This is a genomic window from Nonomuraea sp. NPDC051298 (genome assembly GCF_055586305.1).
Genome location: NZ_JBVJIM010000012.1, coordinates 1 through 54,110 on the forward strand (window position 1 = coordinate 1; position 54,110 = coordinate 54,110).

Below are 54,110 nucleotides of genomic sequence, written 5' to 3' on the forward strand. Positions count from 1 at the left end.
GCGCGACTGCTCGTCCTGGAGGGCACCGGCCACGAGATCTTCCCCCGCCCCACGTGGGACGTGGTGGTCCCGGCGATCCTGGCCCACACGGGGCCCCGCGCCGCCTCAAGTTCCATGTGACGAGGTCGTGGAGGCATACTTCCGCTGGACGCGGCCGCACGGCGGCGAGCGCTCGCGTGGGCGACAGAGGCGTTTGCCGACGTCGCGGAATAACCCGGGCAGCGTAAGGGGAGCCTGTCATCGAAGTCCCCGGTGAGTGCCCTTCTCGGAACTCCCTGACGAAAAGATCGCCGATCGCCAGGTTGCGCCCGTGGGCTGGAACTCAGAGGTAGCGGCAGTCAAGACCGACAAGCTGTTCAGGGCGGTGCCGGACGTCTTCCTGGCGACGGAGACCACGATGGGGTTCGAAGACGCGACCTCCGTCTCGCGTTTTCCCAACCTGTGCGTGGCGCAGGTCGGCGACTGGGTCGCGGTCATCGACTCCGGCCACAGGCTGTCCGCGAGCACCGACTACCTGGAAGAGAGGTCGGCCAGGACCGAGTTGCATCTCGTACGGATCGACGATCAGGCCATCGCCCTGCACTACGCGAACGGTCAACCCGTGACGGAGGAGCGGAACCCTGATGGCAAGGACGGCGAGACGTGGGCGATGGACGTTCTGTTCGACAGGACCGGCATCAGCTTCGGTGACCTGTGGGACGTGAAGTTCACGCTCTTCGAGGTCTGACCATCCGCTTGATGGCCGGCCCGCGGCGGTGTGCACGCTCCTTGTCATCGCATCTCGGGCCTCTCGCCCTGGACCAGTACTCCAGTGACGCGTCGCGACCTTGAGGCGTTGGGGCCACATGGTGACGGCCACCGCGTGATCGTTTGGAGTTTGTGAGGACAGCCAAAGATCGTGCGGTGGCGGCGGGCCACTGCGTAGACCCTGACGGCTGGATGGTCATCTTCAACGAGCTGATGGCCCGGATCGCCGGCCGGTTCGGCCGCGCAGAACCGGCCGCACCGCGACCGCGTACGTGCGCGGGCTGCTGGCCGAATCGACCGCAAGAACTGCTGGAACCTGGCCGAACACGCCGGGCGGCACGGCCCGCAGTCTCTGCGGCGGCTGCTGCGCACCGCCCGCTGGAACGCCGACGCGGTCCGCGATGACGTCCGGGATTTCGTCGTCGACCGGCTCGGCCCGGTGGCGTGCTGATCGCGGACGAGACCGGCTTCGCCACCAAGCCCGCCCTGGCCACCGCGCATGGTGCTGGCCGCCCTCGACGCAGGCGTGCCCGCCCACTGGATGACCGGCGATGAGGTCTACGGCCAAGACCCGCCTGCGCGCCGATCTGGAGGAGCGCCGGATGGGGTACGTGCTGGCGATCGCGGGCAACCGGCGGGTCGACCTGCAGGGCGTCCAGATGAGCGCGGCCGAGGTCGCAGCAAGGGTGGCCGATCGGCACTGGCACCGCTACCGTGCCGGGCAGGGCGCCAAGGCGGGCCGAGAAGGCCGTCGATGACGTCAGCTTCACCGTCCTGCCCGGCCGGGTGACCGGCCTCCTCGGCCCGAGCGGGGCGGGCAGGTCCGCCGATCTACGTCTTCGTCGCCGTGGCCGCTGACGGCTCACCTCCTGCTCAGCCTGGCCGCGTGGCCGCGTACGGGTCCGCGATCATCTCGAGGTCCGCTGTCGCGCCGATCGCGGTGCTGTTCGTCACTCCCGTTCTCATCTCGCCGGCACTCCAGGACGCCCTGCCCGCCATGGTGAAGTGCCCTCCCGCATGAAGCGGCGCTCGCCCTTCTCGACCTGTCATCCGCGCCGTCCGCGGCGCGCCCGTCGCCGAAACAGTTGACGGGACGGCTATGGGTTCGCTAGGGACGGCTGCCGGGCTCAGGGGTTAGCAGTGCTCCAAATCTTCGCTTTTCTGTCGTTATTGGGATCAATTCATGACTTGGGGCTAATTAAGGGCCTCTGAGGTTTTGCGAAAGCTACTTGACTACGGAAGCCGGTCACCGTAAAGATCAATCCGACTTTTCCGTCGACAGTGCAGGAGTATGCGTATGTCCTCGTTCTCACATGCCGGTCGCATCGGCGTCGGCGCCGTTCTCGCCTTCGCCCTCATCGGCTTACCGGGCGGGCCCGCGTTCGCCGACCCCGGCTCGTCCAGCGTCACCTTGGCCGCTCACGAGCAGCCCAAGCCGACTCGCCCCACGCTGGCAGCCATCAAACAGCAGGCCGCGCAGAGCGGAGTCTCCCTGGAGCAGGCCGTCAAGGACTACATCGGCACCACCGCCGCCACCCAGGTCGTCGCGGCCTCCGCCCAGCCCGACGGTCCCGTGGACACCCCCGACGTCATGGTGGACGACCTGCACGCCGCCGAGATCGAGGACCTCGCGCGGATCGCCGCCGCCGAGGGAATCGGGCTGGCCGAAGCGATCGACTCGACCGCCTGGCAGGGGCAGTTCGAGAAGGTCGCCGCGGAACTCGAAGCCGGCTTCCCCGCCGAATTCGCCGGAGCGGTCAAGAACGACGACAGCGCGTGGTTCGGCTTCAAGGCAGACGTCCCGGCCAAGGCGGTCGAACTCGCCAGAACCCTTCCCGTGCGCGTCGATCTGGTCGGCGACCGTGGCTTCTCCGAGCAGGAGTTGTCTGCCGCCGGCGCGACCACCCACGCGACCGTACTGGCGAACCCCGCCGTGGCGGACGCCACCACCTCCTACGACGTGCGCACCGGAACCGTCGTCGTGGAAGCGCAGCCGAGCGCGCCCGTCACCGCCCAGGACCTGCTGCCCCAGCAGGCGCTGGCGGCTGGGATCCAGGTCGAGGTCACCATGGTGGACAAGGCGTCGCAGCCGGAGGACAAGTACATCCGGGGCGGCGGCACGCTCGGTACCTGCACCTCGGGCTTCAACCTGAAGTACATCACGAGCAGCACCAAGCGTCACGGGACCGCCGGCCACTGCGGGCGGAGCGCCATCAGTCGCACCTACTCCAACCACAGCACCCACGGAGGATCCACCAGCGTGAGCCGCGTCTGGTGGCATGTCGGCGCTTGGGGCGACCTCGCCTACTACGGTGTCGGCTCCAAGACCCCGACCCGCACGTTCTATTACGACTGGAACAAGACCAGGTACGCCGACGCCCGTTCGGGCATGCCCTCCGTGGGCACGCGCATCTGCCACTTCGGCAAGACCACCGGCGCGAGCTGTGGCAAGGTCTCCCGCCGCGACGTCTCCAGCGGCACCAAGAGGCACATGGTGGTCATGGACAAGAACATCAGCGAGGGAGGCGACTCCGGCGGACCGTGGTATTACGGCGGGACCGCGTACGGCATCCACTTCGGCAAGATCGGCGGGAAGTCGGCGTTCACGCCCGCCTACCTGTACCAGAACCGAGGCTACGACGTCTGGCAGCGCTGACCGCCACGGCGTGAACCGCTCGGCGGCTCGACGCGTGGTTGTAGACGAAGCTGACAACGCGCAAGGAGAAGCCAGCATGAACCATGCCATTGTCGCGCTGGCCGCGACGCTGCTGATGGCCGCCACCGCCTGCGCCGGCGGTGGCGGCACGGGGGCGACCGCGTCCGGCGAGACCACGCCCCGCCCCGACGGGTTCGCCGTCTCGGGCGATGACCCCTCGATCGTCGTCCACTCCCTCACCGAGGGCGCCGACATGATGGTCGGCGGCACCCTGAGGTACCAGGCGAAGGGCCGATGCCTGACCGTCTCCTCCACCTGGGACGGGCAGGAGGCACTCTTCACGCCGATCTGGCCGGCCGGCACCCGCCCCGTCAACGACGGCGAGCGGCGAGGCGTGGACATCCCCGGCTTCGGCCGGGTCATGGACGGCGACACGATCAACGCCGGAGGCAACCTGTGGCCGGCGGAGGATGACCAGCTGGGCGACGTGAGTCCCTGCCCACCCAGTGACAAGGTCATGGTGTTCAACGCCGGCTCGTTCCGCCGCTGACGGTGACGGGAGCGGTGAGCGTCTTCCTGCAGGGTCTGACCCGCCTCCGAGCGGCCTCAGGTCCTTGCCCGGGATCTGCGGCCCTGCCAGGAGACGCTCACGCACGCGCCGTACGCGGGTGCTGTGAATCCACTGGTCGCAGCCCGTGAGCCGGTCGGCCACCCGGTCGACGTGATCGCACGACGTCCCGGCCCTCCGCGAGGTCGGGGAAGAGCGTCGGGTGCGGGCCGAAACCCGTGACCCGTCCGCCGCCGTACGGGACGGCGCTACTTGAAGGCCGCCACGTTGCGGAGCGCCCATTCGGCGAAGGGGCGGGGTGAGCGGCCGAGGATCCGCTCGACGTCGGGGCTGACCTGCTGTTCCGCGGCCTTCGGGGTGCCCAGGATGCCGAGGGTGGACTCCACGACCGGCTCCGGCATGAACCGCAGCATCTCAGCTCGAGCCTCCGCGCGGCTCTGCTCGACGAACCGGACCGGCTCCCCCAGCGCCTCACCGATCAGCGCCGTCTGCCGGCGAGGGGAGATCGGCGCCGGTCCGGTCAGCACGTACGCCTTGCCGACGTGACCGGCGCCCAGCAACACCCCCGCCGCGACCTCGGCGATGTCGGCCGGATCGACGGTGGGCAGTGCGACGTCGCCGAACGGCGCGGCGACCGTCCGCCGGGTGCGGATCGTTTCCGACCACTGCAACGTGTTGGAGTGGAACCCTCCTGGCCGCAGCAGGGTCCAGTCGAGGTCCGACCGCGTCAGCGGGTCCTCCAGCGTCGAGGGATGGCTCCCCGTGGCCACGCCCTGGGAGGACAGCAGGACGATCCGGCGAACTCCCGCCGCCTTCGCCACCTCAAGGACGCCACCGATGTCGCCACCGGCCGTCACGAAGTCGCCCGAGGTCAGCAGGAACAGCGCCGCGGCGCCGTCGAGCGCGGGCGTGAGGCTCTCAGGACGAGCCAGGTCGGCCCGGTGATGGCGTACTCCGGCCGGTGCCTGCCGCGGTGAGATGTTCCGCGACACGGCGGTCACCTGCGCACCGGCCTCGGCCAGCGCGCGCACGAGTGGCTGTCCGACGTTTCCGGTGGCTCCCGTCACCACGATCATGTTCACTCCCAGTCAGTCGATGTCCGTGGACTCGCTCGAAGGAAGCTACTAGGGCGGTGATAGTAGATACCTAGAGGAAAGTAATGAGATGAAGGGCCTGTTGTGACCAACGACACACTTCCGACGGCTCCCGCCCCGGAGCAGGCGTGCCCGATCGCCCCGGTGGTCGACATCGTGTTCAGCCGCTGGACCACTCCCATCCTGTGGGCGCTCCACCAGTACGGGCGGCACCGCTTCGTGGAGTTGGAGCGCCGCATCACCACCATCACGCCCAAGGTGCTGACCGAACGACTGCGGCAACTGGAACGCGACGGCCTCGTCGTGCGCACCTACCACCCCGAGGTCCCGCCGCGGGTGGAGTACGAGATCAGCGACCTGGGGCGCAGCCTCGCACCGCTGTTCGCGGCGCTCTCCGACTGGTCGGTCAACCTGGGTGAGGTCGAACGGGCCCGGCTGGAATACGACGGCAGGGAGGACGCCAGGCAACCGGCTCGCGGCCGTCGAAGATGAGCCGTCGAAGATGAGCCGTCGAAGATGAGCCGTCAAAAGTGCGCCCCCGAAGGGAGCCCTCCGCAGTGTGCCCTCCGAAGTGCGCGCTTCGCAGTGATGTGCGCAGGCTCTGACAGGGGCGGGCGGGTCAGGCCGAGGGGTGGGCGGACGGCGGCGAGAGGGGGAGGGGCCCGGCGTCGATGACGGCGTCGAGCAGGTCGCGCGAGGCCAGCAGTTCCTCGATGGCGCGGGCGATGCGTTCACGCTGGTGCCGCAGGTCGTCGACGATCTCCGGGCAGAGGGGCACCAGGTCCCCTGCCCTGACACGTACGCAGGGCAGCACCTGGGCGATGGTCTCGGTGTTGAGCCCGGCGGCCAGCAGGCGTCGGATGCGCTGGACGGTGTCGATGTCCGAATCCTGGTAGTAGCGGTAGCCACTGGCCGCCCGCTCCGGCCACAGCAGGCCCTGCTGCTCGTAGTAGCGCAGCAACCGCTCGTGCACCCCGGTACGACGTGACAACTCCCCGATCCGCACGACGTCCCTCCCTTGACTCTGACATGGATGTCAGAGCTTAACGTCCCCCGCATGAAAGGACCATTCGCGGTACTCGCCGCACTGTGCATGAGCATCTTCGTGGTCGGCACCGCCGAGTACCTGGCCGCCGGGCTGCTCCCCCAGATCGGCTCCGACCTGGGGGTCTCGGTCGCCGCCGCCGGGCAGGTGGTGACCGCCTACGCGCTCGGCTCGGTGATCGCCGGGCCGCTGGTGGCGATCGCCACCGTACGACTGCCACGCAAGGGGCTCATGCTCGCCCTGATGGCGCTCTTCGCGGCGGGCAGCATGGTGAGCGCGCTGGCGCCGAACTTCCCGATGCTGCTGGCCGGACGGGTCATCTCGTCGATCGGGCATGCCACGTTCTTCGCGCTGGCGCTGATCGTGGCCACCGGCGTGGCCCGTCCTGGGCGGGCCGGCTCGGCGATCGCCGCCGTGGCCTCCGGGCTGACCGTGGCAGGTCTGCTCGGCGTGCCGCTCGGTTCGGCGCTCGGCCAGGGGGTGGACTGGCGGTTCCCCTTCGCCGCGCTGGCCGTGCTGTCGCTGGCGTGCCTGGCGCTGCTGGCGTTCGTGCTGCCGCGGGTCGCGCCGCGGCCTGCGAGCGCCGCGGCGGAGCTTTCCGTGCTGGCCGGGCGGCCGGTGCTGGTGTGCGTCGCCACCACGGCCGTCGGGTTCGCCGGGGTCGGGGTGGTGTTCACGTACGTGGCGCCGATGCTGATCCAGGTGAGCGGGTTCACCCCGTCCATGGTCTCGTGGCTGCTGCTGGCGTACGGGGCGGGCAGCCTGCTGGGCAACCTCGTCGCCGGGCGGCTCGCCGATCGGTCGGCCGGCGCGACGCTGCGGGGTGTCTTCGCGGGCCTTACGGCGCTGCTCGCCGTGCTGCCACTGGCCGTCGTGCACAAGCCGACGGCGGCGGCAGCGGTGCTGGCGCTCGGGCTGCTGGCCACCGCGACCGTCGCTCCGTTGCAGTCCCTGATCCTGACCCGCGCGGGCGCCGCCCCGACCCTGGCGGTCACGGCCAACGTCGCCGCGTTCATGCTGGCGCACGCGATGGGCTCGGTGATCGGCGCGGGTGTCGTCACCGCCGCGGGACTGCGCTGGACGGGCCTGGCCGGGGCCGTGCTCAGCGCCGCCGGGCTGCTGCTGTCGTACCTGGCCGTGCCCCGGCGCCCCGCCGCCGCGCCACCGGTGGAACGTCCGGCCGCGTCGGTGTCCGGCCCTGGCGGCTGATCTCGCGGGGCCTGGCGCGGGCCACCTGATCCGGGGACGCGGGTGACCGTGTGGGAGGATCGCGGCGATGGGTCCGTTCTCAGTGGTGCGGTGGGTGCGCGCGGCCAGTTTCGCCGCCACGTGCGCGGCCCTGGCCACGCTCGGGCACCTGGCCGGTGGAGGGTCCTTCGACCCGGACGCGGCGCTGGGCGGCTTCCTGCTCCTCCTGCTCCCTGCGCTGGCTCTCACCGGACGCGAACGTACCCTCGCCTCCATCGTCCCCGCGACGGCCGCGTCGCAGGTGATCCTGCACACCCTCCTCACGCTGAGCACCGAGCGGCAGGCGAAGGCGGTGGTAACGGTGGCGGCGCATCATGCGGAAACGGCCGCGATGGCAGGGACGGGCGGCACAGGAGGCATGAGCGGCATGGACGGCATGGTCCATGTGCATGCCGCCGCGTTCCCCGGCTTCGGGATGTTGCTGGTGCACGCGGCGAGCGTGCTGCTCACCTCCGTGTGGCTGCGCTGGCTGGAGGCGGCCCTGTGCGCACTGGTGCGGCAACTGGCGGGATGGGTGCTGCGCCCGCTGCTGGTGCTGTGCTTCCTCGCGACCGGACCGGTCCCCGCCCGGCCGCGGCCGATCACGCGTGCCCGCCGGGACGAGGGTGGGCGCGTCCGACTGTTCCTCAGGTACGTCCTCGTGCTCCGCGGGCCGCCTGTGGCCCGGCCCGCGGTGGCCGCGTGATCCGGTGAATCCGAGCCTGCTCGGCGGGCTCGGCCGTACGTCCGCGCCGATGCCCTGACAAACAACGCTGACAGACGACGCTGATCGTCAGCGCCGCATCGCTGCCCCGGCGTCGTTTCGCCGTGATCATTTTCGCCCTGCGGGTCCTCGCCGCCGCCGCACCGGTCGTCCGGACCGCTCTGCCGGCGTGCGCACGTTCGATCGGATTCGACCCACAGAGAGCGCACACGCATGAACCCTTCCCGTCTCACCGCCGCCATGACCGCCCTCGTGGCCCTGACCGCCGCCGGATGCGGCGCCGGTGTCGGTGCCGGTACCGGCTCCGGCGGCGCCGCTGGCGCGGCCACCGGCCTCGCCACCTCGCCCCCCGCCCGGACCGTCTACCCCCTGACGTTCGACAACTGCGGCCTGCGGGTCACCTTCGCCAGGCCGCCCCAGCGCGTGCTGATCCTCAACGGCACCAGCGTCGGCGAGGTGGAGAGCTTCATCCTGCTGGGCCTGGAGAAGACCGTCCTGGCCAACGTCCAGAGCTACGGCGTCTCCGACGACCCCACCATGATCGGCAGGATCAAGGCGCTGCCGACCGGCGGGCTGACCATGAACAAGAACTTCGACGTCCCCGCCGAGCAGGTGCTCAAGCTCAAGCCCGACCTGGTGGTGTCGACCTGGTCCGGCGGGTTCGACGCCAAGCAGGGCTTCGCCACCCGCGAGCAGCTCGCCGCGGCCGGCATCACCTCGCTGGTCAACCCGGTCAACTGCGCGCTGGGCAAGCCCGAGGCGACGGAGCAGGAGCAGCGCGCCTACCGCAACCAGTCGATCAACAGCTCCCTGGAGTTCCTCGGCCTCCTCGGACGGGTCTTCGACGTGCAGCAGCGCGCGTCCGACCTGATCGGCGAGCTGCGGACCCGGGTCGAGACCGTACGCCGCCGCTCGGCGGACCTGCCCGCCAGGAAGGTCCTCATCGCCTATCCCGGCATGGCCATGATGAACGCCAACGGCCTGCCCGCCGTGATGACCGGCGGCATCTACGACGACGTCATCAAGGCCGCCGGCGGGGTCAACGCCTTCGCCGGCCGGACCTCCGACGCCACCCGCACCCTCAACCGGGAACAGCTCGCCACCGCCCAGGTGGACGTCCTGGTGGTGGGGCTGTTCACGCCGCAGGAGAAGGGCGCGGAGGAGGCGGCCGAGCTGTTCGCCGCCTACCCGCAGTGGGCCGCGTCGAAGTCCAGGACCTACACGGTGGTCTCCGACGGCGTCTACCTGGGCCCGCTCAACGCCCTGGCCGTGGAGAAGCTCTCCAAGGTGATCCACCCCGATGGCTGACACCCTGACATCCGGGACGGCGCGAGACAGGCGCGCGCCGTCCCGCCGCCCGCATCCCGTCTCCGGCCCCGCGACCGGGCTGCTGCTGGCCGCCCTGATCGCCGCACTGATCGCGGCGCTGGTCGTCGCCGTCTCCGTCGGCTCGGTCAACCTCCCTCCGGGCCAGGTCTGGGGCGTGGTCCTGGCGCACGTCACCGGACGCGGCGCGCGTACCGACCCGCTGCTCAGCCAGGTCGTCTGGGAGATCCGCACCCCGCGGGCGCTGCTGGCCGCGCTCGCGGGCGCGGGGCTGTCGGTGGCCGGGGTGGCGTTGCAGGCCCTGGTACGCAATCCGCTCGCCGACCCGTACGTCCTGGGCGTGTCCTCGGCCGCCTCGCTCGGAGCCGTCCTCGTCCCGGCCCTCGGCGGCACCGTGCTGGCGGGGGCGTTCGGCGTGACCGGCGCCGCCTTCGCCGCCGCCCTGCTCTCGGCGCTGCTGGTCTACCTGCTGTCGCAGCGCTCGGGGCGGCTGCTGGACTCCTGGCTGGTGCTGACCGGAGTCGCCGTCGGCTACCTGTGCGCGGCGGCCACCACCTTCGTCCAGCTTCAGCTCAACCCCACCGAGTTGCAGGGCATCATGTTCTGGCTGATGGGCAGCGTGGCCGGGGCGTCCTGGCCCGACCTGGGCGTTCCCGCGCTGCTCATCGTCTTCTGCGTGGCCTGGCTGGCGCTGCGGGCCCGTGCGCTCAACGCGCTGGCGGCGGGCGAGGAGGCGGCCATCGCCATCGGGGTGCCGGTGGCCGTCCTGCGGATCGAGCTGCTGGTCGCCGGGTCGCTGCTGACGGCCACCGTGGTCGGCGTCGTCGGCGGCATCGGGTTCATCGGGCTGATGGTCCCGCACATGGCGCGGTTCGTCGTCGGCGCCGAGCACCGCCGCGTGCTGCCCGTCTCGCTGCTGGCCGGGGCGCTGTTCCTGGTGCTGGTGGATCTGGCGGCCCGCGTCGCCGACCGGCCGAACGAGCTGCCGGTCGGGATCTTCACCACCGGGCTGGGCGTGCCGTTCTTCCTGTGGCTGCTGCGCCGCCGCGCGAGGGGAGGCGGCGATGCGTCTTGACCTCGCGGGTGTCAGCGCCCGCATCGACGAACGTCCCATCGTGGACGACGTCACCCTGACCGCGGGCCCGGGTGAGTTCGTCGCGCTGGTGGGCCCCAACGGCAGCGGCAAGTCCACGCTGCTGCGTACCGTCTACCGGTCGCTGCGGCCGTCGGCGGGCGTCGTCCGGCTCGACGGACAGGACCTGTGGCGGATGCGGCCCCGCCAGGCCGCCCGCCACCGCGCGATCCTTCCCCAGCACGGTCAGGCGCCCGAGGGGTTCTCCGCGGCCGAGATCGTCGCCACTGGCCGCCACAGCCGCAAACGCCCGCTCGACCGCGACACCGCCGCCGACCGGGCGGCGGTCGTCACCGCTCTCCAGCGGGTCGGCATGGAGTGGGCCGCCGACCGGCTGATGACCACCCTGTCCGGCGGCGAACGGCAGCGCGTGCTGCTCGCCCGCGCGCTCGCGCAGGAGGCCCCGCTGCTCATCCTCGACGAGCCCACCAACCATCTGGACGTCGGCTCCCAGCTCCTGCTCCTGGACCTGATCCGCTCGCTCGGGCTCACGCTGCTGGCCGCCCTGCACGACCTCGACCAGGCCGCCGCCTACGCCGACCAGGTCGTCGTGCTCCGCGAGGGCCGTGTCGCCGGGCACGGCCCGCCCCTGGAGGTGCTGACCCCGGCCTTCATCGAGGAGGTCTTCGGCGTACGCGCCCATGTCGGCCCGCACCCCATCACCGGACGCCCGCACATCGCCGTGGCGTCGGCGGCGGCCCGGCCACCGGGCGTGCACCCGGCCGGTACGGCACCCGGGTATCCCCGGTGATCGTGGACGGTTCCTGCCTGATTCCGCCGTCGTTCACCGTTCCGCCCGATCGTGATCTTACGATCCTGTCTGTCAGACGTGGTGGGAACGTTCACCGCAGGAAGAGCCCTGCGAGCGTTCTGTCCGCGTCCGATCGCGTTCGTCATCAGCTTCGACCTGGTTCACGCGGGCCCGCCGTCCGGGCCCGCGTGTCATCGCGGACTCCGCTCCCACGGAGTCCCCTCATACCTCTCGCGTCAGGAGATTTGCCATGCCCGGACTGCGCAGCCTCGTCGTTAAGGCGGCCACGGTCGCCGTCGCCGCCGCGGCCACCATGTCGGCCCTCACCGCGCCCTCGTCCGCCGTCGACTTCGGGACCCACGGCTACCAGCTCAAGAACCAGCAGACCGGCAAGTGCCTGCGGCCGCTGAACAGCAGCACCGGCTACGCCTCGATCGTGCAGGCGACGTGCACCAAGCTCATGACCGACCAGCAGTGGGTGTTCGAGGAGATCCAGCCGGAGTCCGAGCCGAGCAGGTACCGCCTCAAGAACCGCTGGAGCGGCCTGTGCATGGCCGTCGTCGAGGCCAGCGGCGCGGCCGGCGCGCGCATCGTCCAGTCGACGTGCAGCACCTCGTTCAATGCCAACCAGACGTGGACGATCGAGTCGTACCACTTCATCAACCAGAACAGCAGGCTGTGCATCCAGGTGTCGGCGGGCGGGGAGGAGAACAGCGTCGCCGTGCAGCAGCCCGTTAGCTGGGACCAGAGACTGCAGAAGCTCAGCTTCCTCGACGTCGGCTACTGACGGCCGCCACCCAGTAGCCGGACCTCCGCACCCGCGTCCGGCTCCTGGGGAGGCCGGTCGGGCCAGGCTTGCGCCATAGTCAGATAGTCGGTATATATCGACGATATGAATAACAGGTCGATGCAGGAACCGACGTTCCTGATCCTGACGGCCCTGGCGGCCGGGCCGCAGCACGGCTACGGCATCATCACCGACGTCCTGGAGATCTCCGGCGAGCGGGTGCGGCTGCGCGCCGGCACCCTGTACGCCGCGCTCGACCGGCTCCAGGGCGAGCGCCTGATCGAGACCGACCGCGAGGAGGTCGTGGACGGCCGGGCCCGCCGCTACTACCGGCTCACCACCGAGGGCGCGGCCCGGCTGTCCGCCGAGGCCGACCGGCTGCGCAGGAACGCCGACACCGCCGCCGCCCGGCTGCGCCTCGACCCCGCCAGGCGCCTCTCCCTCGGCGGCGCCTCGTGACCGCGCTCGAACGGCGCTACCGCCGGCTGCTGACCTGGTACCCGAAGGACCATCGGGCGCTGCACGAGGAGGAGATGCTGGCCGTGCTGCTGGCGGCCGTGCCTCCCGGCCGGAGCCGCCCGGCCGTGCGGGACGCGTTCGACCTGGTACGCGGCGGCCTGGCGATCCGGCTGCGCCGCATCCCGCCACCCGGCTCGCGGCAGCGCTGGTCGGCCGCCATCGGCCTGGCAGCCCTTCTCGCCCCTCTCACGTTGTTCGGTGCCGGCCTGCTCCGCTCCGCCGGGTACGCCGGCCGGTTCGCCTTCGACCTGGCCCTCCCACAGCTCATCTACGCCCTGCCATACGGGCTGGTCGTGCTGCTGGCGTGGCTGGGGCGACGATGGGCGGCGATCGCCTGCGCGTGGGCCGTGGCGGCGCTGCACGCGGCGGTCGCCGTGACGCGGCTGGCGTCCCTGCCCGCCGGGACCATCGTGGTGGGCGATGTGCTGCTCGTCTCCGGGAAGCCGTGGATCCCCGGATCCATGCTGCTGTCCGCCTTTCCCGAGTTCGTCTGCGCGGCACTGCTGACCCTCGCGCCGTCGTACCGTCCCGGCCCCGCGAGGTCGCGGCGGATCCTGGCCGGGGCGGCCGGGTTGGTGGTCGCGGGCGTCGGGGTTCACCTGCTGCCCGGGGTGGCCGGGCCCGTCCTGATGGCGGCCGCCCTGGGCACGGTGGCGGTGCCGGCCCTGCGTTCCCCTGTGGGCCGCAGGACGGCCGCCCTCCTGGCGCCGTCCATCGCCGTCGCCGTCACTCCGTTCTGGTTCACCGAGGTGGTCAGCCTGACGGCCGTCACCGTGGCGACGGCGGCGCTGCTCGGCGGCGCGGCCTGGCTGGCCCGCACCGCTGAGCCCGCCTGACGCGAGGACGGTTACTCGGGCCAGTCCGAGTTCTTGATCACCTCGACGAAGTCGCCCCGCTGGAAGCCCGGGACGTAGTGGGCCAGCACATCGGCCTTGACGTTGCCGAACGTCGTCTCCGGACGCTCCTTGATGCCCTCGGTGAACGCGGCGAGGATCCGGTTCTTGAAGTCGAACCGCGGGTGGGCCGCGACCACGGCCGCCCGCTGTTCGTCGGAGACCGCGTGATAACCGATGCCCAGGACGTCCAGCTCCACGCCACGGGTGACCAGGGCCACCTCGGGCGCCATGTGCAGCGGGATCTCCGGGGTGGTGTGCAGGGCGATCCCCGCCCAGACCCGGTCGGCGGGCTCGCCGGTGATGCCGTGGGCGTTCAGCAGGCGGCGGGCCTCGTCGGCGCCGTCGATCTCGAAACGCTGGTCGGTACGGCGGAAGCGCTCGATCAGCCCCAGGTCGTGGAACATCGCCCCCACGTACAGCAGTTCGGGGTCGAAGGTCAGCCCCAGCTCCCTGCCGCGCAGCGACCCGAACAGGAACACCCGCCGGGAATGGTCGAACAGCAGCGGCGGAGCGGCCTCGCGGACCAACTCGGTCGCCTCTCGCGCCAGGGCGCTGCCCGGGATCCGCACGCCCGCGATCGTTTCACTCATCATGTCTGCCTCCAGGCTCGCGATCGGTTGACTTCTCCAGGTTCGCCCTGTGTCGTATGCTGGCACCATGTCCATTCCGACACGTAGACCACACATTCGGACATGACGCATCGGGTCGCCTTCCTGGTGTTCGACGGCGTGACCCTGCTCGACGTCAGCGGGCCTCTGGAGGTGCTGCACCAGGCGGGCCGGTTCGGCCACCCCTACGCGCCGGTCCTGGTCTCCCCCCGCGGCGGCGACGTCCCGGCGGCCTCCGGTGCGACGCTGGCCGCGACGACCGCGGCGGCCGACGCCGGGCCCGTCGACACGGTCGTGGTCGCCGGGGCCGACCACCTCGCCGTGCGCGGCCCCGACGACGAACTGCTGACGGCCGCCCGCACCCTCGCCGACCAGGCGGCACGGGTCGCCTCCGTCTGCAGCGGCGCCTTCGTCCTCGCCGCGCTCGGCCTGCTCGACGGCCGCCGGGCGACCACCCATTGGCGGCACGCGCAGACCCTCGCCCGCCGCCACCCCCGCGTACGCGTCGAGCCGGACGCCCTCCACGTCCGGGACGGCCGCTACCTGACCTCGGCCGGGATCAGCGCGGGCATCGATCTGGCACTCGCGCTGGTGGAGCACGACCACGGAGCGGACGTGGCCCGCGACATCGCCCGCGAGCTGGTCGTGTTCATGCAGCGCCCGGGGGGCCAGTCACAGTTCTCGACGGCGCTGGCGACCCCGCCGGCGCGCGGCGACCTGCTCCGTTCGCTGACCGCGTCCGTGCTCGCCGACCCGGCCGCCGACCACAGCCTGCCCGCCATGGCCGCGTACGCCGCCGTCAGCACCCGGCACCTCACCCGGCTGTTCCAGACAGAGCTGAACACCACCCCGGCCCGCTGGGTCGAGCGCGTCCGCCTCGACCACGCCCAGCAGCTCCTCCTCAGCGGGCACAGCATCACCTCCGCGGCGCACCACAGCGGCCTCGGCAGCGACGAAACCCTGCGCCGCGCCTTCGCCCGCCACCTCGGCACCACCCCCACCGAATACCGCAGACGCTTCGCCACCACCCACCGGCAGAGCCCGTCACCGCCTCGCGATCCCGCCGAGCAACGTCAGCACCGATGACGCCGGCCCCGGCTCTGTCGACCAGGCGGGGCTCCCCTCTCCCCGACGCGGCACCCGCATCCGCCGAACCTTTCCGTCATCCGCCGCATCCAATCCGGCATGACCAAGATTCAGAAGCTCGCCGCCCTGTCCGCACTGCCCGTGGCCGCGGCCCTCGTTGCGTTCCCCGCCCAGGCGGCGGAGCGCCCAAGCTGCCCCGTCCCCACCAAGGCGGAGGCGAAGCGGTCGGCCGACTCCAAGATCGACAAGCCCGCGAGGGGCGCCGCCGCCATCGAGGGCGTCCGCGTCAACCACCTCCCGAAGGGCTTCACGTACGGACAGGTCGTCGTCACCAAGCACGACGGCATCACCGAGTACGGCTACCAGTGGTCGGACGACCGCGACGGCACGGACCGCCGGCACCGGTCGCTGTGGGTGCGGGTGGTGTGCTGGCCGAAGGCGAGCACGCTGGCGCAGCTCAAGAACGCGCCGTTCGAGGTCGGCACGTTCTCCGGCGACACGAAGACCGCGAAGATCGGCGGCCGTCAGGTGCTCACCCAGGAGGGCGACGGCGCGCTCGGCCACGGCCGCTACGCGGGCTGGGTCGAGCGCAAGGGTGTCGTCGTCACCGTGATGGCCGCCCAGCCGCTCGTGCCGGAGCTGGCGAAGATCATCAAGGGCATCCGGCTGAGCTGACACTCACCGATCGCGCTCTCTCCCTTGGCCCGGCCGGCGCTCAGCACCAGCCGGGTCAGCGGACCGACCGGGCGCGCGGACCCGTTCGAGAACGTTTCGCCGGAAGAGCCAGCACAAGCACCGCGGCCAGCGACAGAGCGACCGCCTGGATGACGAGCTGGATCCCGTAGTTCACCGCCTGCACGGGGACGGCGGCGCTCACGTAGACGGACGCGTGCACGCCCACCGCCATCCACAGCCTGCCGGTCCACTCGCGGGCCGCTCCGCACAGAAAGGCGAGCGCGGTGGCCTGCACGGCGAACAGCACCTTCTCCACGGCTCCCGACGCCGGGCTGCTCGAGAGAAGGTGCAGGGCGCCGAAGGACACGGAGGTGACGGCCAGGGTCGCGCGCGGGCCGAGCCGGGTCGAGAGAGCGTCCCAGAGGTGGCCGCGGAACATCAGCTCCTCGGGGAACGCGGCCCGCAGCACGATCAAGAGAGTGGCCAGGGGCAGCATGGCGAGTGACGGAGCGTCGTTCTGCGGTGCGGGCGGCCAGGTGGCCGCGCCCAGCCACACCGACACGACGTTCGCGCCGAGCAGGGGAATGAGTCCCGTCACCAGGCCGAGCAGCACCTGTGGCGCCGCCCACCAGGTCCAGCCCACCCCGAGGCCGGACCACCAGGGGCGGGCACGGCTGACGAAGCGGCGGTAGAGGAAGAGCAGCGCCAGGGCCAGCACCGATGGCAGAACCGTAGCCGACAGGCCCTGCGCCGCGCTGGACGGGGGGAAGACGCCGGAGATCGCATTGCCGCCCACCATCATCGCGAAGAACATGGCGATGGTGACGAGAATCGTGCCGAGAATTCGCATGGCGGCACGCTAGGCGTGGCGTGATCATGAACACATCGCGCCCGGGACAGAGACGAGCATGACCGAAGTCATGGTGACCGTGGAGGGAGGTCCTGAAGGCCGGAGCCGCGTAGGGTCCGGAGGGTGAAATTTCGTGATCCGGAGCGATTGGGGCTGCTCACCGTCGCCTTCTGGGTCGTGTACGCGGCGATGCTGGCCGGCGGGGTCGTCTCGGCGGCCGAACGTGGCTGGAGCGGGCTGGGGCCGTTCCTCGGCCTGATGGCGCTGGTGGGCGCTCTGCGGCTGGTCCTGCCCTGGAGCCAGGACGCGAGCGCGCCGCGCAAGCTGGCCGCTCCCGCACTGCTGGTGGTCCTGCCACTGGCCGGCCAGTTCGTGGACGGGCTGCACACGGCCAACGTCCTCGTCGCGATGGTGCACCTGGCCCTGCTGTACGGCATGCGCGTCGCCGTCGCCGCCGTGTCCGCCTACGTCACGGGAATGGGCGCGCTGACAGCGCTGCCGGCCGGTGCGGAGTGGATGGAGGCGCTCGGCCAGGTCGTGCTGCTGGCGTTGTTCGGCATCTTCGCGCTGATCATGGCCGCGGCCCTGCTCGAGGCCCGGCGGCAGCGCGCCGAGGCGCAGCGGCTGATCGGGCGGATCAGGGAGCTGGCCGTCGCGGAGGAACGCGCCCGGATGGCCAGGGACATGCACGACTCGATCGGCCACCAGCTCACCCTGATCAAGATGAACCTGGAGAACGCGGAGAGGTTCCGGCAACGCCGACCGGCGGCGGTCTGGCAGGAGGTGCGGCAGGCCAAGGAGATGACCGTGCGGGCACTGGCCGACGCGCGCCGATGGGTACGCGCCCTGCGACCGCTCGCGCTGGACGGGCGCATGGGCAGTCAGGCGCTGGCCGAGCTGGCCGGCTCGTTCGAGGGCACCGGTGTGGAGGTGCGCTTCGAGGTGGCCGGCGACGAACGCCGCATCGACCCGGATGCCGAGCTGGTGCTCTATCGCGTCCTGCAGGAGAGCCTGACGAACGCCCTGCGGCACGCCGAGGCCAGGCGGATTCTGGCCCGGCTGGACTTCGGCGACCAGCGCGTGTCGCTGGCGGTCGGTGACGACGGCAAGGGCGCAGGAGACGGGACGGACGAGGCGGCGGCGTCCCCGGCCGGGTTCGGGCTCACGTCCCTGGCCGCGCGGGTCCACGGAATCGGCGGGACCTTTCTGGCGGGCAACGCGCCCGGCGGCGGGTTCGAGGTGCGGGCCGAGGTGCCGCTGGCCCGTACCGGTCTGGGGAGCAGGTCGTGATCCGGGTGCTGATCGTCGACGACCAGGCGCTGATGCGGCAAGGGCTGCGGAAGCTGCTGGAGGTCGAGGACGGGATCGAGGTGGTGGGGGAAGCCGGGGACGGGGAGCAGGCACTGGCGGCCCTGCCGCGCTGCGCCCCTGACGTGGTGCTGGTCGATGCGAGAATGCCGCGCATGGACGGGGTCGAGCTGGTCGCCCGGCTGAGCGCCGCGCACCCGGGGGTCGCCGCGCTGGTGCTCAGCACGTTCGAGGAGGACGCGTACGTCTTCGGCACCCTGCGGGCGGGAGCCCGTGGCTACCTGCTCAAGGACTGCTCGCCCGAGGAACTGGTCGCCGGCATCAGGAAGGCGTACGAAGGGGAGACCGTGCTGGACGGGCCCGTGGCGACCCGGCTGGTGACGGAGTTGCGCCGCCGGCCCGAGCCCTTCGGCGAACGGCTTCGCGGGCACGAGCCCCTGTCGCGCAGGGAGCTGGAGGTCGCCAGGCTGATCGCGGTGGGGGCGACGAACCGGGAGATCGCCGCCCGGCTGTTCATCACCGAGGGCACGGTGAAGAATCACGTGTCGAGCATGCTCCGCAAGCTGGGACTGCGTGACCGTACCCGGCTCGCGCTTCATCTACGGGAGCCGACCGGCGGATGACCGGTCGTCGCGTGGGCCGGGGACGCCCGCCGCGTCGAGGAGGCGGGCGCCGAGGGCGCGGACGTGTTCGACGAGTTCGGGCGGCTCGTGCACCTCGAACGGGGCGCCGAGTTGCGCGACCCACGCGGCCAGCACATCGAGGGAGTCGGCGCCGGCGTTGACCACGCACGTGTCGTCCGTGGCCGGTTCGACCGCCGCGACGGTGGGCGGCATCCGGGCGGCGACGACGTCGGCGGGCGCGCGCACGGTGAACCGGCCGCGATAGCGGTACGGATAGGTGGAGATCCGCTCCGACACGTAGCGGGTGAGGTCGCCGCCGGGCGGCTCGCGGGGCGCGAAGCGCGGCCCGTTCGGCGTACGCAGCCGCATCCGGTCGACGCGGAACATCCGCCAGTCGCTCCGGCCGGTGTCCCACGCCACCAGGTACCAGCGGCGTCCCGAGCTGACCAGCCGGTGCGGCTCGGCGGTGCGGCGGCCCTCGGCGCCGTCGCGGGCGCGGTAGTCGAACCGCAGGCTCTCCCGGTCGCGCACGGCCGTGGCGATCGCGGTGAGCACGGCCGGGTCCACCGCGCCGGACGGGGACCGCAGCGGCACCGTGGCCGAGCGCAGGGCGCCGACGCGCTGCCGGAGCCGGGGCGGGAGCACCTGCTCGAGTTTGACCAGCGCGCGGACCGAGGTCTCCTCGATCCCGGCCACGCCGGAGGCCACGGCGGTGCCGAGCCCGACGGCGACCGCGACGGCCTCGTCGTCGTCGAGCAGCAGCGGCGGGACCCCGGTGCCGGCGCCGAGGCGGTATCCGGGCGTCCCGGCGGTGGCGTGCACGGGGTATCCCAGCTCGCGCAGCCGGTCCACGTCACGGCGGATGGTCCTGGCCGAGACGCCCAGCCGCTCGGCCAGCTCGGCCCCCGGCCAGTCCCTGGGCGCCTGCAGCAGTGACAGCAGCCGCAGCAGCCGCGCCGAGGTCTCCAACATGATGGCCCTCCTAGGACCGAACCTGTCCTAACCAACGTCTACGTTAGCCGACATGAACGAGAACCCGCAGATCAACCCGTTCCATATCGACGTCCCGCAGGCGCAGCTCGACGACCTGCGCGACCGGCTCGCCGCCACCCGCTGGCCGGACGAACTGCCCGGGGTCGGCTGGTCCTACGGCGTCCCCGCCGACTACGCGCGCCGGCTGGCCGACTACTGGCGCACCCAATACGACTGGCGCGCCGCCGAAGCCCAGTTGAACGCGTTCCCGCAGTTCACGACGGAAATCGACCGGCAGAACGTGCACTTCCTGCACGTACGCTCGCCCGAGCAGGACGCGCTCCCGCTGATCATCACGCACGGCTGGCCAGGCTCGGTCGCCGAGTTCACGAAGATCATCGGGCCGCTCACCGACCCCGCCGCGCACGGCGGCGACCCGTCCGACGCGTTCCACGTCGTCGCCCCGTCGATCCCCGGATTCGGCTTCTCCGGGCCGACCACCGAGCCCGGCTGGGACATGGGCCGCGTCACCGGGGCGTGGGCCGAGCTGATGCGCCGCCTGGGCTACCAGCGCTACGGCGCGCAGGGCGGCGACACCGGCGCGGTCATCTCACCGATGCTCGGCCGCGCCGACGCCGCGCACGTCGTGGGCGTGCACGTCAACGGCGGGCTCGGCTTCCCGACGGGCGACCCGTCCGAGTTCGAGGGGCTCACCGAGGCCGAGCTGGCCCGGCTCGGCCAGTACCAGGACCAGGACGGCTCGGGCTACGCGATAATCCAGGCGACCCGGCCGCAGACGCTGGCGTTCGGCCTGCACGACTCTCCCGCCGGGCAGATGGCGTGGATCGCCGAGAAGTTCAAGGAGTGGACCGACCCGGCGCGCGAGCTTCCCGAGGACGCAGTCGACATCGACCAGTTGCTCACCGACATCAGCATCTACTGGTTCACCGGGACCGCCGGGTCCTCGGCCCGCCTCTACAAGGAGTCGCAGGCGTCGTGGGGCACCGCCACCGCGTACTCGCCGGTGCCGCACGGTGTCGCCGTCTTCGCCAATGACCCGGGCGTCCGCCGGATCGCCGAACGCGACCACAAGGTCGTGCACTGGTCGGAGTTCGACCGGGGCGGCCACTTCGCCGCCATGGAGGCGCCCGACCTGCTCGTCGAGGACATCAGGGCCTTCTTCCGCACGGTGCGGTGACGCCTCGGGGCGGCGGCCCGCATGCGAGGAGTCACGGCGCCGCGTCGCCCTGGTCCGCCCCGTCGAGCACTTCCCGCGCGGTCCGGGCGAATGCTTCGAGACGAATGTCCGTTTTACGAGTAAGCCAGGCCAACGCCGTCCGCGACGACGGAATTCCCGTGATCGGGACGTAAGTCACCCCCGGGTAACGGTAATGCCGGGCGAATGAGGTGACGGTCAGATGCACCAGTTCCCCGAGAGCGACGAGCGGAAGCAGTTCGCCCATGGAATGCACGGTCAGCCGGGGGATGAGCCGGCCGCTGGGCGTCCGGGGAGGAATGAAGGCGTCCATCAGCTCCCGGGGAATTTTCGGCATGTGCGTCACCTTGACCCCGGCCAGATCTTCCACCGTCACGTCGTCGCGGCCGGCGAACGGGTGATCGACGGCCACGGCCAGCATCCGGGCCTCGTCGCTGATCATCGGCCCGATCGTCAGGTCGGGCGCGGAGTTCGGCAGCCGCACCACGAGAACGTCTCCCCGCCCTGACCGCAGCCACTCCAACTGGTTCTCCATGGAGACGTCCCGCGCCATCACGCGGCAGGCGGGATGGCGACGCTCGAAGGTGCGGATGACGGAGGTCAGGTGAGAGCCGGCGTAGGTCGGCGGGTCGAACAGGCCCAGGTGGACCGTCCCCGCCACGCCGCAGGTCGTGTCACGTGCCGTGCGGAGAGCCGCGACGAGCGACTCGTGCGCGGCTCGCACTGAGCGCGTTCGTCATGGGCACGGCCGAGTTCGTGCTCACCGGGCTGCTGCCCGACGTGGCGTCCGACCTCAAGGTGTCGCTGCCCGCGGCGGGCCTGCTGATCTCCGCCTACGCGCTGACGATCGTCGTCGGCGGCCCGGTCTTCGTGGCGGCCGGCACCCGGCTCCCGCGGCGTTCCCTGCTCCTGGCCGCCGCGGCCGTGTTCGTCGTCGGCAACCTGGTGGGGGCGTTCGCGCCGAACTATCCGGTGCTGATGGCGAGCCGGGTGCTCAGCGCTCTCGGGCAGGGGGCGTTCCTGCCGATCGCGGCGGTGCTCGCCGCCGAACTGGTCGCCCCTCGGCAGCGATCCCGGGCGATCGCCGTCGTGTTCGCCGGCGGGACCATCGCCAACGTGGTGGGCACCCCGCTGGGCACGATCCTGGGCCAGCAGCTCGGCTGGCGGGCGACGTTCTGGGCCATCGCCGCTCTCGCCGCGGGGGCCCTCGTCCTGAGCCGGATCACCCTGCCCGGCACGCCGCCGCCGGACGTCCCGCCCACCCTGCGGCGTGAGCTGCTCACCTTCGGCCGCGCGCAGGTATGGTTCACGCTGGCGATCGGCATGGCGGCCTTCGGCGGCCTGTTCGCCATGCTGACCTACGTCACGCCCCTGCTCACCTCGGTCGGCGGGTTCCCGGGGACCGCGGTCGCGTGGCTGCTGGCGCTGTTCGGGCTCGGGCTCCTGGCCGGGAACACCCTCGGCGGCTGGGCGGGCGGACGCGACCAGGTTCGCGCGCTCGGGGTGGCGCTCGCGGTGATCGTCGCCGGCCTCGCGGTCCTCGCCGTCGGCGCGGCCGAACCCCTGCTGGCGGCCTCGGCACTCACCGTGGTCGGCGCCGCGGCCTTCGCGGTCGTCGCGCCGTTCCTGACCAGGCTCGTCGAGCAGGCCGTCGAGGCGCCGCTGCTGGCCACCGCGGCGGGCGGCTCCGCGCTCAACCTCGGCGCGGCGGTCGGCGCGTACCTGGGCGGCGTGTCGCTGTCCTGGCTGGGCTACGCCGGGCCGCCCGCGACCGGCGCCGTCGTCGCGTCGGCCGGGCTGATCGTCGTGGCCGTCGCCGCGTGGCACGCCCGCCGCGCCCCGGACCGCCCTCCGGCTCCGGTACCGGCCGCCGTCGTGCCCGCGCGCGACTGACCTCGGCCCACACCTGGCTGTTTCCCATCCCGACACGTTTGGAGAAAGGACTGCGCATGGCAATCGAGTTCAACCACACGGTGGTCTCGGCGCGGGACAAGGATCGATCGGCCGCCTTCCTCGCCGAGGTGCTCGGCCTGCCGGAGCCTTCGGCGTTCGGCCCCTTCGCGGTGGTCGAGACGTCCAACGGCGTCAGCCTGGACTTCATCGCCGCGGACGGGCCGGTGGTCTCGCAGCACTACGCGTTCCTGATCTCGGAGGACGAGTTCGACGCCGTCTGGGACCGGCTGCGCGCCCGCGGCATCACGTACTTCGCCGATCCGGGTCACCAGAAGGCGGACACGATCAACACGAACGACGGCGGGCGCGGAATGTACTTCGCCGACCCCGACGGGCACAACCTGGAAGTGATCACTCGCCCCTACGGCAGCGGCCCGGCGTGACCGGCTCACCACGCGCCAGTCGCGCTGGCGGCCCGTGAGGTCCTTGCCGTGAAACCCCGCACGATCAGCCACACTGCCAGGACCAGGCTTTGCAGGGCCGACGGCACGTTCATGGCCAGGTAGAGCGGCGTGACGACCTCCGTCAGCCCGACCAGCACCAGGAGGCTCGCCACCGCGGCCGCCCCGGCCCCGAGCAGCCCCCACGCGGACAACCACCGAGGGACGAGCCCCGACCGATAGAGGACACCGAACAGCAGCAGATCCCCGAGGCTCAGCGAGACGATCAACGCGACATGATTCACCAGGTCGCGCGCCGTCCTCAGCAACTCGCCCAGCGCCTCGACGTGGGACGCGCCCGAGGCGCCGACGCGGGCGAACTCCTGTCCCAGCACCAGAAACAAAGGCAGCAAAATGACGCCGACGAAGTGGAACGCCACCGCGATCAGCCTGAATCCCACGAACCCCAGGCCGAGCGTTTCGTTCTCCCTCCTCAACACCGGATAAAGGCACAGCGCGAACCCCGCGTAGGCGGGGATCATGAGGAACTGAAAAATCGCACCGCCAACCACCTGGCTCTCATTCGCGGAAACGAGAGCCAGGTAGTTCGGCTCTTCGAGCACGGGGACAACACTCAACACCCCGGCGACCATCCCCACGATGATCAGCACCCCGGCAATCGCGGCTGCTCGCCTGTCCACGGCCATGACACCTCTCCCCGCACAGGCCGACGCGAGCCGACCACAACCCCCCCTTACGGTCGTAAGGACCACCTCGAAGCTACCCCTTACACCCGTAAGGCCGCAAGGGCGTCGTTTACCGGGCGCCCCGAACCCTGGTCCGACCGAGGGACGCATTAGGCTGCTCTGTACACCTCTCGCCTCCGCGCTATGACGGCCCACTTCCGACTCCGGGGGGACAAATGGCGATAGAGACGATCTTCTCCACCAATCACCTACCGGCGCGGCAGCGATATGACGGCTGGCGCGAACTGACCGCCAAAACCCACGTCCCCACCCTTTTCACCAGCGAATACGCCTCCGATTTCCGGGCGCGGCTGGGAGTGGTGGACCTGGGTTCCGTGCAGATCACCGCGATGACCCATCCCCCGCTCACCACCCGCCGGCCCTCCCGCCTGATCCGGCGGTCCGACCCGGAGATGTACGTGCTGGGGATGATCCGGCGAGGGAACGCGCGCTTCTCCCAAGCCGACCGGCACTTCGTCGCGGCCGAAGGGGACCTGCTGCTGTACGACACCTCACAGCCGTTCGCCGGAGAAACCCACGCCCAGGACGACACCTGCTCCGAGGTCACCGTCCATGTGCCCAAGGCGTTGCTCCCCCTACGACTGGACCCCGCGGCCAACGGGATCATGCCCGCGCTCCTGCCTGGCACCGCGGGTATCGGGGGCCTGCTCAAAGGGGTCCTCCAACACCTGATCACCGACACGAGCCCCTTACGCCCGGCGGACACCGTCCGGGTCGGCGGCGTCGTGGTGGACCTCCTGACCTCGCTCGTCGCCCACGAACTCGAAGCCGACACCCACCTGCCGCCGGAGACCCGCGAGGCCACGCTGGGCATGCAGATCCACGCCTTCATCGAGCGGCACCTGAGCGACCCGCTGCTGTCGCCGTCCACGATCGCCGCCGCCCACCACGTCTCGGTCCGGTACGTCCAGCGCATCTTCCAACGTCAGGGCCGCACGATCAGCGGCTGGATCAGAGAACGACGCCTGGACCACTGCCGCCGCGACCTCTCCGATCCCGCCCACGCGTCACAACCCGTGCACGCCATCGCCGCCCGCTGGGGACTGCCCCACCCGCAACACTTCAGCCGCGCCTTCAAAAGGGCCTACGGCATGGCGCCCCAGGACTACCGTCGCATGACCTCACACCAGTGACCCCAGCCGCCCTCAACGCCCGCCGCGCATTCGCCTGAGCTGGTGGTCGACGGCCGACACGGCGTCCTCGGTCGTGTAGTGGCCGATCAGGACGGGGTTCACCATCCCTTGGGCGAAGGCGAACAGCATGACCGCCTCCTGGTCGGCGTCGAGGTCGCCCGCCACCTGCCCGGCCGCCTGGGCGGCCCTGATCTGGCCGGCGTAGAAGCCCACGACGTGCGGCAGACCCTCCCGCAGCAGGGCGGCCAGGTCGCCGGCCACGACCGAGCGGGCGAGGAAGGCCAGCCCCACGCGGGCCTCGAAGCGGCGTTCCTCGTCCAGGGGCAGCAGTTCCAGCAGGGCCACGCGCAGGAGGCCCAGCGGGGTGCCGTCATGCGGGGCAGCGGCCACCCGGAGGCTGATCCGGGTGTTGAGGTGCCCCAGGGCCAGCAGGAGCATCTCGTCCTTGCTGGCGAAATAGTGCTGCACCGCGCCCATCGACATGCCGGCCTCGGCCGCGACCTCACGCAGGCTGACGCTGTCCATGCCCTTGGCGTCGATGACGCGGTGTACGGCCTCGGCGATGTGCCGCCGGCGCGCCTCGTGGTCGACGATCTTCGGCATCCGTTCCAACTTTTATCATGCGGTCGCATTGCCATAGGCGTCCGCCGTTAATACCATGCGACTGCATGATAAACGGAGGTGGGGCTCATGCGCGTACTGATCGTCGGGGTGGGCACACGGGGCGACGTCGCGCCGTACGCCGGGCTGGGGGTGCGGCTGCGTGCGGCCGGTCACGAGGTGGCGATCGCCTGCCACCCTCCGCACGCCGCGCTGGTGACCGGCACGGGCCTGGAGCACCGCGCCATACCCGGCGACCCGCTCCCGCTGCTTCCCGTGGGCAAGGGCGGGGCGCGGGTTCCGCCGGCCGCCAAGCTGGCCATGTTCGCCGAGTACAGCGGGCAGGTCACCGACGGCGTCGTCCGGGCCGCGGAGCAGGGGGCGGACGTCCTGCTTCTCAACGTGGCCGGTTCGGCCGGATACCACGTCGCCGAGGCCATGAACGTGCCGAGCGTGGGGGTGCACCTGCAGCCGGTGGAGCCCACCGGGGAGTTTCCGCCCGTCTTGAGCGCTCTCAACCGGTCGCTCGGACGGTGGGGGAACCGCACCGCGGCGCGGCTGGCGTTCGCGATGCCCTCGCCTGCGCACGTCGGATCGGCCAAGGACTTGCGGGCCAGGCTCGGGCTGCCGCCGATGCGCTCGCGGGCCGTCTACCGGCGGCGGGAGGCCAGCCGATGGCCGGTGCTGCACGGGTTCAGCCCGTCGGTGCTGCCCCGGCCCGCGGACTGGCGGGAAGGGCTGGAGGTGACGGGCTACTGGTGGCCCGTCCGCCCGCCGGGGTGGCGGCCGGACGCGCGCCTGCGCGACTTCCTGGCGTCGGGCCCGCCTCCGGTGTACGTCGGCTTCGGCAGCCAGGCGGGCCCGCGCGCCGAGCACTACACCGACCTCGCCCTGCGCGCCCTGCGACTGGCCGGTCTGCGCGGCGTGCTGCAGACCGGCGTGCCAGAGGCGCTGGACGACGACGTGCTCGGTGTCGGGGACGTGCCGCACGACTGGCTCTTCCCGCGCGTGGCCGCCGTTGCCCACCACTGCGGCAGCGGCACCACCGGGGCCGGGGTGCGGGCGGGCGTGCCGGCCGTCGGGCTGCCCGCGCTGGCCGACCAGCCGCTCTGGGCGTCCCGGCTGGTCGCGCTCGGCGTGGCCCCGTCGTCGATCCCGTTCCGCCGCCTGTCCCCCGAACGGCTCGCGGCCTCGCTCCGCACCGTCGTGACCGAGCCCTCCTACCGGCGCCGGGCCGCGGCACTCTCGGAACGGCTCCAGGCCGAGGACGGCGCCGGTGCCGTGGTGGAGGCGCTGGGCAAGCTCACAGGCCCCTGAGCAGCACTCGCGCGGGCGTCGAACATCCTTCACTGCCGCACACCGCCCCGTCGAGCGTCGGCTTGCGAGATTTCGTAAGGCTCCTTACGATATTTACATGATCAACTCGGAGCGGTTGCCGTACGACGAGCTGGCGGCTCGCCTCGGCACCCCCTTCTCCGTCGAAGACGCCCGCGCCACCTGGAGTTCACTCATCGAGGAGGCCAAGAACGGCAACACGGTCCTGATCACCCGGGAGCGCTGGCAGTGGGCCGGGCTGGTGCCGCTGTCGAAGGTGGGCGGGGTCTGGAGCGGCCTGCCCCTCATCCCGGTGTCGACGGCGCGGTCCAAGCTCGGCGACCTCGTCCGCCAGGTCAGCGACCCGTACGGGGAGCCCGTCCTGCTGGGCCGCCACCGCACCCCGGTCGCCGGCCTGATCGCGGCCCACGCCCTGCTGGACCGGGCCCCCTCAGACCTTCCGGCCACCGACGCGCTGCTGGTCGGCGGGCACACCGTCACGCTCTCCTTCGATCCGGTGGAAGGGCTGGCCCTGGCCGTCGCCCGCGACCAGGACGGCGGCGAGATCTCCGCCGGGGCGGGACGCAACGCCCGCGAAGCGCTCCGCGCCCTGTCCAAGCCGCTGCCGTGGCCCCGGCCGGACCAGCTCTCCACCGGCACGTCCGATACGCCTGGCACGTCCGCGCCTGAGTAGGCGGCGGCGCTCACCGCACGGGCGCGCTCATGCCGACGGCCGGGCCGTGGAGCCGGGCAGGAGGTGTTCGAACAGTCTCTCACTGAGGTCGCCGAGCTGGCTGACCTGTTCGGGCGACAGGACGTCGATCAGGTGGACGCGGACGCTCTCGACGTGACGCGGGGCCGCGGCCCGCAGGGCGGTCAGCCCTTCGCCGGTGAGTACGGCGAGCCGGCCGGCCACCTGCCGATGAGCGCGGCGGCCAGGCACGCGACGGCGCCGAGCGCCAGCGCGTAGCGCGAACTGGCCACGTCGGAGAGGGCGCCGATGATCGGCGATCCGATGGGCGTGCTGCCGACGAGCGCCATCGACCAGAGCGCGGTGATCCGGCCGCGGTACTCGGGATCGGATTCGAGCTGGACCGTGGAGTTGCCCGTGGTGAGGAACGTGATGCTGGCCGCGCCGACCAGGACGCAGGCCGCCACCGCGAGCGGCAGGGTGGGAGCCACCGCCACGAGACCGACCGCGATCGCGTAACAGAAGGCGACGTTCGTGAGCCGCCGCACGCCCGTCCTGGCCGACCAGGCCGCGATGAGGCCCCCTGCCACGGCCCCCGCACCGAGGCCGCCGATCAGCCAACTGTAGGCCGTCTCCGGGCCGTGGAACGTCTCGCGGGCCAGGAGCGGCAGGCTGACCTCGAACTCGAAGGTGAAGGTGCCGACCACCGCCATCATCAGCAGCGGGCGACTGATCGCAGGCACGCCCGCGGCGTAGCGCAGTCCAGCGCGCAGTTGGCCGCGGGCGCGCGACACCGTCGGGGTGGGATGCAGGCGGCCGGTGTCGAAGAGGAGCAGGGAGGCGATGACGCAGCAGAAGCTCACCGCGTTCACCACGAAGCACCAGCCGATGCCGACCGTGCCGACCAGGGCCGCCGCGATCGTGGGGCCGATGACGCGGGCGACGTTGACGGAGGTGCTGTTCAGCGTGACCGCGTTGCGGATCAGGGAGCGGCCGACCACCTCGTGGACGAACGCCTGCCGCGCCGGGTTGTCCACGGCGCTCAGGACGCCGAACGCCACCGCCAGGACCACCACCTGCCAGATCCGGATCTCCCCCGTCAGCACGCTCACGCCGAGGACGGCGGAGATGAGGCCCAGCCCCGCCTGGGTGACGAGCAGCAGGCGGCGTTTGTCGCAGCGGTCGATGAGCAGCCCCGCGTACGGCGACAGCAGCAGGATCGGCGCGTACCTGGCGGAGGTGATCAGCCCGAGGACGGTGCCGGAGTCGGTCAGGCGCAGGATGAGCAGCGCCTGGGCGACCGTCTCCACCCAGGTGCCGATGAGGCTGAGCGACTGTCCGGAGACGTAGCGGCGGAAGTTCGGCACCCTCAGGGCGGCCAGCATGGCCTGGCGGTGGTTCCGGGACGCTGCCTGGCCCGGCGTCGGCGGCTCGGCGGCGCTGCCGGGCATGACGGCCTCCTTCGCGAGCCGGGCGGCGGAGTTCGGCGGGCGATCTCGCGCGCCTCACCGGGCCGCGGCGGTGCTGTCCAAGGGCGTTCCAGGACGGCAGGTCAGCACCGCCGACCCCTATCGATCACGCGTGCGCGGCCGTGCCCGTGCGGGCGATCGGGTCAGTGGTCGTCCCAGTGCCCCGCGTGCGCGGCGTGGCGGTGCCCGTCGTGGACGTAGTCGACATGGTCACCGTGCGGGACGGCCACGTGCCCGCAGTCCGGCCCGTGCTGGTGGTCGTGCCCGCCGTGCGCGACGTGCTTGCCGGGGTCGCACTCGTCCACGTGACCGTCATGGAGGCGATGCAGGCAGCCGTCGTGGACGTAGTCGACATGGTCACCGTGCGGGATCGCCACGTGCCCGCAGCCGGGACGATGGGTGTGGGGGTGATTGTCGTGGATGCGGTGCTCGGCGGTCACGGACATGTCGAGGCTCCTGATGGTTCGCGGACGGGCTCCTTGAGGTGGCTTGCCCAGCGGCATCCGATCGATCGCCGTCTTGGCTGGTCGCTGCCTCGAGATTGGCGGAGCCTTTGACACGGCTCCCCGCCCCGGACCTGCCGCCCCCGGACCTGCCGCCCCGGGCCTGCCGCGCAGGACGGCCGGGTCCGGCGACGGCCCGTCCGTCGTCACCTGCCGTGCCGCCGCGCCCGGCGTGTCCGCGCACGGCAGGTGGGACCGAGGCTTCGGCTCAGCCGACGGTGATCAGGCCCCGCTGGTAGGCGCGTACGAGGCGGCGCGGCACGAGCAGCTCGCGCCCGTTCACGGTGATCGGGACGAGGTCGGGCACGGCGGCCTTCCACTGGCTGCGGCGGTGGCGGGTGTTGCTGCGGGAGGTCCTCCGCTTGGGGACGGCCACGGCTACCAGCTCGCCTTCGTCACGCCGGGCAGCTCGCCCCGGTGGGCCATCTCGCGGAAGCGCACCCGGGAGAGCCCGAACCTGGTCAGGTGACCGCGGGGGCGGCCGTCCACGGAGTCGCGGTTGCGTACGCGGGTGGCGCTGGCGTCACGCGGCTGGCGGGCCAGCTCGCGTACGGCGTCGGCACGCTGCTCCGGGGAGCCGGTGCGGATGATCGCCTTCAGCTCGGCGCGTCGTTCGGCATGGCGGGCGACGACCGCTTTGCGCCGCTCGTTGGCGGCGATCTTGCTCTTCTTGGCCATCAGACCTGCTCTCCTCGGGCGCGGATGCGCGCGACCGCCCGCTCGATGCCGATCTTGTCGACGGTCCTGATCGCGCGGGCGCTGAGCGTCAGGCGGACGTGGCGGCCCTCGCCGGGCAGCCAGTAGCGGCGTTGCTGGATGTTGGGGTCCCAGCGGCGGCGGGTGCGCCGGTGGGAGTGGGACACGTTGTTGCCGAAGACCGGTTTGGCGCCGGTGAGCTGGCAGTGGGCGGACATCAGTTCCCTTCGGTGAACGCGACCGGGTGCGGGGGCGGGTGGTGGGGTCGTCTCACCGTTCCTCCCGGAACAGGACGTGCCCGCGGACGGTCGGGTCGTACTTGCGCAGGGTGAGCCTGTCGGGAGTGTTCCTGCGGTTCTTCCTGGTCACGTAGGTGTATCCGGTGCCCGCCGTCGACCGGAGCTTGATCACGGGGCGCACCTCGTTTCTGGCCACAACAGTTCCCTTCCATGTGCGATCGTGTGCCATGATAACGAAAACGATTTTCATCTTAACCATTGGAGGTTACGTGCCCACCCCGGTCGTCCTCGTCGCGGGCCTGCACGCCACGGCCCGCACCGTCACCGTCGATCGGCTGCTCGCCGGGCATCCCGGCGCGGTCGCCGTCCACCACGACCTGAGGGAGGTCGTTGGCGGCCGCGTTCGGCGCAGCGTCCGCGAACGCACGAGGGTGCTCGACACGGCCGAGGTACGGCTCGCGCACGGCTGCGTCACCTGCACCGTGCGCGAGGACCTGCTCCCCCAGCTCGTCACGCTCGCACCCCGCGCCTCGCTGCTGGTCGTGGAGCTGTGGGACTCGGTGGAGCCCCGGTCCGTGGCCGAGGCCCTCGACTGCGAAGAGGCCCGGGAGACCCTGCGGCTCACCGCCGTGCTGACCGCGCTCGACGCGGCGGCCATGCCCCTCGACCTCACCCGCGGCGAACGCCTCCGCGAGGTCGGCAGGTCCGCGGCCGCCGGCGATCAGCGCTACCTGGCCGAGGTGCTGGTCCGCCAGCTCGAATACGCGACCGCCCTGGTGCTGCACGGCGGCGACGAGGACGACCGGAACCTGTCGCGCCGCGTGCTCACCCACCTCACCCCCTTCACCCCGGTCCATCCGGTACGGGCCCTGCCCCCGGTCACCAGCGCCCGGCTCCGCGCCGCCGACCTGGCCGAACGCGTCGATCCGGCCACCGCCCAGTTGCCCGGCGACGCCCGTACCAACGAGATCGTCACCGCCGTCTGGCACAGCCGCCGTCCCCTGCATCCCGCCCGCCTGTTCGAGGCCGTGGACGAGCTGGTCACCGAGTCGGTACGCTCGCGCGGCCGCTTCTGGCTGGCCACCCGGCCCGACCACCTGCTCTCCTGGGACGCCGTCTCCGGCATCGTCTCGATCGAGGACGCCGGCCCCTGGCTGGCCGCGCTCCCCGAGGCCGCCCGGGAGCAGGTCTCCCCCGCCCGCCACCTGGCCGCCGCCCTCGACTGGGGCGACGAGCACGGCGACCGCGTCCAGCGCCTGGCCTTCACCGGCCCCGACCTGGACGCCGACCGCCTCCGCGCCCTGCTCGACTCCTGCCTGCTCACCCCCGGCGAGGAGGCCGCGGGCCCGGACGCCTGGGCGGGCTACGACGACCCGTTCGCCCCCATCCTTACCGTCAAGGAGACCGCGTGAAGACCCGCCGCACCCCGCGCAGAAAGCCCAACCCGCTCCTGAACGTCGACCGCGTCGACTACAAGGACACCGCGCTGCTGCGCAAGTTCATCTCCGACCGGGGCAAGATCCGCAGCCGCCGCGTCACCGGCGTCACGGTGCGGCAGCAGCGCCAGATCGCCAGGGCCGTCAAGAACGCCCGCGAGATGGCCCTGCTCCCCTACGCCTCGCGTCCCGCCCCGTGAACCCGTGAAGCGGGCGCGCGCTCGCCGGGTCAGCCGGGAGCGCGGAGTTCGTCCGGCAGCCGGTCGCCCGTCACGGCGGCGCGGATCATGGCCGTGAACAGCTCGGGCCGCTCACCGTTCCACGCGTGCCCCACGCCGTCGGGGCCCGCCTCTTCGACAAAGATCGCCACATTCGCCATGCTGGCACACTCGTCCTGTCCGTGCGGGTCTGGTCAGCGCTGGTCGGCTCCCGCCGGATCTTCCGGCCCGGCACGCCGTACGCCGCCCTTCGCCGCGAGTCTTAGCGGGGCCTTGGTCGGCGGTAGACCGGGAAAGGGCGAAAGGGTTCATAAGGTGGCGATCAGTGGGTCGCGGACACGTCCGCGGCGCGGCCTCGGATGAGCTGACGGGGGTTCGGGTGGCTGAGAGCGCTGGGCGGCGCGGATGAAGGCCGTCGTCTTCGCCGATACGCGTTCTGTCGAGGTGCGGGACGTCCCCGACGCGGTGATCGAGGAGCCCGACGACGTCGTCGTCCGGATCACTTCGAGCGCGATCTGCGGCACGGACCTGCACATGTACGACGGCCGCACGGGCGCCACGCCCGGCCTGGTGCTGGGGCACGAGCCGCTGGGCGTCGTCGAGCAGGTGGGCCCGTCGGTCGAGACGGTCAGGGCCGGGGACCGAGTGGTGATCCCGACGCATGTGTACTGCGGGGTGTGCGTCAACTGCGCGCGCGGGTTGTCGGCGGCGTGCCTGCGGGTGCGTCCCGGAAGCTTCGGCGCGGCGTACGGCTATGCCGGGATGGGGCCCTACCGCGGTGCCCAGGCCGAGCTGCTGCGGGTTCCGTTCGCCGATGCCAACTGCGTCAAGGTGCCCGGAGAGCCGGGCGACGACCTCGAAGACGACCTGGTGTTGCTGGCCGACGCGTTCGTGACCGGCTGGCACGCGACCGAGCTGGGGCAGGTGAGCGCCGGGGCGACGGTGGCGGTGTTCGGCGCGGGGACCATCGGCCTGCTCGCGGCCTACAGCGCGCTGCTGAAGGGGGCGGCCGAGGTCTACGTCGTCGACCGGGTGACCGAACGGCTGGACAAGGCGGGCGAGATCGGCGCCGTACCCGTCGACCTGCGGCGGGGGGACCCGGTGGAGCAGATCCGCGAGCTGCGCCGGGCCGTGGGGCCCGAGCCGGGCGAGGAGGCGATGCGCGGCGTCCAGGTGGGCATCGACGCGGTGGGGTTCCAGGCCCGCGACCGCCTGGAACCCGACGTGGAGAACCCGACGCAGGTCATCGGCGACCTCGCCCGGCTGATCAACCCGGCCGGGCATCTGGGCGTCGCCGGCGTCTACGCCGAGAAGGACCTGCACCCCGCTCCCCAGGGGCACGCCGACGGCCGCCTGACGGTGCCGTGGGCGACGCTGTTCGCCAAGGGGGTCTCGGTGCGGTTCGGCCGCACGCACGACCGTCGCTACACCGTGCTGCTGCGTGACCTGGTGCTGTCCGGACGGGCCCGGCCCAGCGTCGTGGTCACCCATCACGGCCGGCTGGAGGACGCGCCGGAGCTGTTCGCGGCGTTCGACCGGCGCGCCGACGGGGTCGTCAAGGCCGTCCTGCGGCCATGACGGCAGGCCAGGAGGGGGACGCGTGATGGGGCGGGAGACGGTTCCGCAGGAGGTGCTCAGCCCGCTGACCAGGGCGGCGCTCTTCCTCGTGGCGACGATCGACCAGGGCGGCGAGCCCCGTGTACGGGAGCTGCTGTCCGAACTGTCCGGCCTGCAGCGGGCGGTCGGGTTCCGGTCACCGGGAGGCCGGTTGAGCTGCGTCACCGGGATCGGCTCGCACGCCTGGGACCGGCTGTTCGCCGGACCGCGCCCGGCCGAGCTGCACCCGTTCCGCGAGCTGGCGGGCCCCGTCCACCGCGCCGTGGCCACCCCGGGCGACCTGCTGTTCCACATCCGGGCCCAGCGGCCGGACCTGTGCTTCGCGCTGGGTGCGGAGATCATGGACCGGGTGCGCGACGTGGTCACCGTCCGCGACGAGGTGTCCGGGTTCAAGTATTTCGACGTCCGGGACCTGCTGGGGTTCGTGGACGGGACCGAGAACCCGGTCGGCACGGTCGCCGCGGACAACGTTCTGATCGGCGCGGAGGACCCGGCGTTCATCGGGGGGAGCTACGTGATCGTGCAGAAGTACCTGCACGACCTGGACGCGTGGAACGCCCAGCCGACCGAGGCGCAGGAGCTGGTGATCGGCCGCAGGAAGCTGTCGGACGTCGAGCTGGACGACGCCGTCAAACCGGCCGACTCCCACGTCGCGTTGACCACGATCGTCGACCCCGACGGCACAGAACGCAAGATCCTGCGGGACAACATGCCGTTCGGCTCGGTGGCGCGCGGCGAGTTCGGCACCTACTTCATCGGCTACGCCCGCACCCCGTCCGTCACCGAGCGCATGCTGGAACACATGTTCCTGGGCGATCCCCCGGCCAGGCACGACCGCATCCTGGACTTCTCCACCCCCGTGACCGGCACCCTGTTCTTCGTCCCCACCACCGACTTCCTCGACGACCCGCCCGATCCGCCCACCGCCTCCGCCGCCCCCGCGACCAGGACGGGGGACGACGCCCGCACCGGAACGGGCGGGCCGTCCCCGACGTCCTTGGGGATCGGCGACCTCAAAGGACGCACCGAAGCAAGCCTCAGAGAAAGCAGCGCGTGATGAACAACCTGCATCGCGAACTGGCGCCGATCTCCGCGGCCGCGTGGACCGACCTGGAGAACGAGGCGCGACGCACCTTCCGCCGCCACGTGGCCGGCCGCCGCATCGTCGACGTCGCCGACCCGCGGGGCGAGGAGCTGTCGGGGATCGGCACCGGGCGCCTGGACGCCCTCGAAGCCCCGGCGGAGGGCGTCATCGCCCAGAGCCGCCGCGGCCAGCCGATCATCGAGCTGCGCGTGCCCTTCACCGTGGACCGCGAGGAGGTCGACAGCGTCGAACGCGGCGCCAAGGACGCCGACTGGCAGCCGGTCAAGGACGCCGCCCGGCGGCTCGCGTTCGCCGAGGACCGCGCGATCTTCGACGGGTACGCCCAGGCGGGCATCACCGGCATCCGCGCGGGCTCGTCGAACCCGGCGATCGCCCTGCCCGCGCAGGTGCGCGACTATCCCGGCGCCGTCGACCGGGCGGTGAGCGCGTTGCGGCTGGCCGGGGTCGACGGGCCGTACACGCTGGCGCTCGGCGCTGACGCCTACACCGCCGTCAGCGGCACCTCCGACCAGGGCTATCCGGTCCTCGACCAGATCACCCGGCTCGTGGACGGCGACATCATCTGGGCGCCCGCCCTCGACGGGGCCGTCCTGCTGTCCACCCGCGGCGGCGACTTCGAGCTGCACCTCGGGCAGGACGTCTCGATCGGCTACCTCGATCACGACGCCACGAGCGTCCGGCTCTACTTCCAGGAGACCCTGACCTTCCTCCTCTACACCAGCGAGGCCGCGGTGACGCTGCCCGCGCCGCCCACCCCTGCGGCCGGCCCCGGCGGCGCGGCCTGACAGTCCGGACTGACGGCCCGGGCGTTCGGGTCGGGGGTCCGGCCGTCCGGGGAGGCGAGGTCAGGGGCCGTGCGGGGTCACCAGGCCGGATTCGTAGGCGAGGACCACGAGCTGGGCGCGGTCGCGGGCGTGCAGCTTGGTCATGGCCCGGTTGATGTGGGTCTTCGCGGTCAGCGGGCTGATCAGCATGCGGTCGGCGATCTCGTCGTTGGACAGCCCCCGCGCGACCAGGGCCACGGCCTCGCGTTCGCGGTTGGTCAGCTCTTTCAGGCGGTGGCCGGTGCCGGGGTTGGGCGGCCGGGTGACGTACCTGTCGATGAGCAGGCGGGTGATCGACGGGGCGAGCAGCGCGTCGCCCCGCGCGGCGACCCGTACGGCGTGCAGGAAGTCTTCCGGCACGATGTCCTTGACGAGGAACCCGGCCGCGCCGGCGCGCAGCGCGTTGAAGACGTACTCGTCCAGGCCGTAGTTGGTCAGGATGACGACGTGCACCCCGGCCAGCGTCGGGTCGGCGGCGATGCGCCGGGTCGCCTCGATGCCGTCGGCGACCGGCATCTGGATGTCGACGAGGGCGATGTCGGGCAGGTGCCGCCTGGCCAGAGTCACGCACTCCACCCCGTCGCCGGCCTCGGCCACCACCTCGATGTCGTCCTCGAGGTCGAGCAGGGCGCGGAACCCGCTGCGGATGAGCGGCTGGTCGTCTGCCAGCAGCACCCGGATCACGACGCCCGGTCCACGGGAAGCTCGGCCTGGACGGTGAAGCCTCCTTCTGTGCGCGGTTCGGCCCGCAGGCGGCCGCCGAGGGCGGTGACCCGTTCGCGCATGCCGAGCAGCCCGACGCCGTACACGGGGGCCTTGCCCGGCGTGGCCCTGCCGTCGTCGTCGACGCGGATCGTGAGGGCGTCAGGACGGCAGTCGATCCGGACCGACGCCGTCGCGGCGGCGGCGTGCCGGGCGACGTTGGTGAGCGACTCCTGGACGATCCGGTAGACGGTCCGGCTCACCGCCGCCGGCAGGTCGGGGTGTTGGCCGTCGATCGTCAGCGTCGCGTCCAGGCCGATGGTGCGCGCCTTCTCGACCAGCTCGGGGACGTGGTCGAGGCCGCGGGGCGGGGTCGTGTCGTCGTCGCGCAGCGCCTGCAGGGTGGCGCGCAGCTCCCTGGTCGCCTCGCGTCCGGCCTCCTGGATCGCCAGCAGGGACTCCGACACCTGTTCGCCGCGCCTGCGGGCCACGTGGACGGCGACCTCGGCCTGCACCTTGATGATCGAGATCTGGTGGGTGAGCGAGTCGTGCAGCTCCCGCGCGATGTGCAGCCGTTCCTCGTCGGCGCGGCGCCGCGCGGTCTCCTCCCGGGTGCGCTCGGCCTCCTCGGCGCGCCGCTCGGCCTGCCGCAGCGCCTCGCCCGCGGCTGCCGCCGCGACCAGCCAGGCCAGCTCCAGGACGCCCCTGGCCTGCGCGAACGCCTCAGCCGTGGCATGCCCGGAGGCCAGCGCGGCGAGGGGGAGGGCGGCCAGCATGGCCAGGCTCGCCGCCGCGGTGACCGCACGGTGCCCGGCCCGTACGGCGGCGTACACGGCGAACAGGTACGCCACGGCGGGCACGTCGAACCCGGCCGCGTGGTAACCCACCGCGCACAACCCGCTGACGACCAGCACGGGAACCGGGGCCCTGCGCCGCGCGGCCAGCGCCAGGCCGCCCGCCACCAGCAGGGCGTGGCCGAGCAGGTCGGGGGAGGTGGCGGGGTGCCGCCCGGACAGCCCGGTGATCAGCAGCGCCGCCGCCACGCAGACGGCGATCGCCCAGTCGAAGAGACCGGCCTGGACACCGGACCGCCCTGTGCTCACACGGGCACCTTAACCGGAGGTCCGCGCGAGCGACTCCTGCGTTCGGACGATCGCCGGACTACCACGGCGGCGGTACTTCCAGCCGCCCGCCCCGGGTCCGCCACGGCCGGGCGCTCCGGGGCCGATAACATCGCGATTGTGGCGGATTGGGAGTTTCGATCGGCTTCGGCGGCGGACGTCGAGGCGGTCGCCGAGTTGCGGGCCGTGGTCATGAAGCCGGATCTCACGCGGCTCGGACGGTACGACGAGCAGCGCGTACGGCAGCGGCTGCGCGACGGGTTCACCCCGTCCCACACCTGGATCATCGAGGTCGAGCGCGCCTTCGCCGGTTGCGTGGCGCTGCGGCCCACCCAGGACGCCTACTGGCTGGAGCACTTCTACCTCGCACCCGGCCTGCAGGGCAGGGGCATCGGCTCCGCCGTGCTGGCCACGCTGCTGGAACGGTGCGACCAGGAGGCGGCCCTGGTCCGGCTGAACGTGTTGCGGGGCAGTTCGGCCCACCGGCTGTACGAGCGGCACGGGTTCACGGTCGAGACCGAGGACGAGGTGGACGTCTTCATGGTGCGCACCCCCGTCGCCGCCCGGGGTCAGCCGACCCGGGCGATCACGCCGGCGGAAGGGGCAGGTCGCGGAGCCTGAGCTTCTGGATCTTCCCGGAGCCGGTCTTCGGCAGGTCCGCCACGAAGGTGACGTACCGGGGGATCTTGTACTTGGCCAGCCGGGCCCGCAGGAAGTCGCGGACCTCCTCCGCCGCGACCGCGTGCCCGGGGCGGGCCACCACGAACGCGCGGCCGCTCTCTCCCCACCTCTCGTCCGCCACGCCGACCACCGCCGCCTCCGCCACCGCGGGGTGCTCGAAGAGCGCCGCCTCCACCTCCGCCGGATAGACGTTCTCGCCGCCGGAGATGTACATGTCCTTGACCCGGTCGAGGATGTACAGGTGCCCCTCCGCGTCGCGGTAGGCGATGTCGCCGGAGCGGAACCAGCCCCCTCCGGCGAAGGCCGACGCGGTGGCTCCGGCGTCGTCCCAGTAGCCGGGGGTGACGTTCGGGCCCTGGATGAGGACCTCGCCGGGCTCGCCGGGCGCCGCGTCGCTCTGGTCGGCCCGGACGACCCGTACGTCGGCGAAGAAGACGGGCACGCCGACCGATCCGATCTTGCGCGTGCTCTGGTCCGCCTCCAGGAACGTCGCTCCCGGCGCGGTCTCGGTCAGCCCGTATCCCTGGCAGAACACCAGCCCGCGCTCCTGGTAGGTGCGGATCAGGGCGGGCGGGATCGCGGCCCCTCCGGACATCAGCGAGCGGAGCGAGGACAGGTCCGCATCGGCCCAGCGCGGCGAGCCGGCGAACGCGGCGAACATCGTGGGCACCCCGAACATCCACGTGACGTCGAACTCCTCGACCAGGTCGTAGCACGTGTCCACGTCCCACGACGGCATGATCACCGAGCGGCCGCCCTTGGCGAAGGTCGGCAGCAACGTCTGGTTCAGCGCCCCGACGTGGAACAGCGCGGCGCTGATCAGCGTCGTCTCGTCGGCGGCCACGTCCACCCCGATGAGGACGTTGCAGGTGTTCCAGATCAGGTTGGCGTGGGTGAGGGTGGCGCCCTTGGGCCGCCCGGTGGTGCCCGAGGTGTAGAGGATGAGCGCGAGGTCGTCCTGCCCCACCGGCACGTCGATAGGCGTGGGGTCCCCCTGCGCGAGCCAGTCTTCGTAGGCTTCGAGCGGGACGATCTCCTCCAGGTCCGGCGTGCCGGTCAGCTTCCCCACGACGCCGGCGCACTGCGGCGCGTGGATGAGCGCCTTCGCGCCGCAGTGACCCAGAATGTAGTCGATCTCCGGTGCCGCCAGCCTGAAGTTCAGCGGGACGAAGATCCCGCCGAGCACGTGCGTCGCGAACATGGTCTCGGCGAGGGCGACGTGGTTCGGGCCGAGGTAGGCGACCCGGTCCCCGGCCCGTACGCCGCTGTCCCGCAGCCGCGCGGCCAGCCTCGTCACCCGCTCATGGATCTGGGCGTAGGTCAGGCGGCGGCCCTCGAAGACGAAGGCGGTGCGGTCCGGCGTCATCATGGCCCGCCGCGCCGGCCAGCCGCCAACCCCTGAGTTCTGCATGAGCGTGCCTCTCCCGTCAGGACGTGATGGTCTTGGCGACCCGGCCGGCGTCCGGCTCCGCGGTCAGATCGCCGCGGCTGGTCTCCTTCAGCGCCAGTGTGCACGCCACGGACAGCAGGCAGGTGGCGGCGATGACCACGGCGATCACGAGGGTTCCGCCGCCGGTGGAGGACTGGATCTGGGCGAACACCAGGGGGGCGAGCCCGGCGCCGAGCCCGGCCATCTGGTATCCGAGCGACGCGCCGGTGTAGCGGGTGCGGGTGCTGAACAACTCGGTGTAGAGCGCGGCCAGCGGGCCGTACATCATCGGGTGCACGACGCCCTGGCCGAGGACGAGCGTGACGGTCAGCAGGACGGCGCTCCCGGTGTCCACCAGCGGGAACAGGGCGAACGCGAGCGCCGCCATGATGAGCGCCCCGGTCACGACGACCGGTCGCCGCCCGATCCGGTCGGACAGGGCCGACCAGCCGAGGATGCCGAGCACGGCCACCGCCGAGGAGAGCGTCAGCCCGTTCAGCACGGTCTGCCGCTCGAAGCCGGCCCCCACGCCGTACGCGACGAGGAACGTGATGAGCGTGCCCTGCGCCACGAACGCGCCCAGCCCCACGCCGATCCCGAGCGACAGCGTCCTGGGCTGCTCGCGCAGCACGTCCAGCAGCGGGGCCCGGGAGGGCCTCTCCTTGACGGCGGCGCTGAACACCGGAGTCTCCTCGACCCGCGTCCTGACGAACAGCCCGACCGCGAGCAGGAGGAGGCTGATGAGGAACGGCACCCGCCACCCCCACGCCAGGAAGGCGTCGTCGCCGAGAACGGCCGCGGTGCCGCTCAGCGCGCCGGTGGACAGCACCATGCCGAACGGCGCGCCGGCGTTGGTGAAGCTCGCCCACAGACCGCGGCGGGTGGTGGCGTGCTCGGCGGACATGAGCACCGCGCCGCCCCACTCGCCGCCGACCGCGATCCCCTGCACGAGCCTCAGCACGACGAGCGCGACCGGCGCGAGCACCCCCGCCTGCGCGTACGTGGGCAGCAGCCCGATGAGGAAGCTGGCCACGCCCATCAGCACCATCGTGAGCACCAGCATGCGCTTGCGGCCCAGCCGGTCGCCGAAGTGCCCGAACACGACGCCGCCGATGGGCCTGGCCAGGTAGCCGGTGGCGAACGTGCCCAGGCTGGCCACCGTGGCGACCAGCGGGTCGAGGTTGGAGAAGAAGACCTTGTCGAACACGACGGCGGAAGCCGTGGCGTACAGGAGGAAGTCGTAGTACTCGATGACGCTGCCGAGGAAGCTCGAAGCCACCGCGCGGCGCAACTGGACGGGGTTCGGCACGAGGGGGGATCTCCTCACATCTGGGCAAGGGGCGGGGAGGGGTCAGGCGTAGTGCCGGTACACCGCGCGGGCGACGCACGCGGGCTTGGCCGCCCCGTCGATCTCCACGGTGAAGTCGAGCGACATCTGGACGCCGTCGCCGGGGACGTCCTCGACCTCGGCGACGGCGGCGGCGAGGCGGATCTTGCCGCCGACCCTGAGCGGGGCGGGGAAGCGAACCTTGTCCAGGCCGTAGTTGATGCTCATCCGCACGCCCCGGATGTCGAGCAGTTCGGTGAACAGCGGGATGAGCAGAGACAGGGTCAGGTAGCCGTGCGCGATGGTGCCGCCGAACGGGCCGTGCTTCGCCCGCTCCGGGTCCACGTGGATCCACTGGTGGTCGTCGGCGGCGTCGGCGAAGAGGTTCACCCGGTCCTGGGTGATCTCCAGCCAGCCGCTGTGGCCGAGGTCCCGCCCGGCCAGCGCCTTGAGTTCGGTGAGCCCGTTCGCGACGGTGGTCATGGCCGTGTCTCCTTGAGGGCGAGCGTCTCCTCGGGGGCGAGGCCCAGCAGGCGCGCGGCGTTGTCTTTGAGGATCTTGGGACGGACCTCCGGCTTGATGTCGAGCTGGGCGAAGTCCGCCAGCCACCGATCGGGGGTGATCATCGGGTAGTCGGAGCCGAACAGCACCTTGTCCTTCAGCAGCGTGTTGGCGTAGCGGACGAGCTGCGGCGGGAAGTACTTCGGCGACCAGCCGGACAGGTCGATGTGGACCGACGGCTTGTGCGTGGCGACCGCGAGCGCCTCCTCCTGCCAGGGAAACGACGGGTGCGCCAGGACGATCTTCAGGTGCGGGAAGTCGACGGCGACGTCGTCGACCAGCATGGGGTTGGAGTACTTCAGCCGGATGCCCGCCCCGCCGGGCAGGCCCGCGCCGATGCCGGTCTGGCCCGTGTGGAACAACGCGACCGCGCCGAGTTCCTCGATCACCTCGTACAGGGGGTAGGCCATCCGGTCGTCCGGGGCGCAGCCCTGGATGCTGGGGTGGAACTTGAACCCGCGCACGCCGTAACCGGTGACCAGGCGGCGCGCCTCGCGGGCGCCCGCCCGGCCCTTCCACGGGTCGACGCTGGCGAACGGGATGAGCACGTCGGAGTGCTCGGCGCAGCTCTCGGCGATCTCCTCGTTGGAGATGCGGGGGTGGCCGGTGGCGTGCTCGGCGTCCACGGTGAACACCACGGCCGCCATCCGCCGCTCCCGGTAGTAGGCGGCCAGTTGGGGGATGGCCGGCCGCTCGTGCGCGCCGAAGTAACCCGCCGACGCCTCGGACAGCGCCGGGCTGAGCGAGCTGTGCCCGTCCTTGGAGACCTCGGCGTGGGTGTGGACGTCGATCGCGACCAGTTCGTCGAGGTTCATGACGCGGGCGCCTTCGGGGCGGGGATGCCGTACGTCTCCGGCTCGGCGCCGACGCCGCTCTCCCAGGAGGCGGCGATGGCCTCGGCCGACCAGCCGCCGTCGGCGTGCGCGACGGCCTTCTCCTGAGGGTGCGACCAGAGCGCCAGCCGGTCGCCGCCGATGCCGACGGCCTGCCCGGTGACGCCGGCGGAGGCGTCCGAGGCCCGGTAGACGATGAGCCCGGCCACGTCCTCGGCCGTGCCGAAACCCTCGTCCCTGCGCAGCCAGCCCGGCAGCGGGCCGCCGGTGCGTCCGGCCTCCTCCAGGATCGGGGCGAAGGCCGGGATCGTCCTGGTCATCTCGGTGGCCGCGACCGGGACGACCGCGTTGACGGTGATGCCGGACCGGCCCAGCTCCATGGCCCAGGTGCGGGCCATGGCCACGATGCCGGCCTTGGCCGCGGCGTAGCTGGTCTGGCCGAAGTTGCCGCGCTGGCCGGCGGGAGAGGAGATCAGGATCAGCCGGCCGCCCCTGCCCTGCTCGCGCATGCGCGCCACGGCCGCGCGGGCGCAGGTGAACGTGCCGCGCAGGTGCACCTCGACGACCGCGTCGAAGTCCTCGTCCGACATCTTCCACAGGACTCGGTCCCGCAGGATGCCGACGTTGGTCACCATGACGTCGAGCCGGCCGAACTCCTCCACCGCGGTGTCCACCAGCCGCTGCGCGACCTCGGTTCCGCCCACCGCACCGGCCGCCGCGACGGCCTTGCCGCCCGCGGCGACGATGTCCCCGGCCACCCGTGCCGCAGCCCGCGCGTCCACGTCGTTGACGACCACCGCCGCCCGGGCGGCGGAGAGCGCCTCCGCGTACGCCCGCCCGAGGCCGCGACCGGCCCCAGTGACCACGGCCACCTTGCCCGACAAGTACATCTATTTCACCCCAAACGGCGCAGGAGTCCACCGGAGCGATGTGGGCATTCCTGCGACTTGGCTCGGCTCCCTGCCCGGCATCGGCCACCCCGGCTCGACGCGCTCTACATTGGGCAAATTTTCGACCCCCGTCAAGAGTTTGCCCGTCATCGGCGCTCCGTCTACGCTCATGCCTGTGACGCACGAGGACGAACCGGACCCGCCACCTCAGTTGCCTTCGGCACGCCCGCAGTCGCTGATGTTCAGCTTTCTCGGCATCTACGTGCTGGGGCGCGACACCGCGGTCTACTCGGGCAGTGTGATCGACGTCTTCGCCCGTCTCGGCGTATCGGAGGAGGCGGTGCGCTCGACGCTCACCCGCATGGCCAAGCGCAACCTGCTGACCAGGCACCGCCGGGGGAAAAAGGTCTATTTCGGGCTGACCCCGCACGCCACGGAGGTGCTCGACGACGGGCGCAGGCACATCTGGGAGACCGGCGCGGTCAACCGCGACTGGGACGGCACCTGGACGCTGGTCGGCTTCTCCCTGCCGGGCAGCGAGCGCAGCACCCGCCACGACCTCCGCTCCCGGCTCATCTGGGTCGGGTTCGGGCTGTTGCAGAGCGGGCTGTGGATCGCTCCCGGCACGAAGGACGTGGAGTCGATGCTGACCCCGCTCGGCCTCGGCGACAACGTCACCGTGCTGCAGGCGCGGGCGTTCAAGCCGACGGAGTCGGCCGATCTGGTCCACAAGGCGTTCGACACCGACCAGATCGCCGAACGCTACCGGGCCTTCCTCGACCGCTGGGACACGCCGCACCCCCTGCCGTCCGCCACCGACGACCTGGCCAGGCAGTTGTTCCTGCACACCGACTGGCTGCAACTCGTCCGCCAGGACCCGCGCCTGCCCGCCGAGCACCTGTCCGCCGACTGGCCGGCGATCCGCGCGGAGACGCTGTTCCACACCCTGGCCCGCCGCTACGACCCCAGCGCCGCGAAGCTCGCCGAGTCCGTCCTCGACGAGGTTTCCCTGCGCCCGTAGCGACCGCGCGAAGGCTCGTAGTTCGCCAGGAAGGTCGGGTCCGGCCGGCCGGACGCGCTCGACCTCGGTGACCGGCGCCGCACCTGGCCGCCGGAAATCGGACCGGGGGCCACCGTCGCATCTCCCCGGTCTGGGCCGGAGATGCGACGGTGGTCCCCCGGTCCAGGCCGGGCACAGTCACTCATGAGAGGTCGCGGCAGACCGTGCCCGCCGGTCATCTACCCGTACGACTTGGCGACGCCGTCCAGCAGGTTCTCGAGGGTGTCGTAGGAGGGGATGTCGACCACGTCGATGAGGTCGGTCGCGACCTTCACGTCGTTGTCGGCGGCGACCTTGGCGAACTCAGCGGTGTCGTTCGAGCGGAACCCGTGCTCGGCCGCGAGCCGCTGCAGTTGCGGATCGGTGCTGAGCAACTGCCCGACGCGGTCGCCGGACGCGTTCAGCGGCACCAGCGTGTGCTTGGACAGCACGGTCGGCGACGGGTACATCAGCACCATCCCCGGCTTGATCTGCCCCTTCGCGGCGGCTTCGACGAACTGCGCCTCGTAGATCCAGACCATCGGCGACGGGCCCATGCCCACCGTGAGGTACTCGTTGAACGGGCCCTCCGAGGTGTTGTCCGTGTAACCCTGGCCGGTGAAGAGCGGGGTCACCAGGGGTAGCACGCTCTTCTCCTGGGCGGCGCCGTGCACGACCTTGCCGCCGTTCGCGACGTAGCTGATGATCGCCAGGTACATGGCCGCCGAGTTCGACGTGCGGGGGTCGGTCGTGGAGATCAGGATGTTCTTGTCGACGGGGTAGGCCGTGTTGCCGGAGAGCTGGTCCCACTTCGTGCCCTCGGTGACCATCTCCAGATGGCGGCTGACGTTGAGGGTCGGGAGCGGGCTCTGCTTCACGACGTTCGCCTTGGTGAGCAGGTCCGCGATCGGCTGGAACGTCGCGATCGCCATCGGCGAGGAGAACGGCGTGTACTTCGCGCTGACCTTGCGCTTGCGCTGGATGTACTCGCCCGCCGGAGCACTCGACGGGAACGCGAAGTCGTAGGCGTCGAGGTCCACCGAGGTGGCGATCTGCCGTGAGCCGGCCGATTCCACCTCCACCTTCACGCCCTTGTCGGCGAGGGCCTGCACCACCTTCGGGTCCTCGAAGAACGCCATCTTCTCCGAGCCGACCACGCCGCGTACAACCGCGAGCGGGGGCGCGGCCGGAGGCGGGGCGGGCGGGGCCTCCTCCTGCCCGAGGTTCACCACGACCACGGCGGCGACGACGGCGACCACCACAGCCGCCCCGATCGGCAACAGCACCTTACGGCGAGGCACCCGCGCCGCCGCCACGGCCAACCCTGCGGCAGGCTGCGCCACCGGCTGAGCGGCCGGCTGAGCGGCCGGTTGAGCGGCCGACGAGGAGGTCGGTTGAGCCGATGCCGGGGTGGCCGGTTGCGCCACCGGCTGGGCAGCGGGCTGGGTCGCCTGATGGGCCACCGGCTGGGGCGCAGGTTGGGCCGTCGCCTGGTCGGACGGTTGCGTCGCCTCTTGCGCGACCGACTGGGCGGCCGGAGCGGCCTCAGGCCGGGCCTCGGCGGACCGCTCGGACGGCACGTCCGCAGGTGCCTCGGCGGACCGCTCGGACGCCACGTCCGCAGGCGCCTCGGCGGAGGCCGCGACTTCGGCCAGCGCTGCGGCTTCGGCCGACGCAGCGGCCTCGATCGGCGCCGCGGCCTCGATCGGCGCAGCGGCCTCGGCGAGCGCGGGGCTCACCACAGGCGCGGGGCTTTCCACGAGCGCTGGGCTCACCGCCGGTAGCGAGCTTTCGGCCTGTGCGGGGGCCTCGGCCGGTGCGGGACTCACGGTTGCCGCGTCGGCCTGGGTGGGTACAGCGGCCTGAGTGGAGACACCCACAGCGGGCTCGCCCATCCCGGCAGCGGCCTGAGTGGGGACACCCGCAGCGGCGGGCTCGCCTGTCCCGGCAGCGGCAATGCCCCCGGCAAGCGCGGCGGCCTCGGCGGAGGCGCTCGCAGTGGCGGGCGCGCTCGTCGCGGCAGCGGCGACGGCCCCGGCAGGCGCAGCGGCCTGGGCGGGGGTGACGGCCTGGGCTAGGGTAACGATCTCGGTGGCCGAGGTGGCCGGGGCCGGGGGTGCCGTCAGCTCGCGGCGGGCCATGCGTTCGGCCAGGACAGGGACGAAGTCCCGGACGGGAAGGCCGTCGAAGCGGCGGTGGGCCGCCTGCATCACACTCTCGACGTACTCGGCGGAGTGTGTGTCTGCGAAGACCTGAACCAGGTGATCGGTGGTCCGCCGGATCGCCTGTTCTTCGCGGAGGGTATCGACACTCACCAATATCTCCCCGACGTCGCAATTGTCGTATTTCTCAGCAGGCCACTATGCCTGCCCGAGCGCCGGGACCTAACCATATAGGGGTTTTCGGGCACGTTGATAACCGTGTCAGGTTTTATTGCAAATCCGCAGGCAATGACACCGCGATCCAGCACTTGTAAATCGTACGTTCATTTACTGATTCTTTTCGTTCAGCAAATGACGCGGATATTTTATCCTCGTTCACCATCGGACGCCTTTTCGAAGCGCGCCGCCGCCCCGACCCTACAGCCGCCATGCCCGACGCCGCAGGGCCTGTCGGCGAAAGGGCTGGAACCCTCGCCGCGCCGGGTTCGTTGTGCAGGACAGGCAGAACACCGAGTTGCGGGGAGTTCAGGGTGGCTATCACCGGCATCATTTCCGGCCTCATCATCGGCATCGTGATCGGTGCGCTCGGGCGGCTGGTCATCCCGGGGCGCCAGCGCATTCCCATCTGGCTGACGATCGTCATCGGCGTGGTCGCGGCGCTGATCGGCACCGCGATCGCCACCGTCCTGGGGGTCGCCGACACGAGCGGGCCCGACTGGATCGAACTCGGCCTCCAGGTCGTCCTGGCGGCGGTGGGCGTCTCGCTGTCGGTCGGCATGTACGGCAAGCGGCGCGGATAACGGCGCGAACCTCGGCGGTCCCCCCTCGGACCGACCCGTCCCCCGCCCGGGCGGGTTACGCGGTCGCGCGCAAGCAGGGGACCGCCGACGCCGTACGGCTCACCTCAGGTCGCACAGTGCCAGCTCATCTCCGGTCGCGCAGCGCCTGCAGACCGTCGGGCGTGACGCACGGGCGAAAGCCCGACTCCAGGAGGCAGCCCCTGGACCAGCGCCAGCTCACCTCCGGTCAAACAGCGCCAGCAGACCGTCGGGCGGAGCGCACGGGCGAAAGCCCGACTCCAGGAGGCGGCCCCCGGACTGCAGGAAGCCGAGGAAGTTCGCCGTCAGGGAGGCGGGCGCGGGCGTGGCCTTGGGGTGGACGTACTCGACGGCCCAGGAGGGATAGCCCGACTCGACGGCAGTGGCGGCGTCGAAGGCGCGTCCGTCCAGGTGGGCGGGGTGACGCTGCCCGCGCGGCGCGTTTCGATCAGCGAGTGCGCGTCCGCGTGGCCGATGGCGCCCTCGATGGTGCCGACCTCCCGGATGACCTCGGCGTTGTCGCGGCTCGCAGCGGATGACGTTCGCGCGGCGGATGCGGTCGTCGGTCCGGCACTCGCTGGAGGACGTGACGTTCTCGCCGGTGCCAAGCACCCGCTCCTCGTACACGTGACGTTCTCGCCGGTGCCGAGCACCCGCTCCTCGTACAACTGCCTGGTTCCCGAGCGGTGTCGCGGCTGACGATCCTGATCGGCAGGGAGTCGCCGCCCTGGACCTGCCGCCAGTCGGTCAGCTCGCCGCGGTTGATCCTGCGCAGGTCTTCGATCCTCGCCTCGCCGCACAGCTCCATGTACGCGTCGGCGATCGACCTGACCGTCTCCATGGACACGCCCGAACCCTCGACCCGCAGCGTCCCCGCCGAGCAGGCGACGGCGCGGTCCCGGGGCTGGGCGATTTGGCTGAGCACCAGCAGGGCGCTGAGCACGACGACGAGCGCGCCGCTCACCCGGGACAGCGTGACCCGGCGCGTCCGGCCCTCGCCCTTGATGGTGCCGGTGTCCTTGAGCTTGCCGGCGTGCTCGACCACCTTGGCGATCCCGGCCTCGTCCGCGTCCGCCTCGCGCAGGACGACGACGATCACGGCGCGCTCGCGCCGCCTGAGCGCGAGCGCCTCCATCCGGACGCCGTGCCAGGTCGGCTCGGCGGCGTCCTGCTGGGCCTGGCCGCCGAGCGGCCAGCGCGCCATCCGCTCCCCCAGCCGCCCGCGTACGGTCTGCAGGCTGCCGGGCGAGGGCTTGCCTGCGGTGGTGAAGAAGCGCAGCCGGGTGCGCAGGGGGTGCCCCAGGCCGACCTTGGGGTTGTACGGCACGCGGAAGCTGATCCGCTTGCGCCGTGCGAGCAGCCGGTCGACGTACGGCGTGACCAGCGGGAGAACGATACCGAAAAGGACCGGGCCGACTCCCCCGAGAAAATCGACCAGCTCCCCCAGAAGTCACACAGCCACCCTTCAATTCTCCCCATATCCTGATATATCCGCCGAAACGGGTGAGCCGTTCACGGGGAGTTCACTGCTCGGCCATTCCCCCACTTTGCACACCCCGCCGTTTTGTCTGCTCTGTCCGTTCTGTCCATGCGACCGGCGACGCGGGGTTTCTCCCGCGCCGAACGGGGCCCGGCTCACGAGCGCGATCTGCGGGCGCGGCGCGGGTGCCGGGGGGCGGGTTCGCGGCCGGGCGGCTGGTGGATCTCCTCTTCCGGCTCCGGCCGCGGCGGGTTGGGCCGGGTGACCGTTCCTGCCACGGCGACCTGGTCCCCGTGGTGGGTCACGGTGATCGGCGGGCCCTCCAGCAGCTCGTACGTGGTCGCCTCCGCCGTGGTGGTGACGCACAGCAGGCTGCCGCGATAGCGCAGCCGGAAGGCGAGCCTGGTCAGCTCGGACGGCAGCCTCGGGGCGAAGGCGATCCGCCCCCGCCCGGCGCGCATCCCGCCGAACCCCGCGACGAGGGCGATCCACGCCCCGGCCAGCGCCGCCATGTGGACGCCGTCGACGGTGTTCTTCTCCAGGTCGGCCAGGTCCATCATGGCCGCCTCGCCGAGATAGCGATACGCCAGCTCCAGGTGGCCCACCTCGGCGGCGATCACCGCCTGGGTGCATGCCGACAGGGACGAGTCGCGGACCGTCAGCGCCTCGTAGTAGGCGAAGTTGCGGGCCTTCTGCTCGGGGGTGAAGGCGTCTCCGCACAGGTGCATCGCGAGCACGAGGTCGGCCTGCTTGACCACCTGCCGCCGGTAGAGGTCGAAGTAGGGGAAATGCAGCAGCAGCGGGTATTGCCGGGGTTTGGTGGCGGCGAAGTCCCAGACCGCGTGCTGGGTGAACGCCTCGCACTGAGCGTGCACGCCCAGCCGCTCGTCATAGGGGACGCACATCGCGGCGGCCGCGTCGCGCCAGCCGCCGGTCTCCTCCTCGGTGACCTTGAGCTGCGCCGCCCGGCCGGGGTGGCGGGCGGCGGCATCGGCCGCGGCGAGCAGGTTGTGACGGGCCATCAGGTTGGTGTACACGTTGTTGTCGACGACGGCGGTGTACTCGTCGGGCCCGGTCACGCCGTCGATGCGGAAGCGCCCGGCCGGGTCGCGGTGGCCGAGTGAGCACCACAGCCGGGCCGTCCCGACCAGCAGGGGCAGGCCGGTGTCGCGCTCGAACGACGTGTCGTCGGTCGCGTCGACGTATTGGGTGACCGCGTGGGCGATGGCGGCGTTGACGTGGAAGGCCCCGGTGCCGGCCGGCCAGTAGCCGGAGCACTCCTCGCCGTGGATGGTCCGCCAGGGGAAGGCGGTGCCGCGCAGCCTGAGCTGCTTGGCCCGGTCGCGGGCCAGAGGAATGGTGGACCTGCGCCACGACAGCGCGTCCGCGACCGCCTTCGGGTAGGTGTAGGTGAGCACCGGCAGGACGAAGATCTCGGTGTCCCAGAAGGCATGCCCGTCGTAGCCGGAGCCGGTCAGGCCCTTGGCGGGGATCGGGCGGTCCTCCAGGCGGGCGGACGACTGCAGCAGGTGGAACAGCCCGAAGCGGACGGCCTGCTGCACCTCGGGGTCGCCCGTCACCTCGACGTCCGCGCTGCGCCAGAACTCGTCGAGGGCGCGCCGCTGGCCCGCGCACAGGCCCTCCCAGCCGGTCAGTCTGGCCCCTGCCAGTGCCGCGACGACCTGGTCGTGCATGGCGGGCCGCGAACGCTTGACCGACCAGCCGTACGAGAAGTATTTGACCAGCCGCAGCGGCCGTCCGGGCGACAGGCGCGTGGTGACGGTCACCCGGCTGACGTCACCGGCGCCCTGCGCGTCGATCAGGGTGGCGTCGGGCCCGTCGACGTCGTGGCACATGGCCGCGGCCACCCGTATCCCGCTCGACCGGGTGTGGTGCACCATGATCGCCACACCGTCGGTGCCCGGCACGTTCTCCTCCAGGACCAGCGGCGACTCCAGGGGGGTGGCCGCGCGCGGGTCGCCCGCCTTGTACTCCTGGGTCTCGTTGGCGATCAGCTCCGACTGTACGACGACGCGCCGCGGCCGGTCGACGGCCTGGATCTCGTAGTGGATGGCGGCGACCGCGCGGTGGGTGAAGGACACCAGCCGGGTGGAGGTGACCCGCACCTGGGCCCCGGTCGGTGAGCTCCAGAGCACCCTGCGGGTCAGGGTGCCGGCGCGCAGGTCGAGGACCCGCTCGTGCTCGTGCAGCGTCCCGTAGCGGACGTCGAACGGCTCGTCGTCGACCAGCAGCCGGATCACCTTGCCGTTGGTGACGTTGACCACGGTCTGGCCCGACTCGGGATAGCCGTAGCCCGCCTCGGCGTACGGCAGCGGCCGCAGCTCGTAGAACCCGTCGAGGTAGGTGCCCGGCTCCCCGTACGGCTCGCCCTCGTCCAGGTTCCCGCGCAGTCCGATGTGCCCGTTGGACAGCGCGAACACCGACTCGGTCTGCGCCAGCACGTCCAGGTCGAGCCGGGACTCGCGGATCGACCACGGCTCGACCGTGAACGCGGGATGCCGGATCATCGGGCGCCTCCGCCGTGCGTGCCCCGCTCCAGCAGCTCGGCCAGGTCGGTGACCACGAGGTCGGCGCCGTGCTCGCGCAGCGCGGCCGCCTGCCCGGCCCGGTCGACGCCGACGACGAACGCGAAACCTCCCCGGTGACCGGCCTCCACCCCCGCCAGCGCGTCCTCGAACACCGCCGCCTCCGACGCCTTCAGCCCCAGCGCCTCCGCCCCGGCGAGATACATGTCGGGGGCCGGTTTGCCCGCCAGGTGGCGTTGCCTGGCCACCACGCCGTCGAGCCGCGCCTCGAAGTACCCGGTGAGCCCGGCGGCCTCCAGCACCCGCGCGGTGTTGGCGCTCGACGACACGACGGCGGTGCGCAGCCCCGCGTCGCGCACGGCCCGCACGTAGCGGACGGAGCCGGGGAACACCTCCACGCCGTCGCGGTCGATGATGGCCTGGACGAGGGCGTTCTTGCGGTTGCTCAGCCCGTGGACGGTCAGCGCGTCCGGCGGGTCGCCGGGCGAGCCCTCGGGCAGGGTGATGCCCCGCGCCCGCAGGAAGCTCCTGGTCCCGTCGAGCCGTTCCTTGCCGTCCACGTAGCGGTCGTAGTCGGCGACCGCGTCGAACGGCACGTACGGGTCCCCCGTGCGGTCGGCCCGCTTCCGCAGGAAGTCGTCGAACATGGTCTTCCACGCGGCGGCGTGCACGGTGGCGGTGCGGGTCAGCACGCCGTCCATGTCGAACAGGCACCCACGGACTCCGTCAGGCATTCCCAGCATCGATCCCCCGATCACGCGGACGCGGCCTCACCTGCGACTACCCCGCCTCCCCCGGCTTCTCACCACCCCGGCCCCCATGGGCGGGCTGCGGCACGCCCGGCGCCGGGGCGGCGGCGGGCTCCTGGCCGGTGGCCGGGCGCAGGCCGCGGAGCATGACCGCGGCCACGGCGGCGAACGCGGCCATGATGACGATGCTGACGACGGAGATGACGTGCAGCCCGTGGACGAAGGCGTCGTGGGCCGCGGTCACCAGGCCGTCGCCGAGCTGGGCGGGCAGGCGCCCTGCCGTCTCCAACGCGCCGGCGAGGGTGTCGAGCGCCGTGCCCGCCGCCTCGGGCGCGAGCCCGGCGGGGATCGTGTCGGTCAGCCGGTTGTGGTAGGCGGCGGTGGCGATGCTGCCGAGAACCGCGATGCCGAGGGCTCCGCCCAGCTCGCTGCTGGTCTCGGAGACGGCCGAGGCCGCGCCGGCGCGCTCGACGGGGGCGGACCCGACGATCAGGTCGGTGCCGAGGACGCTGGCCGGCGCGATGCCGAGGGACAGCACCGCGGATCCGGTGATGAGCAGGGCGAGGCCGGCGGTGCCGACCTGGGTGAGCAGCGCCAGGCCGAGGATCGCGACGAAGAGCCCACCGGCGATCACGAGGGCGGGCCGGAGCCGGCTCACCAGCGCCGGGGCCACCATGGTCCCGACGATCCCCGCGGCGGTGCTGGGCAGCGTCCACAGCCCCGCCTGCAGCGCGGACAGCCCTTCCACCAACTGCAGGTACTGGACGGTCAGGAAATAGACGCCCATCATCACCATGATGCTGACCAGCAGGCTGCCCACCGAGGTGGAGAAGACGCGGTCGCGGAACAGCCGTACGTCGATGAGGGGATGCTCCAGCCCCAGTTGGCGCCGGACGAACACGACGCCCGCGACCAGACCCACGGCGAGGGACAGCGCGGGCTGCCAGGTGAGGCCGTCTGCCGCGATCTGCTTGAGGCAGTAGACCAGGGCCAGCACCGAGACGATGGACAGCAGCGCGCTGGGCAGGTCGACCCGCCCGGGCGCGGGGTCGCGGTGCTCGGGCAGCAGCAGCGGCCCCACGACCAGCAGGAGCACCATCACCGGCACGGCCGGCAGGAACACCGACCCCCACCAGAACGTCTCCAGCATGGCCCCCGCGACCAGCGGGCCGATCGCGCCGCCGGTCATGAAGCTCATCATCCACACCGAGATGGCGACGGTGCGCTGCTTGTCGTCGCGGAACATCGTGCGGATCAACGACATGGTCGAGGGCATCAGGGTCGCGCCGCCGATGCCGAGCAGCGCGCGGGCGGCGATGAGCAGCTCGGCGCTGCCGGCGTAGGCCGCCACAGCGGAGGCGACCCCGAACGCGGCGGCGCCGCCGAGCAGGAGCCGCCGGCGCCCGATCCGGTCGCCGAGGGTGCCCATCGTGATCAGGAGCCCGGCGACCAGGAAGGCGTAGATGTCCACGATCCACAGCAGTTGGGTGCCGGACGGCTCGAGGTCGGCGGTCAGGTGTGGCACCGCCAGGTGCAGCACGGTCAGGTCCATGGAGACCAGCAGGGTCGGCAGGGCGAGCACGGCGAGCCCCGTCCACTCCCGCCACCCCGCCCGGTCGACGGTGACGTCGCTCACGCCACCCTCCTTCGAATTGAGCTGACAACTGTTGACGCGTCAATCCTTAGGCGAAAGCATTGTTGTGTCAACTGTGCGCACGTCAACAGTTGTCGGCTAGGATGAGTGGAGACGAAAGGGGGCGGGGCCCGGGTGCCCCGACTGCCGATGGATGGCGACGCGTGGGAGAAGCTCGGCGTCTGGGCCCGGCTCCAGCACATGGACGGGCAGGTCAAGGCGGAGATCGGCAGGCGGCTCGAGTCCGCGCACGGCACCTCCCTGCTGGAGCACGAGCTGCTGGCCGCGCTCCTGCCGCACCTTGACGGGCTGCGCATGCACGAGCTGGCCGACGCGCTGCTCGTCACCCGCAGCGGCGTGACGCGGCTGGTCGACCGCCTGGCC

General features: G+C 71.8%; 59 protein-coding genes and 1 pseudogene (1 of these 60 running past the window's edge). 32 read left to right on the forward strand and 28 right to left on the reverse strand.

The window, feature by feature from the left end:
- Positions 1 to 310: 310 nt before the first annotated feature.
- From ACZ6S0_RS30025 to ACZ6S0_RS30040, 4 genes and pseudogenes are all read left to right on the forward strand, one after another.
- Entirely contained in the window at positions 311 to 727 is a 417-nt protein-coding gene (locus ACZ6S0_RS30025; protein ID WP_465922669.1) for a hypothetical protein, read from the forward strand.
- A gap of 233 nt (positions 728 to 960) precedes the next feature.
- Positions 961 to 1,490: pseudogene (locus tag ACZ6S0_RS30030) on the forward strand (transposase); the annotation flags it as partial.
- Positions 1,491 to 2,044: 554 nt separating this feature from the next.
- Positions 2,045 to 3,403, forward strand: coding sequence for a S1 family peptidase (locus ACZ6S0_RS30035; RefSeq protein ID WP_465922670.1), 1,359 nt, complete (start codon positions 2,045 to 2,047; stop codon positions 3,401 to 3,403).
- A 76-nt stretch (positions 3,404 to 3,479) separates the two neighbouring features.
- The gene (locus tag ACZ6S0_RS30040) at positions 3,480 to 3,953 is read left to right on the forward strand and encodes a hypothetical protein (RefSeq protein ID WP_465922671.1); all 474 of its coding nucleotides are present in this window, start codon (positions 3,480 to 3,482) and stop codon (positions 3,951 to 3,953) included.
- Positions 3,954 to 4,219: 266 nt separating this feature from the next.
- On the opposite strand, the gene ACZ6S0_RS30045 is transcribed toward ACZ6S0_RS30040, so the two are convergent.
- The gene (locus ACZ6S0_RS30045; protein WP_465922672.1) at positions 4,220 to 5,047 is read right to left on the reverse strand and encodes an NAD(P)H-binding protein; all 828 of its coding nucleotides are present in this window, start codon (positions 5,045 to 5,047) and stop codon (positions 4,220 to 4,222) included.
- Positions 5,048 to 5,149: 102 nt separating this feature from the next.
- Here ACZ6S0_RS30045 and ACZ6S0_RS30050 point away from each other — a divergent pair, with 102 nt between their 5' ends.
- Positions 5,150 to 5,557: a winged helix-turn-helix transcriptional regulator gene (locus tag ACZ6S0_RS30050; RefSeq protein ID WP_465922673.1), complete on the forward strand. Its 408-nt coding sequence runs from the start codon at positions 5,150 to 5,152 to the stop codon at positions 5,555 to 5,557.
- A 127-nt stretch (positions 5,558 to 5,684) separates the two neighbouring features.
- On the opposite strand, the gene ACZ6S0_RS30055 is transcribed toward ACZ6S0_RS30050, so the two are convergent.
- Positions 5,685 to 6,071 (reverse strand): MerR family transcriptional regulator, encoded by a 387-nt coding sequence (locus ACZ6S0_RS30055; protein WP_465922674.1) that lies wholly within the window; start codon positions 6,069 to 6,071, stop codon positions 5,685 to 5,687.
- A 51-nt stretch (positions 6,072 to 6,122) separates the two neighbouring features.
- Between ACZ6S0_RS30055 and ACZ6S0_RS30060 the strand changes: the two genes are divergently transcribed.
- The 8 genes from ACZ6S0_RS30060 to ACZ6S0_RS30095 all read left to right on the forward strand — a co-directional run bounded on the left by ACZ6S0_RS30060 (position 6,123) and on the right by ACZ6S0_RS30095 (position 13,412).
- A complete protein-coding gene (locus ACZ6S0_RS30060; RefSeq protein WP_465922675.1) occupies positions 6,123 to 7,319 on the forward strand; it encodes an MFS transporter in 1,197 nt (398 codons plus the stop codon).
- A gap of 67 nt (positions 7,320 to 7,386) precedes the next feature.
- Positions 7,387 to 8,043: a hypothetical protein gene (locus ACZ6S0_RS30065; RefSeq protein WP_465922676.1), complete on the forward strand. Its 657-nt coding sequence runs from the start codon at positions 7,387 to 7,389 to the stop codon at positions 8,041 to 8,043.
- A gap of 231 nt (positions 8,044 to 8,274) precedes the next feature.
- Positions 8,275 to 9,369: an ABC transporter substrate-binding protein gene (locus tag ACZ6S0_RS30070; RefSeq protein ID WP_465922677.1), complete on the forward strand. Its 1,095-nt coding sequence runs from the start codon at positions 8,275 to 8,277 to the stop codon at positions 9,367 to 9,369.
- On the forward strand, positions 9,362 to 10,462 hold the full coding sequence (locus ACZ6S0_RS30075) for a FecCD family ABC transporter permease (protein ID WP_465922678.1): 1,101 nt from the start codon (positions 9,362 to 9,364) through the stop codon (positions 10,460 to 10,462). The genes ACZ6S0_RS30070 and ACZ6S0_RS30075 overlap by 8 nt, the downstream gene beginning before the upstream one ends.
- Positions 10,452 to 11,270 (forward strand): ABC transporter ATP-binding protein, encoded by an 819-nt coding sequence (locus ACZ6S0_RS30080; protein WP_465922679.1) that lies wholly within the window; start codon positions 10,452 to 10,454, stop codon positions 11,268 to 11,270. The genes ACZ6S0_RS30075 and ACZ6S0_RS30080 overlap by 11 nt, the downstream gene beginning before the upstream one ends.
- 250 nt (positions 11,271 to 11,520) lie before the next feature.
- Positions 11,521 to 12,057 (forward strand): RICIN domain-containing protein, encoded by a 537-nt coding sequence (locus ACZ6S0_RS30085; protein ID WP_344873101.1) that lies wholly within the window; start codon positions 11,521 to 11,523, stop codon positions 12,055 to 12,057.
- Between the two features lie 120 nt (positions 12,058 to 12,177).
- A complete protein-coding gene (locus ACZ6S0_RS30090) occupies positions 12,178 to 12,516 on the forward strand; it encodes a PadR family transcriptional regulator (RefSeq protein ID WP_465922680.1) in 339 nt (112 codons plus the stop codon).
- On the forward strand, positions 12,513 to 13,412 hold the full coding sequence (locus ACZ6S0_RS30095) for a hypothetical protein (RefSeq protein ID WP_465922681.1): 900 nt from the start codon (positions 12,513 to 12,515) through the stop codon (positions 13,410 to 13,412). The genes ACZ6S0_RS30090 and ACZ6S0_RS30095 overlap by 4 nt, the downstream gene beginning before the upstream one ends.
- Positions 13,413 to 13,423: 11 nt before the next feature.
- On the opposite strand, the gene ACZ6S0_RS30100 is transcribed toward ACZ6S0_RS30095, so the two are convergent.
- Positions 13,424 to 14,065 (reverse strand): HD domain-containing protein, encoded by a 642-nt coding sequence (locus ACZ6S0_RS30100; protein WP_465922682.1) that lies wholly within the window; start codon positions 14,063 to 14,065, stop codon positions 13,424 to 13,426.
- Positions 14,066 to 14,164: 99 nt separating this feature from the next.
- Between ACZ6S0_RS30100 and ACZ6S0_RS30105 the strand changes: the two genes are divergently transcribed.
- Complete coding sequence (locus ACZ6S0_RS30105) at positions 14,165 to 15,166, forward strand: GlxA family transcriptional regulator (RefSeq protein WP_465922683.1); 1,002 nt, start codon at positions 14,165 to 14,167, stop codon at positions 15,164 to 15,166.
- A 99-nt stretch (positions 15,167 to 15,265) separates the two neighbouring features.
- Positions 15,266 to 15,841, forward strand: a complete 576-nt coding sequence (locus ACZ6S0_RS30110; RefSeq protein ID WP_465922684.1) for a hypothetical protein — start codon at positions 15,266 to 15,268, stop codon at positions 15,839 to 15,841.
- Between the two features lie 55 nt (positions 15,842 to 15,896).
- Here the strand turns inward: ACZ6S0_RS30110 and ACZ6S0_RS30115 are convergent, their stop codons facing one another.
- Positions 15,897 to 16,691, reverse strand: a complete 795-nt coding sequence (locus ACZ6S0_RS30115; RefSeq protein WP_465922685.1) for a lysostaphin resistance A-like protein — start codon at positions 16,689 to 16,691, stop codon at positions 15,897 to 15,899.
- Between the two features lie 123 nt (positions 16,692 to 16,814).
- Here ACZ6S0_RS30115 and ACZ6S0_RS30120 point away from each other — a divergent pair, with 123 nt between their 5' ends.
- Positions 16,815 to 17,981, forward strand: a complete 1,167-nt coding sequence (locus tag ACZ6S0_RS30120) for a sensor histidine kinase (protein WP_465922686.1) — start codon at positions 16,815 to 16,817, stop codon at positions 17,979 to 17,981.
- Between the two features lie 32 nt (positions 17,982 to 18,013).
- Positions 18,014 to 18,622 (forward strand): response regulator, encoded by a 609-nt coding sequence (locus tag ACZ6S0_RS30125; RefSeq protein WP_465922955.1) that lies wholly within the window; start codon positions 18,014 to 18,016, stop codon positions 18,620 to 18,622.
- On the opposite strand, the gene ACZ6S0_RS30130 is transcribed toward ACZ6S0_RS30125, so the two are convergent.
- Positions 18,599 to 19,594 (reverse strand): helix-turn-helix transcriptional regulator, encoded by a 996-nt coding sequence (locus ACZ6S0_RS30130; RefSeq protein ID WP_465922687.1) that lies wholly within the window; start codon positions 19,592 to 19,594, stop codon positions 18,599 to 18,601. The genes ACZ6S0_RS30125 and ACZ6S0_RS30130 overlap by 24 nt on opposite strands.
- Before the next feature lie 52 nt (positions 19,595 to 19,646).
- On the opposite strand from ACZ6S0_RS30130, the gene ACZ6S0_RS30135 reads away from it, so the two are divergent.
- Complete coding sequence (locus tag ACZ6S0_RS30135) at positions 19,647 to 20,792, forward strand: epoxide hydrolase family protein (protein WP_465922688.1); 1,146 nt, start codon at positions 19,647 to 19,649, stop codon at positions 20,790 to 20,792.
- Positions 20,793 to 20,823: 31 nt separating this feature from the next.
- Here ACZ6S0_RS30135 and ACZ6S0_RS30140 read toward each other — a convergent pair whose 3' ends face one another.
- Positions 20,824 to 21,471, reverse strand: a complete 648-nt coding sequence (locus ACZ6S0_RS30140; protein WP_465922689.1) for a LysR substrate-binding domain-containing protein — start codon at positions 21,469 to 21,471, stop codon at positions 20,824 to 20,826.
- Between the two features lie 17 nt (positions 21,472 to 21,488).
- On the opposite strand from ACZ6S0_RS30140, the gene ACZ6S0_RS30145 reads away from it, so the two are divergent.
- Both ACZ6S0_RS30145 and ACZ6S0_RS30150 read left to right on the forward strand, forming a co-directional pair.
- Positions 21,489 to 22,703 (forward strand): MFS transporter, encoded by a 1,215-nt coding sequence (locus tag ACZ6S0_RS30145; RefSeq protein WP_465922690.1) that lies wholly within the window; start codon positions 21,489 to 21,491, stop codon positions 22,701 to 22,703.
- A gap of 56 nt (positions 22,704 to 22,759) precedes the next feature.
- Positions 22,760 to 23,146: a VOC family protein gene (locus ACZ6S0_RS30150; protein ID WP_465922691.1), complete on the forward strand. Its 387-nt coding sequence runs from the start codon at positions 22,760 to 22,762 to the stop codon at positions 23,144 to 23,146.
- A 5-nt stretch (positions 23,147 to 23,151) separates the two neighbouring features.
- Here ACZ6S0_RS30150 and ACZ6S0_RS30155 read toward each other — a convergent pair whose 3' ends face one another.
- On the reverse strand, positions 23,152 to 23,850 hold the full coding sequence (locus ACZ6S0_RS30155) for a DUF4386 domain-containing protein (protein ID WP_465922692.1): 699 nt from the start codon (positions 23,848 to 23,850) through the stop codon (positions 23,152 to 23,154).
- Between the two features lie 215 nt (positions 23,851 to 24,065).
- On the opposite strand from ACZ6S0_RS30155, the gene ACZ6S0_RS30160 reads away from it, so the two are divergent.
- Entirely contained in the window at positions 24,066 to 25,043 is a 978-nt protein-coding gene (locus tag ACZ6S0_RS30160) for an AraC-like ligand-binding domain-containing protein (protein ID WP_465922693.1), read from the forward strand.
- Positions 25,044 to 25,055: 12 nt separating this feature from the next.
- Here the strand turns inward: ACZ6S0_RS30160 and ACZ6S0_RS30165 are convergent, their stop codons facing one another.
- Entirely contained in the window at positions 25,056 to 25,646 is a 591-nt protein-coding gene (locus tag ACZ6S0_RS30165) for a TetR/AcrR family transcriptional regulator (RefSeq protein WP_465922694.1), read from the reverse strand.
- Positions 25,647 to 25,733: 87 nt separating this feature from the next.
- On the opposite strand from ACZ6S0_RS30165, the gene ACZ6S0_RS30170 reads away from it, so the two are divergent.
- Together ACZ6S0_RS30170 and ACZ6S0_RS30175 are read left to right on the forward strand one after the other, a co-directional pair.
- A complete protein-coding gene (locus tag ACZ6S0_RS30170; protein ID WP_465922695.1) occupies positions 25,734 to 26,960 on the forward strand; it encodes a glycosyltransferase in 1,227 nt (408 codons plus the stop codon).
- Between the two features lie 97 nt (positions 26,961 to 27,057).
- Positions 27,058 to 27,651, forward strand: a complete 594-nt coding sequence (locus ACZ6S0_RS30175; protein ID WP_465922696.1) for a type II toxin-antitoxin system Phd/YefM family antitoxin — start codon at positions 27,058 to 27,060, stop codon at positions 27,649 to 27,651.
- 27 nt (positions 27,652 to 27,678) lie between these two features.
- On the opposite strand, the gene ACZ6S0_RS30180 is transcribed toward ACZ6S0_RS30175, so the two are convergent.
- The 7 genes from ACZ6S0_RS30180 to rpmG all read right to left on the reverse strand — a co-directional run bounded on the left by ACZ6S0_RS30180 (position 27,679) and on the right by rpmG (position 30,751).
- A complete protein-coding gene (locus ACZ6S0_RS30180) occupies positions 27,679 to 27,873 on the reverse strand; it encodes a hypothetical protein (protein ID WP_465922697.1) in 195 nt (64 codons plus the stop codon).
- Entirely contained in the window at positions 27,834 to 29,099 is a 1,266-nt protein-coding gene (locus tag ACZ6S0_RS30185) for an MFS transporter (RefSeq protein ID WP_465922698.1), read from the reverse strand. Before ACZ6S0_RS30185 ends, ACZ6S0_RS30180 begins: the two co-directional genes overlap by 40 nt.
- A 161-nt stretch (positions 29,100 to 29,260) precedes the next feature.
- A complete protein-coding gene (locus ACZ6S0_RS30190) occupies positions 29,261 to 29,563 on the reverse strand; it encodes a hypothetical protein (RefSeq protein WP_465922699.1) in 303 nt (100 codons plus the stop codon).
- A 265-nt stretch (positions 29,564 to 29,828) separates the two neighbouring features.
- Positions 29,829 to 29,996, reverse strand: coding sequence for a 50S ribosomal protein L32 (gene rpmF / locus ACZ6S0_RS30195; protein ID WP_344873060.1), 168 nt, complete (start codon positions 29,994 to 29,996; stop codon positions 29,829 to 29,831).
- Positions 29,997 to 29,998: 2 nt separating this feature from the next.
- The gene (gene rpsN, locus ACZ6S0_RS30200; protein ID WP_465922700.1) at positions 29,999 to 30,298 is read right to left on the reverse strand and encodes a 30S ribosomal protein S14; all 300 of its coding nucleotides are present in this window, start codon (positions 30,296 to 30,298) and stop codon (positions 29,999 to 30,001) included.
- Positions 30,298 to 30,534: a 50S ribosomal protein L28 gene (gene rpmB, locus ACZ6S0_RS30205; protein ID WP_465922701.1), complete on the reverse strand. Its 237-nt coding sequence runs from the start codon at positions 30,532 to 30,534 to the stop codon at positions 30,298 to 30,300. The genes rpsN and rpmB overlap by 1 nt, the downstream gene beginning before the upstream one ends.
- A gap of 52 nt (positions 30,535 to 30,586) precedes the next feature.
- Positions 30,587 to 30,751 carry a 50S ribosomal protein L33 gene (rpmG, locus tag ACZ6S0_RS30210; RefSeq protein ID WP_344873054.1) on the reverse strand — a complete coding sequence of 55 codons (165 nt, stop codon included), beginning with the start codon at positions 30,749 to 30,751 and terminating at the stop codon, positions 30,587 to 30,589.
- A gap of 73 nt (positions 30,752 to 30,824) precedes the next feature.
- Between rpmG and ACZ6S0_RS30215 the strand changes: the two genes are divergently transcribed.
- Both ACZ6S0_RS30215 and rpsR read left to right on the forward strand, forming a co-directional pair.
- Positions 30,825 to 31,967, forward strand: a complete 1,143-nt coding sequence (locus ACZ6S0_RS30215) for a CobW family GTP-binding protein (protein ID WP_465922702.1) — start codon at positions 30,825 to 30,827, stop codon at positions 31,965 to 31,967.
- A complete protein-coding gene (gene rpsR, locus ACZ6S0_RS30220) occupies positions 31,964 to 32,191 on the forward strand; it encodes a 30S ribosomal protein S18 (protein ID WP_465922703.1) in 228 nt (75 codons plus the stop codon). The genes ACZ6S0_RS30215 and rpsR overlap by 4 nt, the downstream gene beginning before the upstream one ends.
- A gap of 29 nt (positions 32,192 to 32,220) precedes the next feature.
- Here rpsR and ACZ6S0_RS30225 read toward each other — a convergent pair whose 3' ends face one another.
- Positions 32,221 to 32,361 (reverse strand): hypothetical protein, encoded by a 141-nt coding sequence (locus ACZ6S0_RS30225; RefSeq protein ID WP_465922704.1) that lies wholly within the window; start codon positions 32,359 to 32,361, stop codon positions 32,221 to 32,223.
- Between the two features lie 253 nt (positions 32,362 to 32,614).
- Here ACZ6S0_RS30225 and ACZ6S0_RS30230 point away from each other — a divergent pair, with 253 nt between their 5' ends.
- The 3 genes from ACZ6S0_RS30230 to ACZ6S0_RS30240 are packed head-to-tail and all read left to right on the forward strand — an operon-like array spanning position 32,615 to position 35,716.
- Entirely contained in the window at positions 32,615 to 33,787 is a 1,173-nt protein-coding gene (locus tag ACZ6S0_RS30230; protein WP_465922705.1) for a glutathione-independent formaldehyde dehydrogenase, read from the forward strand.
- 25 nt (positions 33,788 to 33,812) lie between these two features.
- Complete coding sequence (locus ACZ6S0_RS30235; protein ID WP_465922956.1) at positions 33,813 to 34,883, forward strand: Dyp-type peroxidase; 1,071 nt, start codon at positions 33,813 to 33,815, stop codon at positions 34,881 to 34,883.
- Positions 34,883 to 35,716: a family 1 encapsulin nanocompartment shell protein gene (locus tag ACZ6S0_RS30240; RefSeq protein WP_465922706.1), complete on the forward strand. Its 834-nt coding sequence runs from the start codon at positions 34,883 to 34,885 to the stop codon at positions 35,714 to 35,716. The genes ACZ6S0_RS30235 and ACZ6S0_RS30240 overlap by 1 nt, the downstream gene beginning before the upstream one ends.
- Positions 35,717 to 35,776: 60 nt before the next feature.
- Here the strand turns inward: ACZ6S0_RS30240 and ACZ6S0_RS30245 are convergent, their stop codons facing one another.
- Both ACZ6S0_RS30245 and ACZ6S0_RS30250 read right to left on the reverse strand, forming a co-directional pair.
- On the reverse strand, positions 35,777 to 36,439 hold the full coding sequence (locus tag ACZ6S0_RS30245; RefSeq protein WP_465922707.1) for a response regulator: 663 nt from the start codon (positions 36,437 to 36,439) through the stop codon (positions 35,777 to 35,779).
- Positions 36,436 to 37,560 carry a sensor histidine kinase gene (locus ACZ6S0_RS30250; protein ID WP_465922708.1) on the reverse strand — a complete coding sequence of 375 codons (1,125 nt, stop codon included), beginning with the start codon at positions 37,558 to 37,560 and terminating at the stop codon, positions 36,436 to 36,438. Before ACZ6S0_RS30250 ends, ACZ6S0_RS30245 begins: the two co-directional genes overlap by 4 nt.
- Before the next feature lie 138 nt (positions 37,561 to 37,698).
- Between ACZ6S0_RS30250 and ACZ6S0_RS30255 the strand changes: the two genes are divergently transcribed.
- The gene (locus ACZ6S0_RS30255) at positions 37,699 to 38,199 is read left to right on the forward strand and encodes a GNAT family N-acetyltransferase (protein WP_465922709.1); all 501 of its coding nucleotides are present in this window, start codon (positions 37,699 to 37,701) and stop codon (positions 38,197 to 38,199) included.
- On the opposite strand, the gene ACZ6S0_RS30260 is transcribed toward ACZ6S0_RS30255, so the two are convergent.
- From ACZ6S0_RS30260 to ACZ6S0_RS30280, 5 genes are read right to left on the reverse strand one after another with little or no spacing between them, the layout of a single operon-like run.
- Positions 38,165 to 39,670: an acyl-CoA synthetase gene (locus tag ACZ6S0_RS30260; protein ID WP_465922710.1), complete on the reverse strand. Its 1,506-nt coding sequence runs from the start codon at positions 39,668 to 39,670 to the stop codon at positions 38,165 to 38,167. The genes ACZ6S0_RS30255 and ACZ6S0_RS30260 overlap by 35 nt on opposite strands.
- Positions 39,671 to 39,686: 16 nt before the next feature.
- Complete coding sequence (locus ACZ6S0_RS30265; protein ID WP_465922711.1) at positions 39,687 to 40,997, reverse strand: MFS transporter; 1,311 nt, start codon at positions 40,995 to 40,997, stop codon at positions 39,687 to 39,689.
- Between the two features lie 42 nt (positions 40,998 to 41,039).
- Positions 41,040 to 41,498 (reverse strand): MaoC family dehydratase, encoded by a 459-nt coding sequence (locus ACZ6S0_RS30270; protein ID WP_465922712.1) that lies wholly within the window; start codon positions 41,496 to 41,498, stop codon positions 41,040 to 41,042.
- A complete protein-coding gene (locus tag ACZ6S0_RS30275) occupies positions 41,495 to 42,391 on the reverse strand; it encodes an amidohydrolase family protein (RefSeq protein WP_465922713.1) in 897 nt (298 codons plus the stop codon). Before ACZ6S0_RS30275 ends, ACZ6S0_RS30270 begins: the two co-directional genes overlap by 4 nt.
- Positions 42,388 to 43,299 (reverse strand): SDR family oxidoreductase, encoded by a 912-nt coding sequence (locus ACZ6S0_RS30280; protein ID WP_465922714.1) that lies wholly within the window; start codon positions 43,297 to 43,299, stop codon positions 42,388 to 42,390. The genes ACZ6S0_RS30275 and ACZ6S0_RS30280 overlap by 4 nt, the downstream gene beginning before the upstream one ends.
- A 175-nt stretch (positions 43,300 to 43,474) precedes the next feature.
- On the opposite strand from ACZ6S0_RS30280, the gene ACZ6S0_RS30285 reads away from it, so the two are divergent.
- Positions 43,475 to 44,320, forward strand: coding sequence for a PaaX family transcriptional regulator (locus ACZ6S0_RS30285; RefSeq protein ID WP_465922715.1), 846 nt, complete (start codon positions 43,475 to 43,477; stop codon positions 44,318 to 44,320).
- A 218-nt stretch (positions 44,321 to 44,538) separates the two neighbouring features.
- On the opposite strand, the gene ACZ6S0_RS30290 is transcribed toward ACZ6S0_RS30285, so the two are convergent.
- Positions 44,539 to 46,653: a three-helix bundle dimerization domain-containing protein gene (locus ACZ6S0_RS30290; RefSeq protein ID WP_465922716.1), complete on the reverse strand. Its 2,115-nt coding sequence runs from the start codon at positions 46,651 to 46,653 to the stop codon at positions 44,539 to 44,541.
- 377 nt (positions 46,654 to 47,030) lie between these two features.
- On the opposite strand from ACZ6S0_RS30290, the gene ACZ6S0_RS30295 reads away from it, so the two are divergent.
- Positions 47,031 to 47,300, forward strand: coding sequence for a GlsB/YeaQ/YmgE family stress response membrane protein (locus ACZ6S0_RS30295; RefSeq protein ID WP_465922717.1), 270 nt, complete (start codon positions 47,031 to 47,033; stop codon positions 47,298 to 47,300).
- Positions 47,301 to 47,766: 466 nt separating this feature from the next.
- Here ACZ6S0_RS30295 and ACZ6S0_RS30300 read toward each other — a convergent pair whose 3' ends face one another.
- The 4 genes from ACZ6S0_RS30300 to ACZ6S0_RS30315 all read right to left on the reverse strand — a co-directional run bounded on the left by ACZ6S0_RS30300 (position 47,767) and on the right by ACZ6S0_RS30315 (position 53,729).
- Positions 47,767 to 48,645 (reverse strand): hypothetical protein, encoded by an 879-nt coding sequence (locus ACZ6S0_RS30300; RefSeq protein WP_465922718.1) that lies wholly within the window; start codon positions 48,643 to 48,645, stop codon positions 47,767 to 47,769.
- 308 nt (positions 48,646 to 48,953) lie between these two features.
- A complete protein-coding gene (locus tag ACZ6S0_RS30305; protein ID WP_465922719.1) occupies positions 48,954 to 51,326 on the reverse strand; it encodes a glycoside hydrolase family 65 protein in 2,373 nt (790 codons plus the stop codon).
- Positions 51,323 to 52,087, reverse strand: a complete 765-nt coding sequence (locus ACZ6S0_RS30310; RefSeq protein WP_465922720.1) for a beta-phosphoglucomutase family hydrolase — start codon at positions 52,085 to 52,087, stop codon at positions 51,323 to 51,325. Before ACZ6S0_RS30310 ends, ACZ6S0_RS30305 begins: the two co-directional genes overlap by 4 nt.
- Positions 52,088 to 52,124: 37 nt before the next feature.
- The gene (locus ACZ6S0_RS30315) at positions 52,125 to 53,729 is read right to left on the reverse strand and encodes an MFS transporter (protein WP_465922721.1); all 1,605 of its coding nucleotides are present in this window, start codon (positions 53,727 to 53,729) and stop codon (positions 52,125 to 52,127) included.
- 132 nt (positions 53,730 to 53,861) lie between these two features.
- Between ACZ6S0_RS30315 and ACZ6S0_RS30320 the strand changes: the two genes are divergently transcribed.
- A protein-coding gene (locus tag ACZ6S0_RS30320; RefSeq protein ID WP_465922722.1) for a MarR family winged helix-turn-helix transcriptional regulator crosses the window boundary here: on the forward strand, positions 53,862 to 54,110 show its 5' portion. Its footprint extends 234 nt past the window's final position; only the first 249 of its 483 coding nucleotides appear in the window; the start codon lies at positions 53,862 to 53,864; its stop codon lies off the right edge, out of view.

Coding starts and splice junctions, on each gene's coding strand:
- ACZ6S0_RS30305 (WP_465922719.1), bottom strand. CDS start 51,326: ATGATCCGGCATCCCGCGTTCACGGTCGAGCCGTGGTCGATCCGCGAG.
- ACZ6S0_RS30045 (WP_465922672.1), bottom strand. CDS start 5,047: ATGATCGTGGTGACGGGAGCCACCGGAAACGTCGGACAGCCACTCGTG.
- ACZ6S0_RS30080 (WP_465922679.1), top strand. CDS start 10,452: ATGCGTCTTGACCTCGCGGGTGTCAGCGCCCGCATCGACGAACGTCCC.
- ACZ6S0_RS30160 (WP_465922693.1), top strand. CDS start 24,066: ATGGCGATAGAGACGATCTTCTCCACCAATCACCTACCGGCGCGGCAG.
- ACZ6S0_RS30260 (WP_465922710.1), bottom strand. CDS start 39,670: ATGCAGAACTCAGGGGTTGGCGGCTGGCCGGCGCGGCGGGCCATGATG.
- ACZ6S0_RS30090 (WP_465922680.1), top strand. CDS start 12,178: ATGCAGGAACCGACGTTCCTGATCCTGACGGCCCTGGCGGCCGGGCCG.
- ACZ6S0_RS30130 (WP_465922687.1), bottom strand. CDS start 19,594: ATGTTGGAGACCTCGGCGCGGCTGCTGCGGCTGCTGTCACTGCTGCAG.
- ACZ6S0_RS30275 (WP_465922713.1), bottom strand. CDS start 42,391: ATGAACCTCGACGAACTGGTCGCGATCGACGTCCACACCCACGCCGAG.
- ACZ6S0_RS30105 (WP_465922683.1), top strand. CDS start 14,165: ATGACGCATCGGGTCGCCTTCCTGGTGTTCGACGGCGTGACCCTGCTC.
- ACZ6S0_RS30100 (WP_465922682.1), bottom strand. CDS start 14,065: ATGATGAGTGAAACGATCGCGGGCGTGCGGATCCCGGGCAGCGCCCTG.
- ACZ6S0_RS30150 (WP_465922691.1), top strand. CDS start 22,760: ATGGCAATCGAGTTCAACCACACGGTGGTCTCGGCGCGGGACAAGGAT.
- ACZ6S0_RS30270 (WP_465922712.1), bottom strand. CDS start 41,498: ATGACCACCGTCGCGAACGGGCTCACCGAACTCAAGGCGCTGGCCGGG.
- ACZ6S0_RS30185 (WP_465922698.1), bottom strand. CDS start 29,099: ATGCCCGGCAGCGCCGCCGAGCCGCCGACGCCGGGCCAGGCAGCGTCC.
- ACZ6S0_RS30060 (WP_465922675.1), top strand. CDS start 6,123: ATGAAAGGACCATTCGCGGTACTCGCCGCACTGTGCATGAGCATCTTC.
- ACZ6S0_RS30310 (WP_465922720.1), bottom strand. CDS start 52,087: ATGCTGGGAATGCCTGACGGAGTCCGTGGGTGCCTGTTCGACATGGAC.
- ACZ6S0_RS30115 (WP_465922685.1), bottom strand. CDS start 16,691: ATGCGAATTCTCGGCACGATTCTCGTCACCATCGCCATGTTCTTCGCG.
- ACZ6S0_RS30135 (WP_465922688.1), top strand. CDS start 19,647: ATGAACGAGAACCCGCAGATCAACCCGTTCCATATCGACGTCCCGCAG.
- ACZ6S0_RS30040 (WP_465922671.1), top strand. CDS start 3,480: ATGAACCATGCCATTGTCGCGCTGGCCGCGACGCTGCTGATGGCCGCC.
- ACZ6S0_RS30165 (WP_465922694.1), bottom strand. CDS start 25,646: ATGCCGAAGATCGTCGACCACGAGGCGCGCCGGCGGCACATCGCCGAG.
- ACZ6S0_RS30240 (WP_465922706.1), top strand. CDS start 34,883: ATGAACAACCTGCATCGCGAACTGGCGCCGATCTCCGCGGCCGCGTGG.
- ACZ6S0_RS30065 (WP_465922676.1), top strand. CDS start 7,387: ATGGGTCCGTTCTCAGTGGTGCGGTGGGTGCGCGCGGCCAGTTTCGCC.
- ACZ6S0_RS30235 (WP_465922956.1), top strand. CDS start 33,813: ATGGGGCGGGAGACGGTTCCGCAGGAGGTGCTCAGCCCGCTGACCAGG.
- ACZ6S0_RS30170 (WP_465922695.1), top strand. CDS start 25,734: ATGCGCGTACTGATCGTCGGGGTGGGCACACGGGGCGACGTCGCGCCG.
- ACZ6S0_RS30280 (WP_465922714.1), bottom strand. CDS start 43,299: ATGTACTTGTCGGGCAAGGTGGCCGTGGTCACTGGGGCCGGTCGCGGC.
- ACZ6S0_RS30125 (WP_465922955.1), top strand. CDS start 18,014: ATGCGGCAAGGGCTGCGGAAGCTGCTGGAGGTCGAGGACGGGATCGAG.
- ACZ6S0_RS30070 (WP_465922677.1), top strand. CDS start 8,275: ATGAACCCTTCCCGTCTCACCGCCGCCATGACCGCCCTCGTGGCCCTG.
- ACZ6S0_RS30230 (WP_465922705.1), top strand. CDS start 32,615: ATGAAGGCCGTCGTCTTCGCCGATACGCGTTCTGTCGAGGTGCGGGAC.
- ACZ6S0_RS30155 (WP_465922692.1), bottom strand. CDS start 23,850: ATGGCCGTGGACAGGCGAGCAGCCGCGATTGCCGGGGTGCTGATCATC.
- ACZ6S0_RS30085 (WP_344873101.1), top strand. CDS start 11,521: ATGCCCGGACTGCGCAGCCTCGTCGTTAAGGCGGCCACGGTCGCCGTC.
- ACZ6S0_RS30190 (WP_465922699.1), bottom strand. CDS start 29,563: ATGTCCGTGACCGCCGAGCACCGCATCCACGACAATCACCCCCACACC.
- rpmB (WP_465922701.1), bottom strand. CDS start 30,534: ATGTCCGCCCACTGCCAGCTCACCGGCGCCAAACCGGTCTTCGGCAAC.
- ACZ6S0_RS30075 (WP_465922678.1), top strand. CDS start 9,362: ATGGCTGACACCCTGACATCCGGGACGGCGCGAGACAGGCGCGCGCCG.
- rpsN (WP_465922700.1), bottom strand. CDS start 30,298: ATGGCCAAGAAGAGCAAGATCGCCGCCAACGAGCGGCGCAAAGCGGTC.
- ACZ6S0_RS30110 (WP_465922684.1), top strand. CDS start 15,266: ATGACCAAGATTCAGAAGCTCGCCGCCCTGTCCGCACTGCCCGTGGCC.
- ACZ6S0_RS30035 (WP_465922670.1), top strand. CDS start 2,045: ATGTCCTCGTTCTCACATGCCGGTCGCATCGGCGTCGGCGCCGTTCTC.
- ACZ6S0_RS30175 (WP_465922696.1), top strand. CDS start 27,058: ATGATCAACTCGGAGCGGTTGCCGTACGACGAGCTGGCGGCTCGCCTC.